The 40,528-nt window shown below is 63.0% G+C and carries 29 protein-coding genes and 2 pseudogenes; 14 read left to right on the top strand and 17 right to left on the bottom strand.

Annotated elements, in window-relative coordinates:
* Nucleotides 1-517 precede the first annotated feature (517 nt).
* The 3 genes from Q0082_RS13560 to Q0082_RS13550 are packed head-to-tail and all read left to right on the top strand — an operon-like array spanning nt 518 to nt 4,726.
* Nucleotides 518-2,689: a TonB-dependent siderophore receptor gene (locus tag Q0082_RS13560; protein WP_298193516.1), complete on the top strand. Its 2,172-nt coding sequence runs from the start codon at nt 518-520 to the stop codon at nt 2,687-2,689.
* 4 nt (nt 2,690-2,693) lie between these two features.
* A complete protein-coding gene (locus Q0082_RS13555; RefSeq protein WP_298193515.1) occupies nt 2,694-3,254 on the top strand; it encodes a hypothetical protein in 561 nt (186 codons plus the stop codon).
* Nucleotides 3,251-4,726: a PepSY-associated TM helix domain-containing protein gene (locus Q0082_RS13550; RefSeq protein WP_298193513.1), complete on the top strand. Its 1,476-nt coding sequence runs from the start codon at nt 3,251-3,253 to the stop codon at nt 4,724-4,726. Before Q0082_RS13555 ends, Q0082_RS13550 begins: the two co-directional genes overlap by 4 nt.
* A gap of 262 nt (nt 4,727-4,988) precedes the next feature.
* Here the strand turns inward: Q0082_RS13550 and Q0082_RS13545 are convergent, their stop codons facing one another.
* Nucleotides 4,989-5,864 carry a LysR family transcriptional regulator gene (locus Q0082_RS13545; protein ID WP_298193512.1) on the bottom strand — a complete coding sequence of 292 codons (876 nt, stop codon included), beginning with the start codon at nt 5,862-5,864 and terminating at the stop codon, nt 4,989-4,991.
* Nucleotides 5,865-5,969: 105 nt separating this feature from the next.
* On the opposite strand from Q0082_RS13545, the gene Q0082_RS13540 reads away from it, so the two are divergent.
* The 3 genes from Q0082_RS13540 to Q0082_RS13530 are packed head-to-tail and all read left to right on the top strand — an operon-like array spanning nt 5,970 to nt 7,722.
* Entirely contained in the window at nt 5,970-6,389 is a 420-nt protein-coding gene (locus Q0082_RS13540) for a DUF4267 domain-containing protein (RefSeq protein WP_298193509.1), read from the top strand.
* Nucleotides 6,386-7,294, top strand: a complete 909-nt coding sequence (locus Q0082_RS13535; RefSeq protein WP_298193507.1) for an alpha/beta hydrolase — start codon at nt 6,386-6,388, stop codon at nt 7,292-7,294. The genes Q0082_RS13540 and Q0082_RS13535 overlap by 4 nt, the downstream gene beginning before the upstream one ends.
* Nucleotides 7,291-7,722 carry a PaaI family thioesterase gene (locus tag Q0082_RS13530; RefSeq protein ID WP_298193504.1) on the top strand — a complete coding sequence of 144 codons (432 nt, stop codon included), beginning with the start codon at nt 7,291-7,293 and terminating at the stop codon, nt 7,720-7,722. The genes Q0082_RS13535 and Q0082_RS13530 overlap by 4 nt, the downstream gene beginning before the upstream one ends.
* Before the next feature lie 346 nt (nt 7,723-8,068).
* Here Q0082_RS13530 and Q0082_RS13525 read toward each other — a convergent pair whose 3' ends face one another.
* The 3 genes from Q0082_RS13525 to Q0082_RS13515 are packed head-to-tail and all read right to left on the bottom strand — an operon-like array spanning nt 8,069 to nt 13,373.
* Nucleotides 8,069-9,430 carry a TolC family protein gene (locus Q0082_RS13525; protein ID WP_298193503.1) on the bottom strand — a complete coding sequence of 454 codons (1,362 nt, stop codon included), beginning with the start codon at nt 9,428-9,430 and terminating at the stop codon, nt 8,069-8,071.
* Complete coding sequence (locus Q0082_RS13520) at nt 9,427-12,513, bottom strand: efflux RND transporter permease subunit (protein ID WP_298193500.1); 3,087 nt, start codon at nt 12,511-12,513, stop codon at nt 9,427-9,429. Before Q0082_RS13520 ends, Q0082_RS13525 begins: the two co-directional genes overlap by 4 nt.
* Complete coding sequence (locus Q0082_RS13515) at nt 12,513-13,373, bottom strand: efflux RND transporter periplasmic adaptor subunit (RefSeq protein WP_298193498.1); 861 nt, start codon at nt 13,371-13,373, stop codon at nt 12,513-12,515. Before Q0082_RS13515 ends, Q0082_RS13520 begins: the two co-directional genes overlap by 1 nt.
* A gap of 159 nt (nt 13,374-13,532) precedes the next feature.
* On the opposite strand from Q0082_RS13515, the gene Q0082_RS13510 reads away from it, so the two are divergent.
* Entirely contained in the window at nt 13,533-14,252 is a 720-nt protein-coding gene (locus tag Q0082_RS13510) for a response regulator transcription factor (protein ID WP_298193496.1), read from the top strand.
* Complete coding sequence (locus Q0082_RS13505; protein WP_298193493.1) at nt 14,249-15,238, top strand: HAMP domain-containing sensor histidine kinase; 990 nt, start codon at nt 14,249-14,251, stop codon at nt 15,236-15,238. The genes Q0082_RS13510 and Q0082_RS13505 overlap by 4 nt, the downstream gene beginning before the upstream one ends.
* A 319-nt stretch (nt 15,239-15,557) precedes the next feature.
* Here the strand turns inward: Q0082_RS13505 and Q0082_RS13500 are convergent, their stop codons facing one another.
* The 8 genes from Q0082_RS13500 to Q0082_RS13465 form a co-directional block, all read right to left on the bottom strand.
* Entirely contained in the window at nt 15,558-16,244 is a 687-nt protein-coding gene (locus Q0082_RS13500) for a response regulator transcription factor (protein WP_298193491.1), read from the bottom strand.
* Nucleotides 16,241-18,904 carry a sensor histidine kinase KdpD gene (locus Q0082_RS13495; RefSeq protein WP_298193489.1) on the bottom strand — a complete coding sequence of 888 codons (2,664 nt, stop codon included), beginning with the start codon at nt 18,902-18,904 and terminating at the stop codon, nt 16,241-16,243. Before Q0082_RS13495 ends, Q0082_RS13500 begins: the two co-directional genes overlap by 4 nt.
* Entirely contained in the window at nt 18,901-19,497 is a 597-nt protein-coding gene (gene kdpC, locus Q0082_RS13490; RefSeq protein WP_298193487.1) for a potassium-transporting ATPase subunit KdpC, read from the bottom strand. Before kdpC ends, Q0082_RS13495 begins: the two co-directional genes overlap by 4 nt.
* Before the next feature lie 12 nt (nt 19,498-19,509).
* Nucleotides 19,510-21,507, bottom strand: coding sequence for a potassium-transporting ATPase subunit KdpB (kdpB, locus tag Q0082_RS13485; RefSeq protein WP_298193519.1), 1,998 nt, complete (start codon nt 21,505-21,507; stop codon nt 19,510-19,512).
* Nucleotides 21,508-21,537: 30 nt separating this feature from the next.
* Complete coding sequence (kdpA, locus tag Q0082_RS13480) at nt 21,538-23,244, bottom strand: potassium-transporting ATPase subunit KdpA (RefSeq protein ID WP_298193485.1); 1,707 nt, start codon at nt 23,242-23,244, stop codon at nt 21,538-21,540.
* Between the two features lie 11 nt (nt 23,245-23,255).
* Complete coding sequence (gene kdpF, locus Q0082_RS13475; protein ID WP_298193483.1) at nt 23,256-23,345, bottom strand: K(+)-transporting ATPase subunit F; 90 nt, start codon at nt 23,343-23,345, stop codon at nt 23,256-23,258.
* A gap of 10 nt (nt 23,346-23,355) precedes the next feature.
* Nucleotides 23,356-23,727, bottom strand: a complete 372-nt coding sequence (locus Q0082_RS13470; protein ID WP_298193482.1) for a hypothetical protein — start codon at nt 23,725-23,727, stop codon at nt 23,356-23,358.
* A gap of 756 nt (nt 23,728-24,483) precedes the next feature.
* Nucleotides 24,484-29,916 (bottom strand): hypothetical protein, encoded by a 5,433-nt coding sequence (locus Q0082_RS13465; RefSeq protein ID WP_298193480.1) that lies wholly within the window; start codon nt 29,914-29,916, stop codon nt 24,484-24,486.
* 215 nt (nt 29,917-30,131) lie between these two features.
* Between Q0082_RS13465 and Q0082_RS13460 the strand changes: the two genes are divergently transcribed.
* Nucleotides 30,132-31,265 (top strand): helix-turn-helix transcriptional regulator, encoded by a 1,134-nt coding sequence (locus Q0082_RS13460; protein ID WP_298193478.1) that lies wholly within the window; start codon nt 30,132-30,134, stop codon nt 31,263-31,265.
* A 33-nt stretch (nt 31,266-31,298) separates the two neighbouring features.
* Nucleotides 31,299-31,844 (top strand): hypothetical protein, encoded by a 546-nt coding sequence (locus Q0082_RS13455; protein ID WP_298193476.1) that lies wholly within the window; start codon nt 31,299-31,301, stop codon nt 31,842-31,844.
* Between the two features lie 38 nt (nt 31,845-31,882).
* On the opposite strand, the gene Q0082_RS13450 is transcribed toward Q0082_RS13455, so the two are convergent.
* Entirely contained in the window at nt 31,883-32,881 is a 999-nt protein-coding gene (locus Q0082_RS13450; protein ID WP_298193474.1) for a phytase, read from the bottom strand.
* Between the two features lie 26 nt (nt 32,882-32,907).
* Nucleotides 32,908-35,253 (bottom strand): outer membrane beta-barrel protein, encoded by a 2,346-nt coding sequence (locus Q0082_RS13445; protein WP_298193471.1) that lies wholly within the window; start codon nt 35,251-35,253, stop codon nt 32,908-32,910.
* 253 nt (nt 35,254-35,506) lie between these two features.
* Here Q0082_RS13445 and Q0082_RS13440 point away from each other — a divergent pair, with 253 nt between their 5' ends.
* Complete coding sequence (locus tag Q0082_RS13440; RefSeq protein WP_298193469.1) at nt 35,507-35,695, top strand: hypothetical protein; 189 nt, start codon at nt 35,507-35,509, stop codon at nt 35,693-35,695.
* Between the two features lie 459 nt (nt 35,696-36,154).
* On the opposite strand, the pseudogene Q0082_RS13435 reads toward Q0082_RS13440, so the two are convergent.
* A pseudogene (locus Q0082_RS13435) lies at nt 36,155-36,352 on the bottom strand (IS6 family transposase); the annotation flags it as partial.
* Nucleotides 36,353-36,763: 411 nt separating this feature from the next.
* On the opposite strand from Q0082_RS13435, the gene Q0082_RS20135 reads away from it, so the two are divergent.
* From Q0082_RS20135 to Q0082_RS13425, 3 genes are all read left to right on the top strand, one after another.
* Entirely contained in the window at nt 36,764-36,859 is a 96-nt protein-coding gene (locus Q0082_RS20135) for a hypothetical protein (RefSeq protein WP_366522563.1), read from the top strand.
* An 899-nt stretch (nt 36,860-37,758) separates the two neighbouring features.
* Complete coding sequence (locus Q0082_RS13430; protein WP_298193466.1) at nt 37,759-38,241, top strand: helix-turn-helix transcriptional regulator; 483 nt, start codon at nt 37,759-37,761, stop codon at nt 38,239-38,241.
* A 19-nt stretch (nt 38,242-38,260) separates the two neighbouring features.
* A complete protein-coding gene (locus Q0082_RS13425; protein WP_298193464.1) occupies nt 38,261-39,295 on the top strand; it encodes a winged helix DNA-binding protein in 1,035 nt (344 codons plus the stop codon).
* A gap of 600 nt (nt 39,296-39,895) precedes the next feature.
* Here the strand turns inward: Q0082_RS13425 and Q0082_RS13420 are convergent.
* On the bottom strand, nt 39,896-40,267 hold the full coding sequence (locus Q0082_RS13420; protein ID WP_298193461.1) for a hypothetical protein: 372 nt from the start codon (nt 40,265-40,267) through the stop codon (nt 39,896-39,898).
* Nucleotides 40,268-40,425: 158 nt separating this feature from the next.
* Nucleotides 40,426-40,528, bottom strand: a pseudogene (locus Q0082_RS13415) (IS5/IS1182 family transposase); the annotation flags it as partial.

The following is a 40,528-nucleotide window of genomic DNA, read 5'->3' as shown; positions in this document are numbered from 1 at the left end:
TCGAGATGTTCTACAACCCGGTGCGCAAGCAGGTCAGGAACGGGATGCTGTCTCCCGTCAAGTTCGAACGGCAGCAGATTTTGAAAGCCGAAGGCGTCTAGAAAACTAGGGGCTACTCAAACACCGAACAACACAATTCTGAGCGTTGGATTCCTTTTGGCGGCGGCAGGCTGACTTTGGGACAAACCTGTCATTCCATTCATACGAGTTTAGAGGCAGCTCCAAAGCCGAAACCTGACGCCCCGCGAACCGTCCGTTGGGAGAGAATTGCGATCACAATTCGGTCAATCGGACCGCAAGCGAGGTCTGACATGAGGACTGGCGGATCGGAATCGGACGGCCGCTGTGAGTTTGCGTCGACCCCCGCAACACAGATGCTGGCAAGCAGGGTGGGGATCCAACCTGGGAAACGGCGGTTCGCTCACCTGTGAAATGTAAATGCGAATCATTTGCATTAAAGAATAGTCACTGGCATAGGGAAGGCACCCTCAAGCAACAGACCTGAAAGACTCCATCGATGACAACGCTTGCTTTCGTTCTGCTGGCCGCAGCAGCTGGCGCAACACTCGGAAATGCCGACAATGCTGCACCGGCGACGACTTCGGCCGCAAATGTCGCAAGCGCTGAAGCGGCCAGAGAGGCGCCAGGGCGCGATGCAACGATTGTGGTGACCGGTCAGCGCACCGAAGGTCGAGAGGACTACGGCGTGAAAGAGCAACGCGCCGCCACCCGTCTGCCGCTCAGCCAGCGCGAGACGCCCCAATCGGTCAGCGTGGTCACCCGCTCGCAGATCGAGGACTTCCAGCTTAACGACGTCAACCAGCTGCTCGCCACGGTCCCCGGGGTCAGCGTGCTCTCCGCGGAAACCGACCGCGTATACTATTCGGCGCGCGGCTACGATATCCAGACATTCCAGATCGATGGCGTGGGCATGCCGTTCGCGTTCGGCATCCAGACCGGCTCGCTCGACACCGCGATCTACGACCGCATCGAAGTGGTGCGCGGTGCGCCGGGCCTGCTTTCACCCACTGGCAATCCGTCGGCCGTCGTCAACTTCATCCGCAAGCGACCCTATCGCGATGCACGCGTTGCTGCATCGGCTCAGTATGGTTCCTACGACAATCTGCGGCTCGACGGCGATGTCAGCGTGCCGCTGACCGCTGACGGTTCGGTGCGGACTCGCGCGGTCGGTGCCTACCTTGATACTGACAGCTACCTTGATCGCTACCAACTGCGGCGCTGGACCGGGTATGGCATCATCGAGGCTGATCTTGGTCCCGATACGGTTGCAAGCGCGGGTTATGCCCACCAGAACCACCGCAGTCAGGCGGCCCAATGGGGCGCGGTGCCGCTCTATTACACCGATGGAACGCCCGTCGAATTCGCACGGTCGGACAACACCGGGCCAGCCTGGGCTGGCTGGCAAGTCACCGAACGGCAGGCTTTCGGCGATATCACGCATCACTTCGGCCCGGACTGGACCGCGACGCTCACCATCCTGCGCCGCGCCAACAACGAGAACAACAAGCTGTTCTATGTCTACGGCAATCCCGACCGCGCAACCGGGCTCGGCATTCTCAGCTATCCCGGCGCGTTCCTTGGCAGCACCCGCAACCTCACCATCGACGCGCACGTAACGGGCAAGGTTTTGGCAGGCGGGCGCCAGCACGAAGTTCTTGTCGGCTTTTTGCGCAGTGCCGAGCGCTATATCCAGAACTCGGCCTATGATTTCAGCTCCATCGGCATCTCAGTGCCGCTGGATCAGCTGTTCTCGGGCACTTTCCCGGAACCGGACTTTCCTGCTTTCACCGAAAGCCTGAACATCAACCGGCGGCAGGAAACAGTCTATGGCCTCGCGCGTCTGCACCTTGCCGAACCGCTTCGGCTGATGCTGGGCGGAAACTACACCCGCGCACGCAGTGCGGGCGTATCCTACAGCACCGAGCAGAACTACAATCGCAGCAAGTTCCTGCCGTTCGTGGGGGTCACGCTCGACATTGCCCCGCGCGTGACGGTCTATGCAAGCTTTGCAACCATCTTCAACCCGCAGACCGAATACGATGCGAACAACCGGCTGCTCGATCCCATAGAGGGCAGCAATCTCGAGGCCGGCATCAAGGCAGAACTGGCGCAAGGGCGCCTGCTGGTTACTGCTGCCGTGTTCCGCTCGCAGCAGGACAACACTGCGCAGCCGGCCGGGTTCGATACCATGCGTGGCCGTACGATCTATATCGGCGTGGCTTCGAGGTCGGAGGGCGTAGAACTGGAGCTGGCCGGGTCGCCGGTTCCCGGGCTGCAGATGACCGCCGGCTTCACGGCGATGCGGATCAGGAACGAAGACGGCACACCAGCGCGAACGTTCGTGCCGCGCACGACTGCCAAGCTCAACCTCGCCTATTCCCCGCCATCGCTGCAGGCGCTCAAGCTGGGGGCATCGCTGCAATACAATGGGCGCTTCATGCTGAACAGCGGAGCGCTCTCGTCGACGACTGGCCAGCCGATCATCCTTGCGCAGGATCACTATGTCTTGCTCGATCTGCTGGCGAGCTATGCCCTGACCTCGCATGTCTCACTCAGCGCCAATGTCCGCAACGCAACCAATGCGAAGTATCTGTCGTCGCTCACTTTCGGCCAAAGCTTCTATGCCGCGCCGAGGACGGCGCTCGGCACGCTAACCGTGCGGTTCTGACGCGGTGGCAGGCGAAGCGCTGGTGCTTCCGCTCGCCTGGGCGCTGGCGTCCCTGGCGCCCGGTCTCGTGCGGCTTGGCTGGGGCACGAGCCGCCCCCTCGCGCTTACGGGCTGGGCCATCGGCGCTGGGGCTATCGCCATGCTGGGGGCTCACGCCGGCGCCTGGGGAATTGCCACCGGCCTTGTCGCCGGCATGGGCACCGCGCTGGCCCTCGTCCTGCTCGCCGCCTTGCAAAGCCCGCCAAGGCCTCCTCGGCGGCACCGCCAGAAGCCGGCCCTGCCGGCAGCCCGCAAGGAGATCGCGATTGCCCGCCGCCTTGCGGTCTTCGTGCTGGTCGTCCCCGGCGCACTTTGTGCCGCTATGTGGCTTGCCTTCGCCAGTCAGGCCCTGCTGCGCCGGGGTGCGCCGCCTGGCGCCGACAGCGTTGCCCTCACCCTGTTTCTGACGCCCACGATCTGGGTGCTGCTGATGGTCTGGCAGATGCTGGAGCCCGGCCCGGTCCGGATGCTCCGTCCGATCATGTTCGCGGCGGCTGCCGGTCTTGCGCTGCGGAGCCTTGCATGAACGTCGAAGGACCGCAGAAACCCAGCCTTGCGCAACGGGCACTCGCCGCACACGGCGCGGTCGCCTTGCTGGCATCGGCGCTCCTCTACATCATTGCGCTCAGCGGCACGCTCGTTGTTGTGGCCCCGCATCTGCAGCGATGGGAGCAGCCCGCAGCCCCAGAGCACAAGGCCATTAGCCCGGCAGCTGTCCAGTCCGCTATGGCCGCCGCGCTGGAGCGAAATGCGGGCAGATCGCCAAGCACGCACCTTTATGTGCGCCTGCCTGACGAGGATCTTCCGCGCACTACGATAACGACGGATCACGCTGCCTGGTACGTCGATAGCTCGGGACGACCGGTGGTCCCCGAAGCGAATGCCTGGACCGAGTTCCTCCTTGCGCTGCATATCAACCTGACTTTGCCGGTAACCTGGGGCATGCTCCTTGTTGGCGGCATCGGCGTGGCCCTTGCCGCGGTCACGCTGACCGGCGTACTCGCGCTGCCGAAGATTATCCGCGACGCGTTTCGGCTGCGCGCGCGCCATGATCCGCGGATCGCGCGCGCAGACTGGCACAACCGGCTGGGCACCTGGACCTTGCCCTTTGCCCTGACCATCGCCTTGACCGGCGCGGTGATCGGCCTCGGGTCCGTAAGTGTGGCGCTGCTCGCCCGAAGCGATACAGGCGGCAATATGCTCGCAATCTACAGCCTGATCTTCGGCGACGAACCGCGGGAAAACCTGGCTCTCGCACCGCTCGCCAATACCGCGCGGGCGCTGGCAAGCCTGACCGCACGCTTTCCGGACGTGCGGCCGACGTATGTCATCATCGATCATCCCGGTACACCGGGGCAGTGGATCCAGATCCTCGCCGAACATCCCCACCGCCTGATTTACGGCGAATCCTATCGCTTCAATGCTGCGGGCGACTACGTCGGCAAGGTCGGTCTGTCCGACGGAGAAGCGGGCCGCCAAGCCCTTGCATCAATCTATCGCCTGCACTTCGGCACGTTCGCCGGGCTTCCGGTGGCGCTTGCCTATGTCGCGATGGGCCTTGCGCTGTGCGCCATCACTGCGACCGGAACCACGCTGTGGCTGCGCAAGCGCGAACGCGCGGGTTATAGCGTCACGCGGCTTGCCGCAGGCTGGAAGACCGTGGTCTGGGGTACTCCGCTTGTGCTGGTGTTCGCCCTGTGGGCACGCTGGCTTCTGGGGCCAGATGTGCCGCTGGCCATGCTGTTCTGGTTGACGCTGGCTGCAATGATGGGTGGCACGGTAGCCTTGCCACGCCTCGCCTGCGACCATGTATTGCGGATTGCCCTGGCCACTGCGCTCGGATGCACAGGGGCCGCACATCTTGTGGTTTCAGGCCTGGGCCCCAGCCCACTCCTGATCGTGAATGCAGCTCTTCTGATGACGGCAACGGTTGTCGCGGCGAGCGCGAAACGCGGGGTCGGACAAACCGAGCCGCAGTCCTGTGGTCCAACAGAATAGTAGGCCGCGCGCATTTCGTCCGGGCTGGGCGATCAGCAAGCCTGACTGCAGCCAACCTCGGCCGCCGCTGGTGCTGGAACCTCGCAAGTCGATTGTCGACATAGGCTCACGCGTGATGATGGGACTTTCCAATTGTGCATCGTCGTTGCCGGGACCGTCAGCTAAGGCCGCCCACGGACATTCACCCAACGGCACCGGAATGTCGCATTGTGGTCGGCAGCAACCGATAAGCAGTGTAAACTAGCCGTCAATCTGACATTGATCATGCTAGGTTTTCAAAGGTCTGAATCACCCATTTCTGCGCAAGCTTGATCGCGGGCAGGCCGCGCAAATCGCGATGAACAATCAGCCACGGCTGGCGGCTTGGCAGGCGCGACGGTGGTGGGATTTCGATCAACGTGCCAGTGCGCAGAGCAAAAGGCGCTGGCAGCAGCGCGATTCCCGCACCTGCAAGCGCTGAAGACAGTAACCCTCGCGTGCTGCCTGTTCGCATGAACACAGCGTCTGAAAGACCATAGCGCTTGACCCAGTCGAGCTCGGGAAGGCGGCCGTAACTGTCGTCGTAAACTAGCAACCGTTCCGCCTTCAGGTCGATGGCCACGGGCTCCCGGCCCGCAACGTAATCGGCCGAGGCAAACAGTCCGAGCCGGATGTCTGCGATCCTGCGCGCATAAAGGCTTGCGCCTTCGGGACGCACCATGCGGATCGCGAGATCGGCGTCTCGCCCGGCAAGGCTAACCACATCGCCTTGCGACTGTAGATGAACCGGAAAGTCCGCACCCATCCTCCAAAGTTGATCGAGCGCTGGGGCCAGGACGTCAGAGATCACGAATTCAGTTGCCGAGATACGTATCGGAACCGTCTTGCTTCCTTGTCTGAGGCTCTCTGCCACTCGCTCCACCCGGCGCATCTGCTCGGTGATCGGGGAGGCCGCCTCGGCAATGGCTATGCCTGCGTTCGTCAGCCGCACCCCGTTGGTCCGACGGTCAACCAGCTGCAGGCCGAGCGCCGCCTCCAAAGCCTCGATCCGCCTTGATACGGTCGAAACTGCAACACCCCGTGCCTTGGCAGCCGTGCTGAGTGTCCCCGCGTCCCGGATCGCGATGACGTCTCCGAAGGCGTCCGGATCGAGTGGCACGGCACTGTCCTTTTGCGATAACGGTAGATTGTTTTGCGATATCGCAAAGTGTCACGTGATTGGCAATCGCCTAATCCGTCGCCATTGGAAGCGGGGGAGGCGAGGTTGGCCACGCAGTCGCGGGAGTTTCGCAGCACGCGGACAGCAGGGTTCTGGCTGGCAGCCACGATCGCGGCACTGCAGGGCATCAATGCGGTCCGCACGGTCTTTGACCCGCAAGGCTTTGCCACGTACATGGGCTTGCCCGTCGCAGAGCTGGCCACATTGCGTTGGGTCCAGGTCTATGGGCTCAGAGCCGGTTTCATTGCGGTCTTTACCACGATGCTGCTGGCGCGCAGCGACTTTGCGGCCTTGCGCTGGATGGCATTGGCGGCGCTGCTGATGCCGCTGGGCGACGCATGGCTTGCCGCAAGTGCAGGCGCCGGCGCGGCGACTGTCGGGCGACACCTTGCCATCGCCGTGTTCCTGCTGGTCGCCTCACACTTCCTCTCGAACGCCGTGCGGGCGCAATTGGAGCGACCATGATCGGGCTCCTCACCCGCGTCGGCGCGCTGATCGACACAAGGGGCGGCAAAGCGAGGATGGCCCACTTCCGTGCCGGCTGGGCTGCGGCAGCTACACCGCAAGTCAAATTCCATCGTACCGAGAAGGTGCAATACCGCTATCTCGAAGCAGGCAGTGGTCGCACGATCGTCTTTACCTGCGATCCGCCGATGACGATCGAAGTCTATGGCCCCTTGGTGGCGGCCTTCTCCCTGCATTTCCGGGTGATCGTAGTCGAACTGCCCGCCATGGGTTTTTCCGCAACAACGTCCGATTATGCCTTCGGCTTCCGCGAGACGAATGACGACCTCGCCACTTTCCTGCGGGCCGTCGCGGGCGAGCGGAGCATTCTGGCCTTTTCTTGTGTCGCGAGCCTCGCTGCGCTCGATATCGCAGGCCGTACGCCCGAACTCGCTTCGCATCTTGCCCTTATTCAGGCGGGCGGATCGCAGGCCTTCGCAATCTGGAAGGCAGGGCGCGATCCAAAGGGCATACTGGCGCGGCCGATCGCGGGCCAGCTTGTCATGGCGCGCATGGCGCTCAAGCGCATCCCGCAGTGGTACGGCCTTTCGGTCGGTCGCAAGGAACAGATTCCGCAATTCTGCGACTGCGCTGAGCGCTCCTTCGCAAACGGCGCGATGTGGTCGCTCGCGAGCGCCTACCAGATCTACATGCGCCAGCGAGCCGAGCTACCGCGGCCTGCGCAGCCAATTCTGTCGATCTGGGGCGCTTCCGATGGCTCGCACCCGGCTAGCAACAAACATTCGCTGGCTCGGCTTTATGAAGGCGTGCGGACGGTCACTTTCGACGACCTTGGTCACACCCCTGAGCTTGAAGCACCCGATCTGGTTCTGGCTGCGATCCTCGACTTTGCAGTGATTTCATGATGCCGGAAAGCGATGCTGTCCCGCCCGGCTACGAGCCGCACTTCCGCAAGAGTCCGGTTACTAATCCTTGGGAGCCGCTCTTTTTCCGGCAGGATGGGAGCGCGTTCTGTCTCGCCTTGAGGATTGCCTCGGCCCATTGCAATGCGCGTGGACTGCTTCACGGCGGCGTAATCTCCGCTCTGGCGGACAATGCAATGGGCCTTGCCTGCGTGATGCAGGTGGAGCGATCTTCGGCCCTGACGGTCAGCCTATCAATCGACTTTCTAGCCGTGGGGCGGCTCGGCCAATGGCTGGAAGTGCGGGCAGTGCCAACAAAGCTCGGGCGCACGCTTGCCTTTGCCGATGCACGGATCGAAGCGGACAGAGAGATGATCGCCAAGGCCGCAGCGACTTTCCGCATCATCGAGGTTGCCGCGAAAACCGATTGAAGCAGACGATCCGACTATAGACCTGTCATCGTGACTGACAGGAAGCCTAGCGATCTCCTGTCACGGGGCAAGGTCGATATGCGATCTCAAAAGTAGCATGTCCGCTTCCCAGGAAACCATACGTTCAATGAGATGATGGAATACGACCGAGCTTGGTCGGCTGCTGCCAATGTCTCGTAGGACGCGATTTGGGACAAAGCCGTCCTTCCGTACCGCCATTTCGAATGTCTGCATTTGCCAAAAGCCGACAGCCATCTTGCGTTCGACCGGCATGGCTTCCCGGCAGCAGCCGATCTCCACATGGCTTGTAGCTATTCCGCAGCTTCAAGCTTTCAAGGTCGCTTGCTCAACGAGGGGCTGCTGCGTCCTCCCAACCACCGCCGAGACTGCGAAACAGGAAGACTTGCCGTTGGGCAAGGCGGCGGACCGCGAGTGTGACGAGGAGTTCGGTCTCGTAAGCCGTGCGGTGGGCGTCGAGAGCAACAAGCGGATTTGCATCGCCCAGACGGACCCGCGCTTCGGCTCGGCGCGCGGCGGTCTGTGCGTCCACCAAGGCGGCTGCAAACGACTGGTTGGCGCGACGTTCGGCTTCCACATCAGCCAGCGCTGTTTCCACTTCGCGCAGGGCCCTAAGCCATGCGGCATCATATTGGGCGAGCGCGCCCTGCAGATTGGCCTCGGCGAGCGCAGTGCGGGCCTTGATGCGCGCGGGGTTGATGAACGACCAGCTGATCAATGGCGTAATGAAGGCATCGAACGAGCCGCTAATGAGGCCACCCGATGCGCCGAGCGTTACTCGGGGATACATCTCGGCAGTGGCAACTTTCACCCGCGCACCTGCTGCCGCGAGACGTCGCTCCGCCTCGCGAATGTCTGGCCGCCGGGCGATCAGCCCCGCACCATCGCCAACAGGCAGCGCATGGGCGATGGATGGCGGGCTATCACACTGGAACCGTGCGGCTTCGGAAGGCGGGAGGGCTTCCAGATTGGCTAGGAGATAGCGGGCACGCTGCGCGTCGGCCTCGAAGGCTGGCAGACCAGCTTGCAGCCTGCCCAGCAATTGGTGGGCCTGCGCCAACTCCAACGGGGACACCTCGCCTATCTTCACCTGGCGCGATAAGGTCTCCGCCAGCGCGCGCTGCGTTGCAATCTGGCGGGTCGCAACACGGGAAAGTTCACCGGCCCAGCAGAGATCGAGCCAGGCACCGACGACATCGGCCGCGACCGCCAGACGCACACCGTCGCGAGCTGCCGCTGCCGCCTCGGCATCGGCACTGACGGCGGATGACTGATTGCGCAGGCGGCCGAAGAGATCGGCCTCCCACACTGCTTCCGCGCCCAGTTCGTAGCTCGATTTGGGCACGCCGGTCGTGCTCGGCTGGTTGGCTCCGCGCGTCGTCGGGCTGGCTCCGCTTTCCAGCACCACGTCTGGCGTGCGGGCTGCGCCTGCCAGCCGGGAATTGGCGCGCGCTGCATCAAGGTTTGCGACGGCAACTCGCACGTCGCGGTTGGCGGCAAGCGCTCGGGCAACGTGTTCATTCAGCGCAGCATCGCCGTAGAGTCGCCACCATTCGGCAGGCAAAGGCGCAGAGTTGGCCGCGCCCACAAACGGTGCGGTGGCGGCGGGCGGCGGTGGGGGCGCTGCGTTCGGCGGCGATTTCGCCATGCATCCTGCCAGCATCAGCGTCATGACCAGCGCGCGCTTCATGCGGCCCGCACCTTACCGTAGCGCAGATAGAGCGCAGGCATCCAGATGAGGTTGAGCACGGTCGAACTCACCAGCCCGCCCAGGATCACAAGCGCCATGGGATACTCGATCTCGTGGCCGGGCACGTTGCCGCGCACCACCAGCGGGAGCAGCGCCAGCGCCGCCGTGCCTGCCGTCATCAGGATCGGCACCAGCCGTTCGGCGGCGCCCCGCTGCACCAGCGCAAGGCCGAAGGGCTGATCCTCCTCGCGCTCCAGATGGCGGAAATGGCTGAGCAGCATGATGCCGTTGCGGGCGGAGATACCCAGTACGGTAACGAAGCCAACCAGCGCGCCCATCGACAGCACCCCGCCTCCCAAAGTCGCCGCCGCCACGCCGCCGACCAGCGCGAAGGGCAGGCTGAGCGCAACAAGCGCAACGATCCGCCCCGAACGAAACTCCAGCCAGACGAGAAACAGAATGCCGACGAGGCAAGCAAGCGAGAGCCAGCCCAGCTGCGCCTTCGATTCCTGCAATGTTTTCCACTCGCCGAGAAACTGGGGATAGTATCCGGCGGGCATGGGCATGGCTTTCACCTTGCGCTCCACCGCCTGCGCCACGTTGGCCAGATCGGCGCCGTCCTTGATGTTGAGGGTCACATCGATGCGACGCGAACCTGCCTCGCGCTTGATCTCGCCCGCCGCCGGAGCCACGCCGACGCGTGCAAGGTCGCCCAGGCGCAGCGCCGATCCGGCCTGACCATTTGCCGACGGAGGTCCCGGAACCATCAGCCGCCGGAGCGCGCCAAGATCGCTACGCGCTTCCGGCACGGCCCAGACCGCCACATCGAAGCTCTTCTGATCACGGTAGATTTCGCCGACCCGCGTTCCGCCGATCAGCGTGGCCGCCGTGCGGCGCACATCGCCCGCGGTCACACCGGCGAGCGCCAGCACATCCGGCCTCGGTGCGATCTGGATCTGCGGGATCAGGCTCTGCTGCTCCACTTTCAGGTCCTTGATGCCATCGGTGCCATCGAGCGCGCCGCGCACCCTTTCGGCAAGGCTGCGAAGCTCGGCCAGATCGGGGCCATAGAGCCGCACCACTACAGTCGTACCGGCCCCGGTGAGCACTTCCTTGATGCGTTCGCGCAAATAGGTCAGCACATCGCGCTGAAGGCCTGGATAGCCGGCGATGGCGGTTTCGATCCGCTTTACCGCTGCATCGTGATCGGCCGTTTCATCGAGGCTGATCCATAGTTCGGTGAAGTTGGGGCCGTAGACTTCGTCGCCCTGCTCGGCCCGGCCGATGTGCGAGCCAAAGTTGCGCACGCCGGGGATCGCGGTGAGTTCCTTCGACGCGCGAATGGTGATCCGGTCCATCGCCTCTAGCGAGGTGCCGGGCTTCTCGACGAAGTGCATCAGGAAATCGGTTTCGCGGAAATCGGGCAGGAATTGCTGGCGCAGCAGGCCCATCCCGCCAACCGAGAGCAAGATGCCGCCCGCGACAACGGCGACTGCGATGCCGCTCCGAGGGGCCAAACGTTCGAGCACGCGGGCATAGCGCGCGCGCAGGCCGATGACCCAGCGCGGTTCGGCGCGTTCGGCTACGCCCGGCAGCAGCATGAGGCACATCGCCGGGGTGACTGTCAAAGCCACGAGCAGCGAGGCCGCGATGGCCGCGATATAGGCCATGGCGAGCGGGCGGAAGAAGCTGCCCGAGACGCCGCCGAGGAAGAACACCGGCAGGAACACCAGCATGACAATGGCGCTGGCAAACACCACCGCGCTGCGCACTTCTAGGCTGGCTGCCAGCACCACGGCGAACGGCGAGCGCGGCTGTTCTCTCGATGGTTCTAGCCGCAGCCGCCTCCCGATGTTCTCGACATCGATGATCGCATCGTCGACGATTTCGCCCAGCGCGATCACCAGCCCGGCGATCACCATGGTGTTCATGCCGACCCCGAATGCAGTGAGCGCCAGCACGGCCCCCACCAGCGAAAGCGGGATCGCGGTCATGCTGATCAGCGCAGTGCGCCAATTGCGCGTGAACAGGATGAGCACCGCAGCCACCAGCAGAACGCCGATACCCATCGCCTCACCCAAATTGGCCAAAGCGCGCTCGATGAAGGTTGCAGGGCGGAAGATGCTGCCGTCTACGTTCATGCCCTTGAGGCCGGGTCGCAGTTCGGCCAGCGCCTTGTCGATGCCGCGCGTCACTTCCAGTGTGTTGGCACCCAGCTGCTTTTCCACGATCAGCAGCAGGCCGGGGCGGCCATTGATGATCGCATCGCCGATGGGCTGGGCAAAGCCTTCGGTCACCTGCGCCACATCCCCGATGCGCACCGGCGCGCCGCCAACAGTGCGGATGACGGCGCTCGCCAGATCGCTGCCGGTCTTGATGCCGACCACCTGCCGCACGGCCAGCCGCTGGTTGGGGCTGTCGACGAAACCGCCGCCTGCAATCACCACCGCATCGCCCGCCGCGCGCTGCACATCAGCCACCGTCACCTCGGCAGCCGCAAGCCGCACAGGATCGAACAGAACCTGCAACTGCCGGTCGCGCGCGCCCCACATCGCGACATTGGCGACGCCGGGAACGGCCATGAGGCGCGGGCGGATTATCCAGCGCGCCATTTCGGTCATCGTCATCTGATCGAGTTTGTCGGACCACAGGCCGATCTTCATCGCGCGGCTGGTGGCGGATAGCGGCGCAAGCATGACCGGCGGGCGCACCGCAGCAGGCAGCCGCGGGATGACCGTTGCCAGCCGTTCCTGCACCATCTGGCGGGTGCGCACCGGATCGGCGCCGCGGTCCATCACCAGCACCACCGAAGAGAGACCCAGCACCGACTTTGAGCGAAGCGTAGCCAGGCCCGGCACACCGTTGACCGCCGTTTCAATGGGCACCGTGACCAGCGCCTCCACGTCCTCGGTCGCCAGCCCCGGTGCCTCGGTCTGCACCTCAACAATGGGCGGCGCGAACTCCGGAAAGACATCGAACTTGGCGCTCATGGCGGAGCGCACGCCGATCACAGTCAGTACCGCCGCAATTGCCAGCACCAACGCCCGCTGGCGCAGCGACGATCCGATCAGCGCCGCCAGCATCACTTGGTGCCGAACTCGGTGCCGAACAGTTCCGCAGCCCCGGCGGTCACGACCCGAACGCCAGAAGCGAGGCCGCGCGCCAGCATGGCCCGCCCGCCCACGATGCGGGCAACTTCCACGCGCCGACGTTCAAACTGGCGCGGCGCGGTCTCGACATAGACCCATTCGCCGCCGTTGATGTCGGTCAGGATCGCCGAGGCCGGAACGTCGATAACCGCGGCCCCGGAATCAGTCTGCTCGGGAAGATCAACGAGCACACGTTCGCCCACCCGAAGACCTGCCCGCATGGCCGGAGCGTAGTAGACATCGACGCTGGCCGCCCCCGGTGTGGCCGTGGCCGGCCCGCGCACGGGCCTTGCCATGATGCCGCCAGTGCCGCCCACCGGCCTGACGGAAACGAAGGCCCCGCCGTCAATCCGCGCCAGATCAGCAGCGGGCACTTGCGCGCGCACCCATATTGCCCCGCCAACGGCCATGCCCGCAACGGCTGGACCCAGCGCGCGCCTCTGCCCGGTTGCGCCGGCTAGAGCAGCCTTGGCGGCGGCGACCTGCTGGGTCGCCTCATCGCGTGCGCGGATGCTGCCAGCTTCTGTGTCCACAAGGCCGCTGGCTCGCCGAAGGTTGGCCTCGGCCAGCTTCAGATCGGCACGCGCACGCATTGCGTCTGCATCTGCGCGGGCCTGCTGGCCTGCGAGCGCCGCCAGATCGGTACCGGCGGCCACAGGCAGGCCTCCGCCACGCGGCGCGGCAACGATCTCGCCGGGCACAGTGCGGGCAAACGCATTTGCTTGGGCACCGCCCACCACGTAAGTTTCCAAGTCAAGCCGACGCACCGCGTCCGCGGCCAGCGTCAGGCGCATGAGTTCGGTTTCATGCCCGATCGCGTCCACTTTGGCAGGCGGCTGTGGTTTGTCCGCAGGGGCGGCCCCGCACGCCGATAAGCCGCAGGCAAGGATGAACGTAGACAGCGAAGCGTGTGGACGAAGTGGCATCTGCACCGCCTAGCAAACGAGGCTGACATGACACTGACGTGCTGGGCGCATTGCCCATCAGCTGGTATCGCTGCGGCCATGCACATCCTGCTGATCGAAGATGAAACGGATCTGCGCGTGATGGCCGCAGAGGGCTTGCGGCGACGCGGCTTCATCGTCGATTCGGCCGGTTCGCTGGCTGCTGCGCGCGATTGTCTGGGCGTGGTCCGCCTCGATGCAGCCATTGTTGATCGCCGCCTGCCCGATGGCGAGGGCCTTTCTCTGCTCCCGGAACTGGCACGGCACGGTGTGCCATCCTTGGTCGCCACGGCCTATGGCGATGTCGAGGACCGCATTGCCGGCCTTGATGCCGGCGCTGATGACTACATCGTGAAACCCTATGATCTCGATGAATTGGCCGCGCGGCTGCGCGCACTGCTGCGCCGCCCCGGTCAGCGCGTGCCCCCGGTTCTGACTCACGGTCTGTTGCGGTTGGACCCAGCCAGCAGGCAGGCCTGGCTCGGTGATGTACCACTCGATCTTGGACGACGCGAGTTCGCCCTCCTCCAGCTCCTGATGGAATCCGCGCCCAATGTCGCCGTGCGCGATATGGTGCAGGACCGGCTCTACACGCTTGATGAAGCGGTGAGCCCAAATGCGCTGGAGGCTATCGTCTCACGGCTGCGTCGGCGGCTTGCTCCGGGTGGCTGTGGGATCGAAAGCCGGCGCGGCATTGGTTGGCGTCTGGTGCTGGGGACGAGGGCATGATGGCCTCGCTCAGGAGCCGCATCGGTCTCTCTATCGCGGCCATTATCTTCGTGGCGGCCGTGGCCACACTCTGTTTCGTTGCCCTTGAGTTGAAAGAACTTGAGCAGGGCGGAAACGTCGATCCAGCCCATGTCGAATATGCCGAGCTGCTGCTGGTGCTTCTACCGTTTGCGGTGATCGCGCCGCTGGTAGGCATGCTGGTGGCCGGCTGGAGCCTCAAGCCGCTCTCCACCGTCGTCGCCGCATTGCAAGCCATCGGGCCTGACCAACCGGACACGAGACTTTGCGAGGAAGGACTGCCGAAGGAAATCCAGCCCTTCGTAGCCGCCACAAACCACGCGCTTGATCGCCTCGCCGGTGCCTATCTGAACGAGCGGCGGTTGGCGGCCGACGCAGCGCATGCGCTTCGCACCCCACTGGCGCTTGCGAAGCTTCGGATAGACCAGTGGCAAGACGGTGCCAGCATCGATGTGGCGGGTCTGGCAACGGATCTGGACCGTATGCAACGGTCCATTGCTCAGGTGCTCGCCATGGCACAGCTGGATACACCCGGCCAGCCTCACGATTGCAGGCCGCTTGTCGATGCGTCCCGTCTGGCCCGGCAGATTGCCGCCGAGTTTCTGCCACTTGCAGACAAGATGGGACGCGCAATCATCGTTGATGCCGAGATCACGGCTCCGGTGAATGTGCCTGACCTCGATGAGGCTTTGCGCAATCTCGTCAGCAATGCGTTGCACCATGGGCAGGGAACCGTTTCTTTGTCGGTGTCTGCGACTTGCGAGGAGTTTGTCATCATCGTGCACGATGAAGGGGCCGGTGTCCCGGAAGTCGAGCGCATCCACATGCTTGGCCGCTTCGCCAAGGGAGAGCACTCGCCGGGCTCAGGCCTTGGGCTTGCCATTGCTTCAGCAGTGATGGAACGGGCTGGCGGGCGGCTCACTTGGCCGATGCCTTCAACATTGCAGTTGCATATGGCAGGATGCTAGCTCGCCGCTAACGGCGATGGCTAGCGCGAGTGATTACAGCCTGAGACGCTTTGCAATCAGACTGCTACAGCGCGCTCGATAGTCGGCTTCGGTCAGAAGCAGACGATCGAGCTGGCACATATGAACGACCTACTTTGGTCGGGTGCCGCCGGAGGCCGAACGACGCGACTTGGGACTTACCCGCCATTCCACCGTTAGATGGTAAGCAGCAAGTTCATCGCTAAAACCGGACACTCTGTGAGCGGTTCGCTGGGCAAGAAACCAGACGGCAGATGGGTCGGCATATGGCTCGTTGCCTCAGGGGCTGAGGTGTGAGGCCTCAGCCGGAGATCAGTCTGTACCCGATGGCTGGTTCGTTGCGAATGCACGAAGATTGCGGCTCTTCCCCCAACTTGCGGCGGATGGCGCGGATCGTGACGCGCAAGTACTCGAGATCAGCCTCGTGCGCCGGACCCCAGATCTTCCGAAGAAGATGGGCATGTGTCACGACCCGGCCCGCGTTTCGTGCAAGTTCGGCGAGGACGGCATATTCCTTTGGAGCAAGATGGACTTCGATACCGCTCTTGGACACGCGTCGCTTGGGAAAGTCGATTTCCATGTCGCCCGCCGTGACCGCTTCCTCAGCTGGTGTCTCGCGGCGCGCCCGGTGGCGCAGCGCGGTGCGGACCCGCGCGGTTACTTCGTCGGTGTCGAAGGGCTTTGTGATGTAATCGTCGGCACCCAGATCGAGCGCGGCGACCTTCTCATCCGTCGCTTCGCGCGCCGAGACGACCAGCAACGCCGCCCCGCTGCGCTTGATGAGCGGCACCAGTTCGAGACCGTCCCGGTCTGGCAGGCCAAGATCCAGCAGTACGACTTCGGGGTGGTCTATGCTCAGCGAGGCCAACGCCTCGCGGGCGTTCACCCCCTCGACTACGCGGTAGTCTTGCCGCTCCAGCGCCCTGCGCAGCAGGCGCCGGATCGAGGCTTCGTCATCCACGACCAGGACTACGGTTGCATCCGTCATGCGATATCTTCGGCAGAGGCCGGGCTGATGAGCGATGCAGGAAAGCCGATCACGAACCGAGCGCCGGTGTGGTCCCGCCTGTTCTCGGCCCGGACCTTGAGCCCCATGGCTTCTGCAAATCCTTTGACGATGGCAAGTCCGAGCCCGGTGCCGCCCTTGCGGTCGGAGCCGTCGAGCCGGGTGAAGGAATCGAAAATCCTCATTTCCTCTCCCGCGGGAACTCCAGGTCCTTCATCACAGATAGCCATGTCGATACCGTCAGGCTTGCGCACGGCAGCGATGCGGATCGGCGTGCCGGCCGGACCATGTTTGGCCGCATTGTCGATCAGGTTTATCAGGCAATGATGGAACAGCCTGGGATCAATCCTGACAAGCGGAAGGCTGGGGGGAATGGCAATCTCCACAGGGTGTTCGTCGAGCACGCGGCGCAGGTCGTGCGCTGCAGCCGAGACGGCCTCTGCCAGATCCACCGGTTCGAGCGACTGCTGGAGTGCACCCGCTTCGATCCGTACCATGTCGAGCAGATTGGCGACGAAGCGGTTGACGCGTTCGGCCTCGCCACGCGCCTCGCTGATCTGTTCGCGCTGCAATGTGTTGGCAGGCTCGATTTCGGCCAATAGCCCAACCACGGCCGTCAGCGGCGTGCGCAAGTCATGGCCTACGGAAGAAAGCATCGCCGCGCGCAGCCGGTCACGCTCGCGCATCTGGGCAACATCGGTCATCTGCTCCTCGAGTGCGATCCGCTCGAAGGTCTGCCCCGCCTGATCGAGCAGCGAGAGGAGCAGCGGCAACTGATCAGGCCGGATTGGCCGGCCTGCGTCGCGCCGCGCGAGGCCGATCACGGCATGGACCTGGTCTCCCGAGGCGATCGGATGGAAACTCCATTCCGACGCGGTAAGCGTATCGGACCCATTGCCGGCGGCGCGGGCCTGATCGAAGGCCCATTGCGCGGCTGCCATTTCGATTGCGGCGATCTGCGCACCGTCTGGCACGGACGCCTCGACGGAGAGCTCGCCGGCATGCGGGCGAAGCAGCACCGTGTGAGCATCGAACAGTCGGCCAGCCTCGCCGCAGAGCAGCATCGCGAGCTCGGCGCGGTGCCTGATGCCGGTAAGCTGCCGGGCAAAACCGGCAAGTGTCGAGTTCTGCAAGGCGCTCGCACGGGCCAGTTCCGCCTGATCGCGGGTCTGCGCGGCAATCTGGCTCGCAACCACGGCAACGCCCAGCAGGACGAGCACGGTGATCAGGTTCTGCGGGTCGGAAATGGTGAAGGTGTAAAGTGGCGGTATGAAAAAGAAATTGTAGGCGAGCGAGGAAACTACAGCGGTCGCAAGCGCCGGGCGCAGGCCGAACCGTGTGGCCGCAGCCATGACGGGCAGCAGATAGAGCAGGGCAACATTGGTGATCGACCCGAGGCTGGTGATGTACGAACCCAGCGCAGTGACCACAGCGGTGAGGCCGAATGCGATCGCATAGGCGCGCGGCGTCCCCCACGGCGAGACTGGACCGGAAGTAGACCGGCCCGCCTGCGGCATACTGGCCAACGGCAGCACGTGCACCGCGATGCCCGGCATCTCGCGCACGAGCCGATCGACGACGGAACCGTGGCGGAGCTCAAACCACCGCGATCGGGCCGATTTGCCAACAAAGAGCTGCGTGGCCCTCGCTTCGCTGGCGGCAAGCTTGAGCCCCTCGGTGACGGACGCGGCGGGGATCGTCATGATCGCCGCGCCAAGCTGGGTTGCAAGGTGGAGAACATCGGCAAGGGTCTTGCGCGCCCCGTCGCCAAGCTGCAGCGAACGCGGCGTCTCGATGTGGACGACTGTCCATGGTGCATGAAGCGCATCGGCCATCCGCCGACCGGCACGTACGAGTTCGGCGGCGGATTCCTGCTCGCTCAGCGCGACCATAATCCGCTCGCCCGAGCCCCAGATGCCGCCGAGCGCCTGCGCGCGAACCATTTCGAGGATCTGGGTATCGACCACTTGCGCGGCGCGGCGCAGCGCGAGCTCGCGCAAAGCGGAGAGATTGGACTTCGAGAAGAAATGCCCGAGTGCCCGGCTGGCCTCCTCGGGCACATAGACCTTCCCCTCGCGCAGCCGCTCGATCAGTTCATCGGGCGGAATGTCGACAACCTCGATCTCCGCCTGATCGAGCACGCGGTCGGGCACTGTCTCGCGCACACGGACACGGGTGAACGAGGCGACCAGATCGTTGAGGCTTTCGAGATGCTGGATGTTAAGCGTGCTCCAGACATCGAGCCCCGCGCCGAGCAGTTCCTCGACATCCTGCCAGCGCTTGTCATGGCGGCTTCCCGGCGCGTTGGTATGGGCCAGTTCGTCCACCAGCACGAGCGCGGGACGACGAGCAAGGATGGCGTCGATATCCATTTCCTCAAGCGTCTGCCCGCGATGCGCGAAGCGGGCCCTCGGCAGGACTTCGAACCCGCGCAGGCGAGCGGCTGTCTCTGCCCGCCCGTGGGTCTCAACAACGCCGACCACCACGTCGACGCCGCTGTCACGGCGTTCGGCCGCCCGGCTCAGCATCTCGAAGGTCTTGCCAACGCCGGGGGCCGCCCCGAGGAAAACCTTGAGGCGGCCGCGCCCTTCGCGCAGCGCTGCGCGCAGCAGGGCATCAGGATCCGGACGGGCTTCGTTCACCGCGGCGATGATGGACCGCCGACCGGCAGGGAGTCGAGAGCGAGGTTGAGTTCCAGCACATTGACCGTGGGCTCGCCAAGGATGCCGAACAACGGCCTTTGCGTGTGGGCATCGACCAATGTCCTCACTTGTGCCGCACCAAGCCCCCTTGCCGCAGCCACGCGCGACGCCTGGAACAGAGCCGCCTCGGGGCTGATATGGGGGTCGAGCCCCGAGGCGGAAGTTGTCACCAGATCGGCAGGAACGGGAGAACCTGGTGAGGGAGCAAGCGTGGCAAGATCAGTGCGGACGCGATCGGCAAGGGCAGCGCTGGCAGGGCCGAGGTTCGATCCCGACGAGGCAGTCGGGTCATAGCCCTTGCCCGCGGCCGAGGGCCGGCCGTGAAAGTACCGCTCGCTGGTAAAGGCCTGGCCGATCAGCGACGAGCCGATCACCCGGTCGCCGCTGCGGATCAGACTGCCATTGGCCTGCGAAGAGAACGCGATCTGGCCAATGGCGGTGAGCACCAGTGGATAGACAAGGCCGAGCAGGACCGCGAACAGGGCTGTCATCATGACGGCCGGCCGCAGGGCGGAAGCAATGTCCTTGAGCATGAAACCGGTTCCTCAGGCGAGATGGAGGGAAGCGACCGCGATGTCGATCAGCTTGATGCCCGCGAACGGCGCGACAAGGCCGCCAAGGCCGTAGATCGAAAGATTGCACGCCAGCAGCGGTCCCGCACCTATGGGGGTGTACTTCACGCCTTTGAGCGCCAGCGGCACCAGCGCCGGGATGATCAGCGCGTTGAACATGATCGCCGAGAGGATCGCGCTTTGCGGGCTGGCGAGGCCCATCACGTTGAGCACCCCGAGGCCGGGATAGAGCGCGACGAAGATCGCCGGGATGATCGCGAAATACTTGGCAACGTCGTTGGCGACCGAGAATGTGGTGAGCGCGCCGCGCGTCATCAGCAGCTGCTTGCCGAGCCCGACGATCTCGATCAGCTTGGTCGGATCGCTGTCAAGGTCGACCATGTTGCCGGCTTCGCGCGCGGCTTGGGTGCCAGTGTTCATCGCGACGCCGACGTCCGCCTGGGCCAGCGCGGGCGCGTCGTTGGTGCCGTCGCCGCACATTGCTACCAGCCGGCCGCCCTGCTGCTCCTTGCGGATCAGCGCCAGCTTGTCCTCCGGGGTCGCCTCGGCAAGGAAATCGTCGACCCCTGCCTCGGCTGCAATCGCCGCTGCGGTCAGCGGGTTGTCGCCGGTGATCATCACCGTGCGGATGCCCATGCGGCGCAATTCGCCGAACCGTTCGCGCACCCCGGCCTTGATCACGTCCTTGAGCGCGATCACGCCAAGCAGCGTTCCGCCATCGGCCACGGCGAGCGGCGTCTGCCCCTGCCGCGCGATGGCATCGGAGGCTCGGCGCAGCGCCTCGGCGGCAGGGGTGTCCAGCGTTGCGGGGTTGGCCCGCAGCACCGCATCGACCGCCCCCTTCTGCACCAGCCGTTCCCCCAGCCGCAGACCGGAGAGACGGGTCTGGGCGGTGAACGGGATCACCTCGGCCCCGGCGGGAAGGCCGCTTTCGGCAAGACCGAAGGCATCCTGCGCGAGCCGGACGATGGACCGACCCTCGGGCGTTTCGTCGGCGAGGCTCGCCAGCAGCGCCGCATGGGCAAGCGCACCCGCCTGCACGCCCGGCAGGGCCACAAATTCGCTCGCCTGCCGGTCGCCGATGGTGATCGTGCCGGTCTTATCGAGCAGCAGCACGTCGACATCGCCCGCTGCCTCCACCGCGCGGCCCGACTTGGCAAGCACGTTGAAGCGCACCAGCCGGTCCATCCCGGCGATCCCGATCGCGGAGAGCAGCGCGGCAATCGTGGTGGGGATCAGGGTGATGAGCAGCGCTGCCAGCATCGCGACGGGTACGCGTCCCCCGGCATAGGCGGCGAAGGCCGGAATGGTCGTAACCGCGATCAGGAAGATGATGGTGAGGCCCACCAGCAGGATCGTCAGCGCGATCTCGTTGGGGGTCTTCTGCCGCTCCGCGCCTTCGACGAGCGCGATCATGCGGTCGAGGAAGCCTTGACCTGCCTCCTGCGTCACCTGCACCACGATGCGGTCGGAAATGACGCGCGTGCCGGCGGTGACGGCCGAGCGGTCGCCGCCCGCCTCGCGGATCACCGGAGCGCTTTCGCCGGTGATCGCGGCTTCGTTGACACTGGCGACGCCTTCGATGACTTCGCCGTCAGCCGGGATGAGATCACCGGTCTCGACCACCACGGTGTCGCCGCGCTTGAGCCGGGCTGCCGGAACGCTGCTGCCATCGGGCAGGCGCGCGACGAGATCGGACTTGGTGGCCCGCAGCGATGCCGCCTGGGCCCTGCCGCGTCCCTCGGCCAGCGCTTCGGCGAAAGTGCCGAAAAGCACGGTGAGCCAGAGCCAGACAATCAGCTGGATCTGGAACCTCACTGACAGACCGCTGCCGCCGACACCGAGCAGCACGGTGAGGAGAAGCGCGACCACGGCGGTGGTGAACAGCACCGGGTTGCGCACAAGCTGCGCCGGGGCAAGCTTGCGAACAGAATCGCCAAGAGCCGGAATGACGAGCTGGGCGGAGAACATCGAGGAAGGTTGGGACACGGATGTTGGTCCTCAATAGGTGGTGCCGGCGAGGCCCGTCACGTGATCCGCGATCGGGCCAAGCGCGAGACTTGGCAGGAAGGTGAGGCCGCCGACGAGCAGGATCGTGCCGATGAGCAGTGCGATCCACAGCGGGCCGGTGGTGGGAAACGAGCCAGCGCTGGCGGGCGTGTGCTTCTTGGCCGCAAGACTGCCGGCAATGGCGAGCACCGGCACGATCATGAAGAAGCGGCCGAGCCACATCGCCACGCCGAGGAGGCCGTTGTAGAACGGTGTACCGGCCGAGAGGCCCGCAAAGGCCGAGCCATTGTTGCCCGTAGCCGAAGTGAAGGCGTAGAGGATCTCGGAAAAGCCGTGCGGCCCCTTGTTGAGCGGCCCGGCAAGGCCCGCCGGAAGCACTGCGGCAATCGCCGTGAAACCGAGGATGCACAGCGGAAGCACGGCAATCGCCAGCACTGCCAGCTTCACCTCGCGCGCCTCGATCTTCTTGCCGACATATTCGGGCGTGCGGCCCACCATCAGCCCGGCGATGAACACCGCCAGCAGGGCAAACAGCAGGAAGCCGTAGATGCCCGAGCCGACGCCGCCGATGACGATTTCGCCCAGTTGGATGTTGAACAGGGGAATGAGCCCGCCAAGCGCCGTGAAACTGTCGTGCATCGCGTTGACGGCCCCGCAGGACGCGGCGGTCGTGACGGTGGCAAACAGGGCGCTGGCCGCGATGCCGAAGCGAACTTCCTTGCCTTCCATGTTGGCCCCGGCACCACCGAGGTGGTGGAGCACCGGTCCGCCAACCGCTTCCTGCCAGTAGGCGATCGATGCACCCGCCAGGAACAGCGCCAGCATGGCCGCGAGGATCGCCCAGCCCTGACGCGTGTTGCCCACCGCCTTGCCGAAGCACCAGGTCAGCCCTGCGCCCAGCACGAAAATCGACAGCATCTGGACAAGGTTGGTCAATGCGTTCGGATTTTCGAAGGGATGCGCGGAGTTCGCATTGAAGAAGCCGCCACCGTTGGTGCCGAGCATCTTGATCGCTTCCTGCGAAGCAACCGGCCCGACGACGATGGTCTGCTTCGCGCCTTCGAGCGTCGTCGCGTCCACCGTGCTCGCGAGCATCTGCGGCACGCCGCTGGCGATGAGGAACACGGCATAGACAAGGCACGCCGGCAGCAGGACATAGAGCGTCACTCGCACGAGATCGGCCCAGAAGTTGCCGACGGTTCGGGTCTCGGTCCGCGCAAAGCCGCGGAACAGCGCAAAGGCGACGGCAATGCCGGTCGCGGCGGAGAGGAAATTGTGGATCGTCAGCCCTAGCATCTGGCTGAGGTTCGACAGCGCCGCCTCGCCGGAATACCATTGCCAGTTGGTATTGGTCACGAAGGCAACGGCGGTGTTGAAGGCGCCGTCTGCGCCGAGCCCGGGCAAGCCGCGCGGATTGAGTGGCAGCAAGCCCTGTAGGCGAAGCACCGCATAGGTGAACAAGGCCGTCACCACCTGGAATGCAAGCATATAAAGCGCATAGGCACGCCAGCCTTGCTCGCGCTGCGGGTCCACGCCCGAAAGACGATAGAACCCGCTTTCGAGCGGACCGAGCACGGGGTGCAACAGGGTGCGCCGCCCTTCGTAGATGGCGTGGAGCCATAGCCCGAAGGGCTTGGCCAGCAGCGCTACCAGCGCGGTGAAACCGAAGATCAGGACCCAGCCTGCCAGAGTTGTCATGACAGGGTTCCTTAGAAGCGCTCGGGTCGCAGCAACACGACCACGAGATAGACAAGCAGGCCCGCCGCAGTCAGCGCGGCGAGCAGTTCAGGCAGTGGCATGGCGGGATCCTCAGGCGCGTTCGCAGAGCGAGATGAAGCCGGCAGTCAATATGGCGAGACCGGCAAGGGCGCCGATCCAGAGCAGGTCGGTCATGGGTTCTTTGCTTTCTGAAGGAGGAAACAGAGGGCGCGGCGGAAGTGGTTGCGGGCGGAACCACTCTGCTCCGCCGACCAGCAGCGCGAGACCGGTCCAAATCAGCAGGACCGCAAATGCGGCGAGGCCGAAGCCGATGGCACTCTCCATCTGCTGCTTCGGCACGCGTCCGACACAGGCTCCGGCAATACCGAGGCCCGCCAGAATGAGGGCCCCTGCAAATCGCAGTCCTGAATCTATCCAGCGCGCGAGAGGGTGATTCCGCGCGACAAGCGCCTGAAGATCCATAAGCCGCTCCATTCGGTCGGCGATCCAGTGCCGCGAACGAGCGTTAAGCTTCTAGGGAAAGGTCGGCACCGCGGCGTAAAGGATCCATAAGGGAGCTCGCATCCACTGCGATGCAAGGCAGTGGAAACGTCTGGTTCTGGTCAAACAGGCCATTCAGGCACAAGCTGCTTAACGGCAAAAACTGGTCGTTTGCCGCCGGAAGCCAAATTCGGATCGTGGGACGAAGCAGCTGTTCTCGGGGTATCAGTGGCAATGCGGGCTTCGACACAGCACAACATTGGAACACGTTCCGACCAATCTGACCATTTTGACGGCGTCTCTATTGGCCGAGTGCAGGGATCGAGGAGGGAGCAATACTGTGGCATTGTAATCCCAGGTGACTTTGGCGCGAGGCGTAGGAGTCGGCCAAAAAGGGGGCCGCGCCTTCGGGGCAGCGCGATCACGGCAATCCAGGGTGGTCGAAAAGTGCGCAAAGTGAAGGTTCCGACGCACAGTAACTTCAGCCGTAACAGGGCGGCTGGTGACCAGACTGCTCGCGAACACAGGTGTCTTGCATGAATGCCTCCGTCCGATCGTAAGCGCGGGCCCATAGGTAAAGCCGGACAACACCGAACAGGGGGTTCTGCAGGTGCGCCATTGTGGACGGCTTCACGAATCGGAGTCACCGGGAACCGCCGCCCCTGCGCCATCAGATCGCGAAGTCGGCGGCAATCGGGGCAGGCCAAGGTATCTGTTGGCCAATCGCCTTCGGTCGCCTCAGATCACCAGAATGTCTGCCGCCGAAAGCGCGGGTCCGCCAGTTAGCTGGGCAAGCATGATTGCTGCGTTGCCGCCGGGACCATCAGCATCATAGCTTAGCTGGCCGCTATCGGCATCATAGAGCACGCGTGGTGCCGACGCGCCAGGAGTTCCCGTGCCGAAGTCCGCTGCGCTCAGCCTGCCACCGGCATCACTGGCCAGCGCCGTGAACACGCGGCTGTCGAGCACAATATGATCAAGGCCGGCGCGGAAATCGGTGATGGTGTCAGGCCCGGACCCGCGGGTTGGCAAGAGGTCGATCCGAAACGAGTCTGCGCCGTCGCCGCCCGTCAGCGTGTCAGTTCCCTTGCCACCAGCGAGAAGGTCGTCGCCCGGGCCGCCGACAAGCGTGTCGTTGCCATCGGTGCCATTCAAGGTGCGCGGGCGATACTCGAAGGCAAGGGTCTCGAAGCCAGTCGCGACCATACCGTTGGCGAAGGTCCACGTGGTGACTCCGCCACGCACTTCGGTGGTGTAACTGACCAAATTATCTGTGATGACAACCAGTGCATCGGTCCCTGCGCCGCCGTCGAGTAGATGCAGACCATAGTCGGCGCGCACGCTGTCGTTGCCCGCGCCGAAGGTCAGGGCATACTCCTCGAAGCTCTTGAAGCCCCAGCCGCGCACCGGCAGTACGACCGTCCCGCCGATGGTGAGCGTGAGATTGAGGGGCCCTGCCGCTGAGAGATCGGCGGTGATCCGGTCGATTCCCGCGCCGCCGTCGATTGCAGCGCGCTGGCCGCCGATGGTCACGCGGTCGTTGCCGCCTCCGGCATCGATCACGTCACCGTTGCCGCCGAGATCGGTGAGCTGGTCATCGCCATCACCCAACGCGACGACGTCTGTGCCGAGCCCGCTGTTGACCCGGTCGTTGCCCCCACCGGTGGTGATCGAATCCGCGCGCGTGCCGCCAGTCACAAGGTCGTTGCCGGAACCGGTGATGACGAAGATCTGCTCGATCGCAACCAGCCGGACCGGGATGGCAGGTCGTCCGCCACTGTCAATGCCCGGCAGCGAGAGCGCGGTGAGCTGGATCGACAAGCTGGCCGTGGCCGTGGCCGTGCCCATGTCGATCTCGGCCCGGTCAACACCGCCGCCGCCGTCGAGTGTGGCGAGGCCGACCACGGAGCGCACCTTGAGCACGTCGTTACCGCCCATGCCCAGCAGCGTGTCGCCGCCACCGTCGCCGTCGAGCGTGTCGTTGGCGTCGCCACCCTGTAGCCGGTCCGCATTGATCCCGCCGCGAACCGACACGCCGACACCCACCGCGTCTGCGGAATAGTCCAGTCGTTCCAGGTTGCTGTAGGCAATCCCGCCAAAGGTGCCGCTGCCACCTGCGGTGAACTCTGCGCGGCCGAGGTCGGCATTGAGCCCGATCACCACGAGCGTGTCGGTGCCCGTGCCGCCGTCGGCGATCCCGCCGTTCTCGAACACCAGCCGATCATCGCCATCCATGCCTTGCAGCGTATCCGAGGTTGCAGCAGCTTCGGCCGGGCGGCTTTCGAGGCCCGTGCCGTAGAGGATATCATCGCCCGCGCCGCCGAGAATCTGATCACTGCCGCGCCCGCCGCGGATCACATCGTTTCCGGCACCCGCGCGGGCAAAGTCGTTACCGCCGGACAGCGTGATGTCGAGCGTCTCGATCCCGGTCAGCTTGAGATCGGGTGCGACAATCGTACTGCTGGTGAGGGTAAATGAAAGCGGCGTGGTGCGCCCTGCATAAGAGAAGCGCGCCGTATCCCGACCGCTCCCACCGACAAGCACGACCTGTGCTGCAGGGGCGGCGGCGCCGGGTTCCAGCACCAGCAGATCATCACCGATCCCGCCGAAGAACTGGTCGAGCCCGTCTCCACGTAGTTCATCGTTTCCGCGTCCGCCGTAGAGCTTGTCGGCGCCGCCATCGCCGAACAGAACGTCGTTGCCGATGCCCCCACGGATCACGTCGTTACCGCCGCCGCCATGGATGAAATCGTCGTCCGCTTGGGTCAGGTCGATGGTGCTGCGCAAGTCGGCGCGAATGGTCTCGTCGTCCGGCCCACCGAAGATCACCTCGGCCTGATCGCTGCCGCTGATCTGATCGTTGCCAGCATCGCCGTCGATGCGCGTGATGAACGCGCCGTAGTTGCCGCCGTTCACCACGCTGATCGTGTCATCGCCGAGGCCGCCTTCGATGGTGCTGGCGCTGTTGCTGGCAAGGATCAGGTCGTCGCCGTCACCGCCGTAGGCCGTGTCGCCGCCCAGACTCGCCGAGCCGCCTGGCGTGACGAAATCGCGCATGTCGATCAGGTCATCGCCCGCGCCGCCGCGCACCCGGTCGCGCCCGGCCCCGCCGTAAAGCGCATCGTTGCCGTTGCGGCCGCTCAGGCTGTCATTGCCAGTACCGCCATAGAGCACATCATCGCCGATCCCGCCTCCGATCTGATCGTCGCCCGTGCCGCCGCCGGTCATGTGGATGCGCTCGATACTGGAAAGGTAGGTGCCGTAGCTGCCGCCGCCTTCGCCGGGCAGGAGAATGGTTTTGGTCACGCCCCCGACCGTCGTCTGGAGCTGGACGTCACCGGCCCCTGCATCAAGGTGGAAGCCCTCGGACGTACCGAACTCAGTGCCTTGGGGAAGCTTGATGTAGAGCGTGTCGGTGCCGATCCCGCCGAAATAGTGGCCTGACAGACCGCCGACCAAAACGTCGTCACCGGCCTCGCCAAACAGTTCGTCGCGTCCGCCGTGTCCGTCGATGTAGTCATTGCCCGAACCGGCGCGCACCACGTCGTCCCCGGCGCCGGTCACTATGGCATCGCTGCCGCCGCCGCCACGCACTTCGAAGGCTTCGATCCCCTCCACAGTCGTGCCGTTGGTGAGGGTAACCGCGCTATCGTAGAAGACGGCTTTGGCCCGCGCGAAATCAGCGAACTGGTAGCCCGCTGAGATCGCCTCTGCCACACCGTAGACGCCGATTCCAAGGATGAGCCGGTCCGTACCAAAGTTGTTGCTGGACTTCGCGCCCTCGCCATAGACCTGCATGCCAGTCATGGTCTTGGTCACGTTGAACGTGTCATTACCCGCGCCGCCATTGAGCACCGCACTCTTAGAGCCCCAAAGCTGGTCGTCGCCGTCTCCGCCATACAGCGTGCCGCCGTCGGATCCGGCATAGAGCTTGTCGTTGCCGGCCACCCCGTTCAGCTCGTCCTTGCCGGTGCCGCCGCGCAGCGTGTCGTCGCCGTCGTTGCCCTCGGCAATGTCCTGCACGCCGTCCGCTTCGTCGACGTAGATCACGTCGTCGCCGTTGCCGCCGCTGACGATGTCCTCGCCGGTTCCCGCACGGACCGTGTCCTCGCCGTCGCCGCCGTCGATGCCGTCATCACCCGCATCGCCGAAAAGCTTGTCGTCTCCGGCATCGCCAGCGACCACGTCGTCGCCGGCATCGCCATGGATGAGGTCGGCGCCTACCTGCCCGCCAAGCGTATCGCCGCCACCGCCCCCATTTATCGTGTCGCCGCCGGCGCCACCATCGAGGTAATCGCTTTTGGCACTGCCGGTGAGGGTGTCTTTCCCCGAGCTGCCGAAGATATCGAAAGTCTCGATCCCTTCGTAGGTCACAGCCTCGCGGATCGCCGTGGCTGCGAGCAGCGTGCCCGAACCGGAGTCTGAGAGGTTCAGCGTCACGCCGCCCCCGATGAGGCCGAAACTGGCTTTGAGGTAGTCGGCGCCGCTGCCGCCACGGATGGTCTGGCCGCCCTTGGTGGAAAGGAAGATCGTCAGGCGGTCGTTGCCTGCCCCACCGTCGTAGATGCCGGGGCCATACGCTTCGATCTCGTCGTTGCCCGTGCCGCCCATGATTGTCTCGGGCCGCTTCAGGTCCGAAAGGTCGCCGAAGAGCATGTCATTGCCGGCGCCGCCCTCGATCGTATCGGAACCGAGCCCGCCATGGATTTCGTCGTTTCCGTCGTTGCCGTTCAGCGTGTCATCGCCCTTGCCGCCTTCGATGAAGTTGCGCAGCGCATTGCCGTTGACCGTGTCGTTGCCGTCCATCGCATCAACGCCAACCTGACCTTCGGCGAGATCCAGCGTTTCGGGCGCATCGGTGCCGGTCACTGCGACGTGGGTGTCGACCACCGTTACGATGTCGGGCAACGTGATCGTGTAATCGCTACCCTTTGCGCCTATACTCTGCGTGACCTTGAACAGCTCCTTCTCGGGCGGATGCCACAGCCACTTCTCGATTGTCTGTTCTGGAATGGCATAAGGATTGAAGATCAGTTTGAAGTATAGCAACCCGAGCTCGATCGTCGCCGCTGCCGAGAGTGCGACGTTGCTGTCCGAATGAATGTGCAGCGTGTAGCTCTCGGTGATCTTCGTGCCGAGCTGGTCGCCCTGTGAGAAGGGCAGCGTAACCTTCGTGCCGAACGTGACGGCCTCATCGAATCTGGTGATATAAGCGCCGCCGTCCCCTTGCTCCTCCACTTTCACCCGGCTTTCCACGCCGCTCAGCGTCACCGAAAGATCCTGCTTGAGCGAGAGACCTAGGTTGAACGAGAGGTGCAGCAGATCCCATTCGACAATCGCATCGAGCGGATCGCTTTTGACGATAATCTCCCCGCCGCGGAGCACCTGTCCGATGCCGGGAATGAATTCGAGTGGCAGCACCTTGAGCTCGCCCATCTCGGGCCCGGTTGCGTGGTTCGCGATGGCCACGCCGATCGCGCCTAGGCCTGTGCCGCTGCCGCTGACCGAGAGATCGGGCAGACGCGGTGTGGTCAGCAGGCCTTGAAACCCGGTGGTCGAGAAGGTGGCCGGTGCATCTCCCTGCTTGAGATCGATGAGGGTAGATTTTGATGCAAGCGATCTGCCGAAGAAGTAGCTATCCTCATTCTTGTAGATCGAACCAAAGGGGGTGTAGACATCGATCTTCTTGAAGCCGATGCCGAAATCGCCGCTGGTGTTGATGCCGAAGCCCAGCACGGTCTCGCCGTCCTTCGGCAACACATTGCGTACGCCGAACGAAAAGGCGGCCTTGTTTGTATCGAGCACATAGGGGGCGTAAAGATCGACCCGGCCATCGCCGTTGCTGTCAAACTGGGCATCGAACGCTGTGGTGGCAGAGCCTGTTGCCTGAGTGGAGCCGAGGTTGAAGGTGTAGTCCAACGAGACGCCGAGGCTCAGGCCGGCATGGAACTGGGTCTTAGCACCAAAGCCCGCCAGACTGGCATTGATATCGATGTAGTTCGCGCCGGGCGCATGCGACGTGAACGGGATATAGGCGAGAATTTCGTTCAGCTCGGCATCGGACAGCGATCCGATCCCGAGTTTGTAAGTGTTGGCATCCAGCAGTTGTATAGTGGCACCTTCCGGGCCGGTGCCCCAGTTAGGCTCAAGCTGTGAATCTCCATCCACCATCGCGTGCATCCCCCTTTGATCGGCGGGATGCCCCCACGCCGCGATCATACAGGCCTCAATCGTAGTCTTCGCGGCAATGGCAAAATACCTCCGCATGGAGGTATTCTGCGATATTGCCCGTCCTTACCGTTCGTGCGAACGATAAACTTGGGTCGAATGCAAATAATCAAGATCGCGATATTGTCTTCAGTCTGTCTCGATGAGCTGCTCGCCCGATGCCTTCGTCTTCCGTCAATGCCCAACTCAAGCAACTGCGCCTGACCGCCGCGCTGGGCCTGCCCGCCTATCAGGCAATGGCGCTGATCACGGCGCAGGTAGAGCGGTTGATCGGCTGTTCGTTTGCCAATTTCTTCTGGCTCGATGGCGAAGGGCGGCCCTGCGATGCCTATCTGCGCGATTACCTGCCCGAGGCGATGGATGCGTTCGTCGGCAACCATGCGGCGTTGGAGCGCGATCCGCGTGAGCCTACGCTGGACAAGTATGCTGCGCTGCCGCCACGCGTCGGGGCGGGGCGCATGCTGATCGAAGGGCCGGAGTTCCGCCGCACCTTGGTCTACAACGACGTGTTCCGGCCCTATCGCATCGAAGGCTCGCTTGAGCTCGTTGTCCGGGAGCCAAGTGGCCGCGCGCGCGGCATCCTGATGGTCAATCGCAGCACCAACCGCCAGACATGGACTCGCCGTGAGGCCGCCATCCTCGCGGCGATCCACGATCATGTGCTCGCCGCGCTGGCGGGCCCAGCGGTTAAGCCTGATGTCGCCTGCAGCGCCACCATGGATGACAGCGCGCACCTGCTGGTCGATGGCGGCGGGCAGATCGAGTATTCGGCGGGCAATGCCATCACGCTCGCCATGCAGCACGCCGATCTGGCTTTCTCGCCTGACTTTGATTTTTCTGCGCTCGGCCAAAAGCTGACTCCGGCGCTGCACGCGCTGCTGGACCGTGCGGCGACGATCCGGCGCGGCCTGCCTTCCCCGCCGGCCCACGAAGTGCGGCGCACACGGCACGGCGAAATCACCGCCCGCGTGTTACACTGCAACCCCGGTCCGGCTGGGGAGTGGAAGAGCTGTGGCCCCTCTGACGAGCGCTACATGGTTTGCCTCGAACGTCGTCCGCCGCTCGCCGCCATCGTTCTGGGTAATGCCGCCGCCTTGCCGCTCAGTGCACGCGAGCAGGAACTGGCTGTGTTTCTGGCGCTCGGCCTATCATCGACCGAGGCGGCCGAGCGCATGGCGATTTCGCTGACAACACTGCGCACGTACCTCAAATCAGTCTACAACCGGACCGACGTGGCCGGACGATCCGGCCTGTTGGCCTTGCTGCGCGGCGGATCCCCTCCTGCGGCATAAGCGGCCTGCTTGCACATCCCGGAGGTTGTTTTCATGAATGGCTCCCGCCGCGGCGCCGCCTTCAAAGGAACGTTACAAAACAGCTCGGCTCAACTGGCGCGGGGATCTGGTTTGCTGCAGCCGGAAACGAACGCCGCCTCGTGGGACATTTTTGCCGTTCCGCGCCGCGGCTGCGAATGTCTGGCTACGCCGAAACCGGGCGTTCGCAGGACCGTGAAGAGCGCGCCGCCAGCCTACGTCTCGCCCGCCTACAAGGTACCGATAGTGATGCGACCGGAATCGCTGCGGTGGAAGCCCTCGGCAGATCGCGGTGTCGCGTACAAAGCCATCGGCGTGCTCCCGCACCGCGGCCTTGTCATTCAGGGCATCAAACTCGATGCCGGCACATCGGTGGACCTGACGCCGGCGGACACCTTGCGCTTCCTGTTCATCACGCAGGGATGCGGGGCATTGGAGGGCAGGGAACTGAGGCGCTGGAGCGTTGTGCGACCTGCGCCCGGTGAAGGCGGCCAATTCTCCGCGCAGCAAACGCTGGAAGCGCTGGAACTGAGCGTCGGCAAGGTGGATCGACCGGAGTAGGCGGGCGATTACGGTCACCCGGATTGGCGCGGAAGGCTCTAGCGCACCACCTGGAGCACATCGCTCCATGAAACGAGCTTGAAGTTCTGCGCGGCAGGCGCGTTGTTGCCGTCCTGCACGACCAGCAGTCCGCGCGGATAGCGCCGTCCGAAGCGGCCGGGATGGAAGGCGATGCCGTCCGTTTCCTCCGTCGAGCCCAGCTTGCCCGCGGCGATGCGGAACCGTCCGGCGGGCTCCAATCCCGGCAAGCGATAGAGCGCATAAGCATTGTCGCCTTGGCTCGAGGCAATCAGCCAGCCACCGTGCCGCCCGGCAGGTGCCAGTGCCAGACCTTCGACATCGGCGACAAGCTGCGCCCCGTCCACCGCCGCGACAAGACGCCCCGTCACCGCACCACCGGCGCGTGCATCGAACGCCCAGATGCCGCGATCCTCCTCGCCCACATACAGCGTGCGGCTGCGCGGATCGACCACACAGCCTTCCGTCTGCGTCGCGAGTTTCAGCTGTCGGACGATCCGCCCGCGTGGGGCCAACCCACGCAAGCTGATCGCCACTTGCGTCACCGTGCCGTCCTTCAGCACCGAGAACGCATGCACCCCCGCGCCGACGCGCATCAAGCACACGCCATAGGCCTCGCCCGCGCCGCCACTTATCGTACCGAGTGGCCGCAGCTTCGTGCGCCGCGTGTCGAGCTGATAAAGTCGCAGCCGCGCCGCCGCCTCGTCATTGCGGTCGCTGGCCACCACGATCACTCCGCGCCAGCCCATGTCGACGAGATCGACATTGTTGAGCCGCCCATCGGGTGAGAAATCGCGCACCTTGCCATCGAGGCCGTAAAGGTAGAGCCCGGCCTTTTTGTCGGTGGCGACGATAAGGCTGCGCGCGGGGCGCCGCGGATCGTGCCAGATCGCCGGATCGTCCGCCGCATCGGCTGCGGCGGTCCCGACCGGCACTGTCTCGCCTTTTGCTGCAACGCTGGCCGTCACCGGTGCTGCGGGCGCAGACTGCGGCAGGGCTGTCAGAATGAGCCCTGCCACCAGCCCCGCCACCAACCATCGCCGCATCAGAACGCGTACCGCGCGACGACCTGGAACACCGGGCCGGCCGTTTCGGTTTCGAGTTCATACTCGTCGAACTTGCGGCCGCGCTGGTCGCCGATCGTATCGAACTTGTTGAACACCTCATCCTTGCTGCCATTGAGCAGGTTCGAGCCGACCGCGCGGAGAGTGAAACGCTTGCCGAAGCGCTTTTCGACAAAGACTTCGAGATCAGCCCCATAGCTGGTGCGGATTTCTTCGCCTACGGTGCGGTCCTGCGCGGGGCCTTGCTTGCGGTAGGTCGCGCCAATCGTCCCGCCGATCTTCGGGAAGTTCTGGATCACGCCGAAGTTGTAAACGTACTTCGACTGCCCGTTGAACCGCCGCTCGCCGAAATCGTCGCGGATGCGGCTGTCGATCAGCGAGGCATTGCCGAACACGCCGGTATCGGGAAGGCCGAGGAAGCCCAGGCTGGTCGAAAGGTCGAATTCCACGCCCCAGACCTCGCCGTTGCCGGTGTTGCGCGGCTGGAGAACGAAGGTGCCTTCGCCCTCCGAGCCTTCCGCTCCGGTGTTCACCAGTTCGACCACGTCGGTGATCTTGCGGTAGAACACGTTGACCCCGATCACGCCGGTGCGGCCGATGCGGTGTTCATAGCCAAGGTCGCCGCCCCACGACTTTTCCGGACGAAGCCGCGGATTGCCCTGCAGGTCGTTGTCGCCATATTCGGCCTCAAGCAGCGCCGGCGTAATGAAGTCGAAGCGGGGACGGCGCACGGTGCGCGCGGCAGAGGCAGTGATCCGCCCCCGACCGAGCTCGATCCGCACCGATGCGGAGGGCAGCAGGAAGTCGTACTTGACGCTGGAGGTTGCGTCAGCCGCATCGACGGTGAAATCGGTGATCCGCACCTTGGTGTTTTCCCACCGCACGCCGGCCTCGAACTTCACCGCGCCGCGCTTGCCTTCAAGCAACGCATAGAGATCGCGGCGTTCCTCGCGAATGCGGTTGAAGCCGCCGGGGGTATCTTCGGGCGTTCCGAACGGCGACGAAAACACGTCGGGCCGCTGGGTCAACTGGTCATAGGCGGTCACTTCCGCCCCGTCGTTCTCGCTCTCGCCGATCTTGTTCTTGCGGTTCTTGTCCTGCGCGAAGCCGCCGAATGCCATTCTGACGCCGTCGCCCAGCTTCACCATCTGCTCGAGTTCGAACGCCAATTCGGTATCGTCGATCCGGGTGCGGGTGAACTGGCCTTCGTACTCGGCAGGATCCTCGTCGGTATCGAAATCGATCTCGTGCTCGAATTCCTGCGTGCGGTCGCGAAAACCGGCGAAGCTCACCCGCGCGCTGGTCTTGCCCCAGTCGGTCTCGTGGCTGAACTTGCTGGTGATCGCATAGCTGTCCTGCTTGATGTAGACCGGATTGTAGTTGTCGGTCAGCAGGTTGCCGTCTGGCGTCAGGTTGATCGGGCCGGTCGTGGCGGTAGGGTCGTCATATTCGAACGAGCGCTCGATCTGGTCGCGCTCGGTCCGCACGTAGTTGCCGGCGATCTCGAACTTGGTGCCGCCCTGCTCCATAACCCAGCTGGCATTGCCGGCGTAATCAGTGCCGTCTCGCACGTCGGATTGGTCTTCGCGATTGTCGAATTTCTCGGTCTTGTAGTTCGGGTTGTTCTCGGGCGAATCGCCGTATCGCAGGCTCTTCTTCTTCTTGGGGTTGTAGCGCCCTTGCACGTTGGCGCCGAGGAGAAGCCTGCCCGGCCCGAGCTTGCCGCCATAGTAGAGGCCGCCGCTGGGCTTGGCCTCGCCATCATCGAAGAAAAGGCCGCCGGCGCGGACATAGCCCCCATCCAGGCTGAGTGCATCACGCAGCACAATGTTCAGCGTGCCCGCCACCGCATCGCCTGTGCGCCGCGCCGAGGACGAGCGCACGATCTCGACCTGCTTGATCAGTTCGGCCGGGATGCGGTCGAGGAAGAATGAGCGATCGGCGTTCGAGCCGGGCACACGCTCGCCGTTGATGGTGATCTGGGTATAGCCCGGATCGAGCCCGCGCAGCCGCGCGCCGTCGCTCTCGATCACGTCGGACAGGAACGTTACCGAAGGTACGCGCTTGAGCGCATCGCCAGCGGTCAGCGGCTCGAAGCGGCGGAAGTATTCCTCGTCATAGACCAGCTTGGGCTCGACCCCGTCTTCCACGCGGTTGCGGAAGCCGATGTCAGCCTGGACCACAATCTCGCGCGCTTCGCGCGTCGGCCCATCGGGCGCGTCCTCTTGCGCTGCGGATGCGGGCTGCGCGATCAGCGCTCCACCAGTAAAGAGAAGCGCATGCGCGATCACACGCAAGGAAGGCCGAGCCTTGATCCGCATAGCCATGGAAGAGCCTCGTTCGGTTGGAGCCGAGGCGCGCGCTATTCTTACCAGAAGGCATTTTGGTTACACAACGAAGGATAGCTTGCAGAGAAACAAAACGTATAGAATCAGCAATGCAATCAGCGAATTTGTATCAGCCTCGCCGAGCGTTTAGTTCCAGCCCCTCCCTTTCGGGATAGGGCTCGCGCGATTCTGGGTCTCGTGTCCAAACAGCCATGCCGCTGCCGGTCCCAATCATTCAGCGCGGCGCAGATGATTGCTCCCACCCGCCACCCAGGCTGCGAAGCAGGAAGACCTCGCGCCGGGCGAGGCGGCGGGCGGAGAGGGTGGCGAGGAGCTCGGTCTCAAACGCGGTGCGCCGCGCATCAAGTGCAAGCAGCGGATTGGCATCGCCGAGCCGCACACGCGCCTCAGCGCGGCGCGCAGCGGTATTTGCATCCGTTAAAGCGGTTGTCAGCGACCGGTTGGCACTTCGTTCGGCATCTGTATCTGCCAGCGCTGTTTCCACTTCGCGCAAGGCCCTCAGGCACGTAACACTCTCTGGCTATACATATCGCCCGGCAAGCGACCCGCCAATTTCGATGCCACAGCCCGAATTTACCGCACGCCAGTCGTAAAGGACGTCCGGCTCAGGCACCCATCGTTCTCAACTGCAGCGACTTCCGCGAAAGAGATTAAGAGTGGGCCAGAGTGAGCCTTTGGAGATCACGTCGTTTCACAAGCGCCAAAGTGGCACATACATCGCGCCCGCAGATGCGCGAACCTCCTCAAACAAATCGCTCATTGCATTTAGGCTGGACTCAAGTGCCTCCGGGGTTGATCCGATGCTTGACAAGACGTGCGTCAGTCGAAGACCGAACCGGTCAGGAGCGATCTCGAACTCTTCGATCTCGGCAATGTCCGCTGCAAACATCGGTCCAAAGCGGTTCCACCACAGCCGCACCGTCCCGTGGCAGATGTCGATGCCGCGCTCAAAGAGCAGGTCTTCGACGTTACGCAGGCTCAGCGGAAACCGCACGTACATCAGCGCGACAAGGCGGATCACCTCCAGCGAGGAGTGGAAATAGCGGAACAGATTAGCTGGTTTGCGAGGGCGTGGCATGCCCCTCCCCTACCTGCTGCCGCGGGAAGGCATGCCACCCAAACACAAAAAGCTGCTGCGGATTAATCACGAGGAGGGGTTGCGCGTGCGCCGACGCGGTGGGTGCAAACTGGCATCGGACACTCGGGCGCCAATGATCCTGCATATGGTCCGAACCAGCGCAGGTTGCTCTACTTTGTCTCTGACTGCTTGGTCAGCGGTCAGCGTTTCCGTATCCTGTGCGTGGTCGATGACTTCACGCGCGGGGTGCCTGTCGCTGGTGGTCTTCGCATCGCTGTCCTGTGCAGGGGTGGGCAAGATACCGACCACCCTAATCAACCTGCGGGGCAAGCCTCACCCTTTAGGTCGTGACAATGGGACAGAACCGCCTCGTCTGCCATCCTGCGATGGTCAGAAGTTCGCTAGGTCGAGTTGCATTACAACGCACAAAGCAAGCACATGCAGAATGGCTACGCCGAGAGCTTCAATGGCCACATGGGCAATGAACTGCTCATCGGGTCCCTTTGACTTAGCATGGATCACTCTCACGTCCAGATCGCAGCGTGGGAGGAGGATTACAGCCACGAACGGCCATAGTCAGCCCTTAGATACGAGTCGCCAGCGGCCTTCGCCGCTGAATTGCAATAAGCAATGGCCTGTTCGGCTACGCCCTATGGGGCTCGCTGCACAGGCCATTGCTTACACCGCGCTCATGCGCAAGATGAAGATCCGGCTCTAATCCCAGCTGGTGGAAAGCTGGGGGTCACGTCACACAATATGGTCGCACGTCAGGCTTCTGCAGCGAATGCAAGCAACAGACTGTCGCCTGCATGGTTCAGCGGGAGAAACGCACCTTACGGCACGTTTGTCGGATAGCAGCTACCAAGACCAACCAAGCCTTTGGCAACCCTCATGAGCTATGGCCAATCCGCCTTTCGCCTATGCGGTTATGCTTCGAACAGGATCGATGGGCAGTGGAGCCGACGCACTAGAATCTATGCCATTATCTGCCACAGGGAATGGCTTCTGGCACCTTCTAGGCAGTTGAGATTTCACTAGAGATCAGACCGTATGGACGACATATGCGTTTCGATTCATATCTTTAAGAACTCCAGTTAGACTATTAAGGGCATTCAGTAAGCGCAGCGAGACATAGCATCGCGAGGCGAGACTTCCTTTCGTCAGTTTGATCCATGATCGACCATAGGATGCGGCGACTGAAGGCTCCGAAGGCGTCAATTTCCCTTTAGTGCAGGTTGCGCTCGCAAGAAACGGACTCATTGGTCACAATTGAGCTCTGAAAAATAACCGAAATATCAGCACAGAAAGCGCCACGAGCTCTGTCCTGCGCGCCCAAAGATGCCTCCAGCAATGTCCGAAACGAACCTATCTGCCAAAATGGTAGCACTTCGAAGTGCGCAATTGGAATGGGTCTGCCACATTCCGCCCAGGGCGAAGGGGCAAGACACGTGACACTGGAGCCATTAGTATCGCAGACAAAGCGGCTGACTACTCGTCAGTTCGAGTGCGCAAGACTTGCGGCCAAGGGGCGAACATCAAAAGAAATCGCACGCGAGTTGGGAATATCGCCATCGACAGTTGACAACCACATTGTTGCTGCCATGGCTGCAGTCAACCTAGATCGTCGTTCCGATTTCAAAGATTATTTTCAAAAATTTGATAACCTTCGAAATAATCTCAATAGCTCGCCCGATTCAGATTTAAAATTTCTGAATTATACTCAAAAATACGATGGCATTAAGGATAATATCGAAGCAGATAGACCGACGATGCTTGAAAATAATATAAAAAAACTATACATCTACTCTTTTCTATTCTTATCCGGATTACTAATTTGGATTTCGATGATTATTGTAATTATAATTATAATTATGCGAATTATGCGTTGACATTTCTGGAGTTATTATTGTGGATGAGGGTAAATTTCAATCTACTCATGAAGATGCCGTGCCGGAAGCCGCATCAAACACTTATAGCACATTCCCTCTGCCTGGCGTTTCTAGAAGTAAGCGCCTACGCTCTGCCTCTGTTGCCGTTCTGTCAGACCGCAGTTACATTCGCTCCCAGATCGCTGAAGATGTCTCAGCAGCTGGTGTCTTCAGGATCGAAACCCGAAACATCTCAGTCGCTGATCCGGACAAGCCCAGCAATCCATTACATGGATTGCCTTTTGCCGATATTGTTATTGTGGACTGCGCCGCTGCATCAGAAATGCACCTTGACCTGATTGAAGCGATAGATCGAACTGCGATTTCGCATGGATCGCAACTCATTGTTTCGACAAGCACTGACTGCTTGGATGCTGTCTTTGCATGCGTAACTCGATGCGATACGCAAATCTTAGTTTCTCCCACTAGAGCAGATCATCTTGTGGCATTGGGCCAATCACTGGCCCGCATTAGCCACACCGTGCGTGAGTTGTCTGACGAGGACCGTCTGACGCTTATTCGCCTGACTGAACAGGTCACGGAGATTGCGCAGAAAATCGAAGGCCTCTCTGGCGCAGCAAACGAGCGAGCCAATCCATCGCCGGCCTTCAGTTTCAGCGATATGGCCTCTGATAACAGGCCACAGGATGAAGGTGATAGACTGGTCCGGAGCGTTCGACCACCGCTTCCTGATGCTCGACTCGTGCGAAGAATCATTCGGCAGCGTCAATTGCGAGCTCGGTTCTTCGACGGCGATCTATTTGCGGACCCGGCGTGGGACATGCTTCTTGACCTTACTGCAGCCCGCGTCGAACACACCCGGGTATCCGTCACGTCCTTATGTATTGCTTCGGGCGTTCCACCCACGACTGCACTACGCTGGATCGGCCAAATGACAGAGGCTGGCCTGTTAGAGCGTGTCAGCGATGAAGAAGACCGGCGACGAGCATTCTTAACTCTGTCAGATCGAGCCGCTTTAGGTATGGCAAGGTATTTCTCCGAAGTTTGGAAATGATGGCCCAAATAAACAAAAAATAAATTTTTAAATTCTATAAAACTTTTTTCGATACAACGTAAAATGTTTGAAATCTAATATTCGCAGATATCTAGAATTTTTTCTTAATTATCTTAGATTATTTTTGAGATTAAACAGAATGCATTGCCGCTGCAGCCATGATCTGCAGAATGCGGACAAATTTGCCAAGATGTGCCTCGGCTCGCTGCCCCTTTTGGTCTGCCGCTTAGACAGAGGAGACCATCGATGCATCATTGCTGACTCAAGGACGGGCATTTCTGGCATAAGTCTATGGCTGGCCAGCCCTGCTTCGCCCCCACCGAGGATCGAATTCCTGCATTGTCGTCTCATCGGCACACAGCCGCTCTGATCATCGCAATCGCCCGAGGATGTATTCGCGCAAGGACAGCCGATACCTTGCTGCCCGTGCGACCCACTCTGCAATGGTGGATGAGTCAGGTTGGAGGCTATGTCGGGCTGAAATCTGGCGTACTTGGCGACCAGCACTTGTACGATCAGCGCTTCAGTCGGAATGCCGCGTTCGACGATCATTGCCGACGCCCGAGCGTGGAAGGTCGCGCTTTCATACCCGCGGCAGCCTTAACACGGACGAAGTGTAACCATAACGGTGAAGGTGGTTGGCCCGAAATTGAGGCGCTCAGCCATGTCCTCGGTGATCTGGTGGAGCGCATCGCCACAGCTGCGGTTCGCCTTGTCCTTGACGTCGACGATCTTCTCGCCCCGTTCGAGATGGACTTTCCGCGATCGCCTGTCGGTCTTGCGCAACTGTTCGGCTGCCAACCGACGCCATCTCCACTTTTCTAGCGCAGACTCGAACTGATCGGGATCGAGGTGCTCGGTTCGGCGTCCGGAACGGTGACAATGCAAGGCGTCGACGATCGCCTTCAGACGCTTGACCTCGCCGTACTGAAGCCTGGAGCGCATCGCGCTCGCGGGTGAGGTCGTGAACATGCGAATGATGCGTTTCGACGTAGTTGGGAAGGTGAACCTCCATAGACACTGGAGCAGTGAGTCTGGCCAGGAATGCCCCGTCAACCGGCAACCTGCGGGGCAGTCGGGCATCGCCCACCATGTACTCGGCGCCGGTCCAGACTATCTAGGCTCAGGACTCATTGATTGAGCCAGAAGATGACGGTTGCGGCGATGCAGATGGCGGACATGAACGTGTGGGCGCATCGGTCGTAGCGGGTATGGATGCGTCGCCAGTCCTTG

The sequence above is a fragment of the Novosphingobium sp. genome (genome assembly GCF_027489515.1).
Taxonomy (GTDB): domain Bacteria; phylum Pseudomonadota; class Alphaproteobacteria; order Sphingomonadales; family Sphingomonadaceae; genus Novosphingobium.
The sequence above is the reverse complement of the archived record's forward strand: the minus strand, read 5'-3'. Positions and strand labels throughout refer to the sequence as shown.

Coding starts and splice junctions, on each gene's coding strand:
- Q0082_RS13560 (WP_298193516.1), top strand. CDS start 518: ATGACAACGCTTGCTTTCGTTCTGCTGGCCGCAGCAGCTGGCGCAACA.
- Q0082_RS13550 (WP_298193513.1), top strand. CDS start 3,251: ATGAACGTCGAAGGACCGCAGAAACCCAGCCTTGCGCAACGGGCACTC.
- Q0082_RS13535 (WP_298193507.1), top strand. CDS start 6,386: ATGATCGGGCTCCTCACCCGCGTCGGCGCGCTGATCGACACAAGGGGC.
- Q0082_RS13530 (WP_298193504.1), top strand. CDS start 7,291: ATGATGCCGGAAAGCGATGCTGTCCCGCCCGGCTACGAGCCGCACTTC.
- Q0082_RS13525 (WP_298193503.1), bottom strand. CDS start 9,430: ATGAAGCGCGCGCTGGTCATGACGCTGATGCTGGCAGGATGCATGGCG.
- Q0082_RS13520 (WP_298193500.1), bottom strand. CDS start 12,513: ATGCTGGCGGCGCTGATCGGATCGTCGCTGCGCCAGCGGGCGTTGGTG.
- Q0082_RS13515 (WP_298193498.1), bottom strand. CDS start 13,373: ATGCGCCTGACGCTGGCCGCGGACGCGGTGCGTCGGCTTGACTTGGAA.
- Q0082_RS13510 (WP_298193496.1), top strand. CDS start 13,533: ATGACACTGACGTGCTGGGCGCATTGCCCATCAGCTGGTATCGCTGCG.
- Q0082_RS13505 (WP_298193493.1), top strand. CDS start 14,249: ATGATGGCCTCGCTCAGGAGCCGCATCGGTCTCTCTATCGCGGCCATT.
- Q0082_RS13500 (WP_298193491.1), bottom strand. CDS start 16,244: ATGACGGATGCAACCGTAGTCCTGGTCGTGGATGACGAAGCCTCGATC.
- kdpC (WP_298193487.1), bottom strand. CDS start 19,497: ATGCTCAAGGACATTGCTTCCGCCCTGCGGCCGGCCGTCATGATGACA.
- kdpB (WP_298193519.1), bottom strand. CDS start 21,507: ATGTTCTCCGCCCAGCTCGTCATTCCGGCTCTTGGCGATTCTGTTCGC.
- kdpA (WP_298193485.1), bottom strand. CDS start 23,244: ATGACAACTCTGGCAGGCTGGGTCCTGATCTTCGGTTTCACCGCGCTG.
- kdpF (WP_298193483.1), bottom strand. CDS start 23,345: ATGCCACTGCCTGAACTGCTCGCCGCGCTGACTGCGGCGGGCCTGCTT.
- Q0082_RS13470 (WP_298193482.1), bottom strand. CDS start 23,727: ATGGATCTTCAGGCGCTTGTCGCGCGGAATCACCCTCTCGCGCGCTGG.
- Q0082_RS13465 (WP_298193480.1), bottom strand. CDS start 29,916: ATGGTGGATGGAGATTCACAGCTTGAGCCTAACTGGGGCACCGGCCCG.
- Q0082_RS13460 (WP_298193478.1), top strand. CDS start 30,132: ATGCCTTCGTCTTCCGTCAATGCCCAACTCAAGCAACTGCGCCTGACC.
- Q0082_RS13455 (WP_298193476.1), top strand. CDS start 31,299: ATGAATGGCTCCCGCCGCGGCGCCGCCTTCAAAGGAACGTTACAAAAC.
- Q0082_RS13445 (WP_298193471.1), bottom strand. CDS start 35,253: ATGGCTATGCGGATCAAGGCTCGGCCTTCCTTGCGTGTGATCGCGCAT.
- Q0082_RS13430 (WP_298193466.1), top strand. CDS start 37,759: ATGGGTCTGCCACATTCCGCCCAGGGCGAAGGGGCAAGACACGTGACA.
- Q0082_RS13420 (WP_298193461.1), bottom strand. CDS start 40,267: ATGTTCACGACCTCACCCGCGAGCGCGATGCGCTCCAGGCTTCAGTAC.